Annotated in this window: 54 protein-coding genes and 1 pseudogene (2 of these 55 cut by a window edge); 29 read left to right on the top strand and 26 right to left on the bottom strand. The window is 64.5% G+C overall.

Annotated features, from left to right (window positions below):
* Positions 1-311, bottom strand: partial view of an alpha/beta fold hydrolase gene (locus M1E10_RS16620; protein ID WP_499173925.1) — the 5' portion only. It extends 604 nt beyond the left edge of the window; only the first 311 of its 915 coding nucleotides appear in the window; the start codon lies at positions 309-311; the stop codon falls past the left edge of the window.
* A 47-nt stretch (positions 312-358) separates the two neighbouring features.
* On the opposite strand from M1E10_RS16620, the gene M1E10_RS16615 reads away from it, so the two are divergent.
* Entirely contained in the window at positions 359-823 is a 465-nt protein-coding gene (locus M1E10_RS16615; RefSeq protein ID WP_499173924.1) for a MarR family winged helix-turn-helix transcriptional regulator, read from the top strand.
* A gap of 13 nt (positions 824-836) precedes the next feature.
* Here the strand turns inward: M1E10_RS16615 and M1E10_RS16610 are convergent, their stop codons facing one another.
* Complete coding sequence (locus M1E10_RS16610; RefSeq protein WP_499173923.1) at positions 837-1,202, bottom strand: gamma-butyrobetaine hydroxylase family protein; 366 nt, start codon at positions 1,200-1,202, stop codon at positions 837-839.
* Between the two features lie 122 nt (positions 1,203-1,324).
* On the opposite strand from M1E10_RS16610, the gene moaA reads away from it, so the two are divergent.
* Together moaA and M1E10_RS16600 are read left to right on the top strand one after the other, a co-directional pair.
* On the top strand, positions 1,325-2,374 hold the full coding sequence (moaA, locus tag M1E10_RS16605) for a GTP 3',8-cyclase MoaA (RefSeq protein ID WP_499173922.1): 1,050 nt from the start codon (positions 1,325-1,327) through the stop codon (positions 2,372-2,374).
* Positions 2,375-2,390: 16 nt separating this feature from the next.
* A complete protein-coding gene (locus M1E10_RS16600; protein ID WP_499173921.1) occupies positions 2,391-2,825 on the top strand; it encodes a hypothetical protein in 435 nt (144 codons plus the stop codon).
* Between the two features lie 43 nt (positions 2,826-2,868).
* Here the strand turns inward: M1E10_RS16600 and M1E10_RS16595 are convergent, their stop codons facing one another.
* Positions 2,869-5,406 (bottom strand): methyl-accepting chemotaxis protein, encoded by a 2,538-nt coding sequence (locus tag M1E10_RS16595; protein ID WP_499173920.1) that lies wholly within the window; start codon positions 5,404-5,406, stop codon positions 2,869-2,871.
* A gap of 262 nt (positions 5,407-5,668) precedes the next feature.
* Between M1E10_RS16595 and M1E10_RS16590 the strand changes: the two genes are divergently transcribed.
* Genes M1E10_RS16590 through mobB form a run of 4 tightly spaced genes read left to right on the top strand, consistent with a single transcriptional unit; the run spans position 5,669 to position 8,973 of the window.
* Positions 5,669-6,580 (top strand): DMT family transporter, encoded by a 912-nt coding sequence (locus M1E10_RS16590; protein WP_499173919.1) that lies wholly within the window; start codon positions 5,669-5,671, stop codon positions 6,578-6,580.
* A 34-nt stretch (positions 6,581-6,614) separates the two neighbouring features.
* A complete protein-coding gene (locus tag M1E10_RS16585; RefSeq protein ID WP_499173918.1) occupies positions 6,615-7,841 on the top strand; it encodes a multidrug effflux MFS transporter in 1,227 nt (408 codons plus the stop codon).
* Positions 7,838-8,461, top strand: a complete 624-nt coding sequence (gene mobA, locus M1E10_RS16580; protein WP_499173917.1) for a molybdenum cofactor guanylyltransferase — start codon at positions 7,838-7,840, stop codon at positions 8,459-8,461. Before M1E10_RS16585 ends, mobA begins: the two co-directional genes overlap by 4 nt.
* A complete protein-coding gene (mobB, locus tag M1E10_RS16575; RefSeq protein WP_499173916.1) occupies positions 8,458-8,973 on the top strand; it encodes a molybdopterin-guanine dinucleotide biosynthesis protein B in 516 nt (171 codons plus the stop codon). Before mobA ends, mobB begins: the two co-directional genes overlap by 4 nt.
* Before the next feature lie 50 nt (positions 8,974-9,023).
* On the opposite strand, the gene M1E10_RS16570 is transcribed toward mobB, so the two are convergent.
* Complete coding sequence (locus M1E10_RS16570) at positions 9,024-11,090, bottom strand: OmpA family protein (RefSeq protein ID WP_499173915.1); 2,067 nt, start codon at positions 11,088-11,090, stop codon at positions 9,024-9,026.
* A gap of 351 nt (positions 11,091-11,441) precedes the next feature.
* Between M1E10_RS16570 and M1E10_RS16565 the strand changes: the two genes are divergently transcribed.
* From M1E10_RS16565 to M1E10_RS16550, 4 genes are all read left to right on the top strand, one after another.
* Complete coding sequence (locus tag M1E10_RS16565) at positions 11,442-12,221, top strand: ABC transporter substrate-binding protein (protein WP_499173914.1); 780 nt, start codon at positions 11,442-11,444, stop codon at positions 12,219-12,221.
* A gap of 111 nt (positions 12,222-12,332) precedes the next feature.
* On the top strand, positions 12,333-13,115 hold the full coding sequence (locus M1E10_RS16560) for an ABC transporter permease (RefSeq protein ID WP_499173913.1): 783 nt from the start codon (positions 12,333-12,335) through the stop codon (positions 13,113-13,115).
* Entirely contained in the window at positions 13,112-13,942 is an 831-nt protein-coding gene (locus M1E10_RS16555) for an ABC transporter permease (RefSeq protein ID WP_499173912.1), read from the top strand. The genes M1E10_RS16560 and M1E10_RS16555 overlap by 4 nt, the downstream gene beginning before the upstream one ends.
* Before the next feature lie 122 nt (positions 13,943-14,064).
* Entirely contained in the window at positions 14,065-14,331 is a 267-nt protein-coding gene (locus M1E10_RS16550) for an usg protein (RefSeq protein ID WP_499173911.1), read from the top strand.
* Positions 14,332-14,359: 28 nt separating this feature from the next.
* On the opposite strand, the gene M1E10_RS16545 is transcribed toward M1E10_RS16550, so the two are convergent.
* A complete protein-coding gene (locus M1E10_RS16545) occupies positions 14,360-15,082 on the bottom strand; it encodes a DUF2270 domain-containing protein (protein ID WP_499173910.1) in 723 nt (240 codons plus the stop codon).
* Positions 15,083-15,230: 148 nt separating this feature from the next.
* Between M1E10_RS16545 and M1E10_RS16540 the strand changes: the two genes are divergently transcribed.
* The 5 genes from M1E10_RS16540 (at position 15,231) to M1E10_RS16520 (ending at position 18,670) form a co-directional block, all read left to right on the top strand.
* The gene (locus tag M1E10_RS16540; RefSeq protein WP_499173909.1) at positions 15,231-16,046 is read left to right on the top strand and encodes a methyltransferase domain-containing protein; all 816 of its coding nucleotides are present in this window, start codon (positions 15,231-15,233) and stop codon (positions 16,044-16,046) included.
* Between the two features lie 23 nt (positions 16,047-16,069).
* A complete protein-coding gene (locus M1E10_RS16535) occupies positions 16,070-16,630 on the top strand; it encodes a DinB family protein (RefSeq protein WP_499173908.1) in 561 nt (186 codons plus the stop codon).
* Between the two features lie 2 nt (positions 16,631-16,632).
* A complete protein-coding gene (locus M1E10_RS16530) occupies positions 16,633-17,043 on the top strand; it encodes a CopD family protein (protein WP_499173907.1) in 411 nt (136 codons plus the stop codon).
* 68 nt (positions 17,044-17,111) lie between these two features.
* Positions 17,112-17,981: an NAD(P)-dependent oxidoreductase gene (locus M1E10_RS16525; RefSeq protein ID WP_499173906.1), complete on the top strand. Its 870-nt coding sequence runs from the start codon at positions 17,112-17,114 to the stop codon at positions 17,979-17,981.
* Positions 17,981-18,670, top strand: coding sequence for a DNA alkylation repair protein (locus tag M1E10_RS16520; RefSeq protein WP_499177209.1), 690 nt, complete (start codon positions 17,981-17,983; stop codon positions 18,668-18,670). Before M1E10_RS16525 ends, M1E10_RS16520 begins: the two co-directional genes overlap by 1 nt.
* 53 nt (positions 18,671-18,723) lie before the next feature.
* Here M1E10_RS16520 and M1E10_RS16515 read toward each other — a convergent pair whose 3' ends face one another.
* The 3 genes from M1E10_RS16515 to M1E10_RS16505 all read right to left on the bottom strand — a co-directional run bounded on the left by M1E10_RS16515 (position 18,724) and on the right by M1E10_RS16505 (position 20,492).
* Positions 18,724-19,212, bottom strand: coding sequence for an Lrp/AsnC family transcriptional regulator (locus M1E10_RS16515; RefSeq protein ID WP_499173905.1), 489 nt, complete (start codon positions 19,210-19,212; stop codon positions 18,724-18,726).
* 66 nt (positions 19,213-19,278) lie between these two features.
* A complete protein-coding gene (locus tag M1E10_RS16510; protein ID WP_499173904.1) occupies positions 19,279-19,932 on the bottom strand; it encodes a uracil-DNA glycosylase family protein in 654 nt (217 codons plus the stop codon).
* Positions 19,929-20,492 (bottom strand): thermonuclease family protein, encoded by a 564-nt coding sequence (locus M1E10_RS16505; protein WP_499173903.1) that lies wholly within the window; start codon positions 20,490-20,492, stop codon positions 19,929-19,931. The genes M1E10_RS16510 and M1E10_RS16505 overlap by 4 nt, the downstream gene beginning before the upstream one ends.
* A 121-nt stretch (positions 20,493-20,613) precedes the next feature.
* Between M1E10_RS16505 and M1E10_RS16500 the strand changes: the two genes are divergently transcribed.
* Positions 20,614-22,149 (top strand): sensor histidine kinase, encoded by a 1,536-nt coding sequence (locus tag M1E10_RS16500; RefSeq protein WP_499177208.1) that lies wholly within the window; start codon positions 20,614-20,616, stop codon positions 22,147-22,149.
* On the opposite strand, the gene M1E10_RS16495 is transcribed toward M1E10_RS16500, so the two are convergent.
* The 3 genes from M1E10_RS16495 to cobT all read right to left on the bottom strand — a co-directional run bounded on the left by M1E10_RS16495 (position 22,146) and on the right by cobT (position 24,690).
* Positions 22,146-23,189 (bottom strand): hypothetical protein, encoded by a 1,044-nt coding sequence (locus tag M1E10_RS16495; protein WP_499173902.1) that lies wholly within the window; start codon positions 23,187-23,189, stop codon positions 22,146-22,148. The two genes, M1E10_RS16500 and M1E10_RS16495, sit on opposite strands and share 4 nt — an antisense overlap.
* Before the next feature lie 89 nt (positions 23,190-23,278).
* Positions 23,279-23,671 carry a diacylglycerol kinase gene (locus M1E10_RS16490; protein WP_499173901.1) on the bottom strand — a complete coding sequence of 131 codons (393 nt, stop codon included), beginning with the start codon at positions 23,669-23,671 and terminating at the stop codon, positions 23,279-23,281.
* Between the two features lie 2 nt (positions 23,672-23,673).
* Positions 23,674-24,690 (bottom strand): nicotinate-nucleotide--dimethylbenzimidazole phosphoribosyltransferase, encoded by a 1,017-nt coding sequence (cobT, locus tag M1E10_RS16485; protein WP_499173900.1) that lies wholly within the window; start codon positions 24,688-24,690, stop codon positions 23,674-23,676.
* Between the two features lie 106 nt (positions 24,691-24,796).
* Here cobT and M1E10_RS16480 point away from each other — a divergent pair, with 106 nt between their 5' ends.
* From M1E10_RS16480 to M1E10_RS16470, 3 genes are read left to right on the top strand one after another with little or no spacing between them, the layout of a single operon-like run.
* Positions 24,797-25,567 (top strand): adenosylcobinamide-GDP ribazoletransferase, encoded by a 771-nt coding sequence (locus tag M1E10_RS16480; protein WP_499177207.1) that lies wholly within the window; start codon positions 24,797-24,799, stop codon positions 25,565-25,567.
* Positions 25,568-25,585: 18 nt separating this feature from the next.
* On the top strand, positions 25,586-25,807 hold the full coding sequence (locus M1E10_RS16475) for a DUF1289 domain-containing protein (RefSeq protein ID WP_499177206.1): 222 nt from the start codon (positions 25,586-25,588) through the stop codon (positions 25,805-25,807).
* Positions 25,804-26,508 carry a retropepsin-like aspartic protease family protein gene (locus M1E10_RS16470; RefSeq protein ID WP_499173899.1) on the top strand — a complete coding sequence of 235 codons (705 nt, stop codon included), beginning with the start codon at positions 25,804-25,806 and terminating at the stop codon, positions 26,506-26,508. Before M1E10_RS16475 ends, M1E10_RS16470 begins: the two co-directional genes overlap by 4 nt.
* A 224-nt stretch (positions 26,509-26,732) precedes the next feature.
* On the opposite strand, the gene M1E10_RS16465 is transcribed toward M1E10_RS16470, so the two are convergent.
* From M1E10_RS16465 to M1E10_RS16435, 7 genes are all read right to left on the bottom strand, one after another.
* Positions 26,733-26,987 carry a hypothetical protein gene (locus M1E10_RS16465; protein WP_499173898.1) on the bottom strand — a complete coding sequence of 85 codons (255 nt, stop codon included), beginning with the start codon at positions 26,985-26,987 and terminating at the stop codon, positions 26,733-26,735.
* A gap of 131 nt (positions 26,988-27,118) precedes the next feature.
* Positions 27,119-27,880, bottom strand: coding sequence for an ABC-2 transporter permease (locus tag M1E10_RS16460; protein ID WP_499173897.1), 762 nt, complete (start codon positions 27,878-27,880; stop codon positions 27,119-27,121).
* On the bottom strand, positions 27,877-28,803 hold the full coding sequence (locus M1E10_RS16455) for an ABC transporter ATP-binding protein (RefSeq protein WP_499173896.1): 927 nt from the start codon (positions 28,801-28,803) through the stop codon (positions 27,877-27,879). Before M1E10_RS16455 ends, M1E10_RS16460 begins: the two co-directional genes overlap by 4 nt.
* A gap of 123 nt (positions 28,804-28,926) precedes the next feature.
* On the bottom strand, positions 28,927-29,748 hold the full coding sequence (locus M1E10_RS16450) for a sulfite exporter TauE/SafE family protein (RefSeq protein WP_499173895.1): 822 nt from the start codon (positions 29,746-29,748) through the stop codon (positions 28,927-28,929).
* A 125-nt stretch (positions 29,749-29,873) separates the two neighbouring features.
* Positions 29,874-31,169: an extensin-like domain-containing protein gene (locus M1E10_RS16445; RefSeq protein WP_499173894.1), complete on the bottom strand. Its 1,296-nt coding sequence runs from the start codon at positions 31,167-31,169 to the stop codon at positions 29,874-29,876.
* Positions 31,170-31,290: 121 nt separating this feature from the next.
* Positions 31,291-31,869, bottom strand: coding sequence for an NAD(P)H-dependent oxidoreductase (locus M1E10_RS16440; RefSeq protein WP_499173893.1), 579 nt, complete (start codon positions 31,867-31,869; stop codon positions 31,291-31,293).
* Between the two features lie 117 nt (positions 31,870-31,986).
* A complete protein-coding gene (locus tag M1E10_RS16435; protein WP_499173892.1) occupies positions 31,987-33,816 on the bottom strand; it encodes a methyl-accepting chemotaxis protein in 1,830 nt (609 codons plus the stop codon).
* 271 nt (positions 33,817-34,087) lie between these two features.
* Here M1E10_RS16435 and M1E10_RS16430 point away from each other — a divergent pair, with 271 nt between their 5' ends.
* The 3 genes from M1E10_RS16430 (at position 34,088) to M1E10_RS16420 (ending at position 37,963) form a co-directional block, all read left to right on the top strand.
* On the top strand, positions 34,088-35,467 hold the full coding sequence (locus tag M1E10_RS16430; protein ID WP_499173891.1) for a class I SAM-dependent methyltransferase: 1,380 nt from the start codon (positions 34,088-34,090) through the stop codon (positions 35,465-35,467).
* A 12-nt stretch (positions 35,468-35,479) separates the two neighbouring features.
* Positions 35,480-35,872 carry an acyl-CoA thioesterase gene (locus tag M1E10_RS16425; RefSeq protein ID WP_499173890.1) on the top strand — a complete coding sequence of 131 codons (393 nt, stop codon included), beginning with the start codon at positions 35,480-35,482 and terminating at the stop codon, positions 35,870-35,872.
* Positions 35,873-35,971: 99 nt separating this feature from the next.
* Positions 35,972-37,963, top strand: a complete 1,992-nt coding sequence (locus tag M1E10_RS16420; RefSeq protein ID WP_499173889.1) for a putative bifunctional diguanylate cyclase/phosphodiesterase — start codon at positions 35,972-35,974, stop codon at positions 37,961-37,963.
* A 9-nt stretch (positions 37,964-37,972) separates the two neighbouring features.
* Here the strand turns inward: M1E10_RS16420 and M1E10_RS16415 are convergent, their stop codons facing one another.
* On the bottom strand, positions 37,973-39,394 hold the full coding sequence (locus M1E10_RS16415) for an aminotransferase-like domain-containing protein (protein WP_499173888.1): 1,422 nt from the start codon (positions 39,392-39,394) through the stop codon (positions 37,973-37,975).
* Between the two features lie 112 nt (positions 39,395-39,506).
* On the opposite strand from M1E10_RS16415, the gene M1E10_RS16410 reads away from it, so the two are divergent.
* Positions 39,507-40,370: a DMT family transporter gene (locus tag M1E10_RS16410; RefSeq protein WP_499173887.1), complete on the top strand. Its 864-nt coding sequence runs from the start codon at positions 39,507-39,509 to the stop codon at positions 40,368-40,370.
* 7 nt (positions 40,371-40,377) lie between these two features.
* On the opposite strand, the gene M1E10_RS16405 is transcribed toward M1E10_RS16410, so the two are convergent.
* Together M1E10_RS16405 and M1E10_RS16400 are read right to left on the bottom strand one after the other, a co-directional pair.
* Positions 40,378-41,772: an aldehyde dehydrogenase family protein gene (locus M1E10_RS16405; RefSeq protein WP_499173886.1), complete on the bottom strand. Its 1,395-nt coding sequence runs from the start codon at positions 41,770-41,772 to the stop codon at positions 40,378-40,380.
* A gap of 114 nt (positions 41,773-41,886) precedes the next feature.
* Positions 41,887-42,942: a type I restriction endonuclease gene (locus tag M1E10_RS16400; protein WP_499173885.1), complete on the bottom strand. Its 1,056-nt coding sequence runs from the start codon at positions 42,940-42,942 to the stop codon at positions 41,887-41,889.
* Positions 42,943-43,042: 100 nt separating this feature from the next.
* Here M1E10_RS16400 and M1E10_RS16395 point away from each other — a divergent pair, with 100 nt between their 5' ends.
* A complete protein-coding gene (locus M1E10_RS16395) occupies positions 43,043-43,933 on the top strand; it encodes an HNH endonuclease (protein ID WP_499173884.1) in 891 nt (296 codons plus the stop codon).
* A gap of 16 nt (positions 43,934-43,949) precedes the next feature.
* On the opposite strand, the gene M1E10_RS16390 is transcribed toward M1E10_RS16395, so the two are convergent.
* Both M1E10_RS16390 and M1E10_RS16385 read right to left on the bottom strand, forming a co-directional pair.
* Positions 43,950-45,140 carry a DUF1501 domain-containing protein gene (locus M1E10_RS16390; RefSeq protein ID WP_499173883.1) on the bottom strand — a complete coding sequence of 397 codons (1,191 nt, stop codon included), beginning with the start codon at positions 45,138-45,140 and terminating at the stop codon, positions 43,950-43,952.
* Between the two features lie 2 nt (positions 45,141-45,142).
* Positions 45,143-46,600, bottom strand: a complete 1,458-nt coding sequence (locus M1E10_RS16385) for a DUF1800 domain-containing protein (RefSeq protein ID WP_499173882.1) — start codon at positions 46,598-46,600, stop codon at positions 45,143-45,145.
* A gap of 178 nt (positions 46,601-46,778) precedes the next feature.
* Between M1E10_RS16385 and uvrB the strand changes: the two genes are divergently transcribed.
* Together uvrB and M1E10_RS16375 are read left to right on the top strand one after the other, a co-directional pair.
* Positions 46,779-50,021 carry an excinuclease ABC subunit UvrB gene (gene uvrB, locus M1E10_RS16380; RefSeq protein ID WP_499173881.1) on the top strand — a complete coding sequence of 1,081 codons (3,243 nt, stop codon included), beginning with the start codon at positions 46,779-46,781 and terminating at the stop codon, positions 50,019-50,021.
* Between the two features lie 177 nt (positions 50,022-50,198).
* Positions 50,199-50,463: pseudogene (locus tag M1E10_RS16375) on the top strand (integrase core domain-containing protein); the annotation flags it as partial.
* 60 nt (positions 50,464-50,523) lie between these two features.
* Here the strand turns inward: M1E10_RS16375 and M1E10_RS16370 are convergent.
* Together M1E10_RS16370 and M1E10_RS16365 are read right to left on the bottom strand one after the other, a co-directional pair.
* Entirely contained in the window at positions 50,524-51,312 is a 789-nt protein-coding gene (locus M1E10_RS16370; RefSeq protein WP_499173880.1) for a M48 family metalloprotease, read from the bottom strand.
* Positions 51,309-51,692 carry a hypothetical protein gene (locus M1E10_RS16365; protein ID WP_499173879.1) on the bottom strand — a complete coding sequence of 128 codons (384 nt, stop codon included), beginning with the start codon at positions 51,690-51,692 and terminating at the stop codon, positions 51,309-51,311. The genes M1E10_RS16370 and M1E10_RS16365 overlap by 4 nt, the downstream gene beginning before the upstream one ends.
* Before the next feature lie 1,088 nt (positions 51,693-52,780).
* On the opposite strand from M1E10_RS16365, the gene M1E10_RS16360 reads away from it, so the two are divergent.
* Both M1E10_RS16360 and M1E10_RS16355 read left to right on the top strand, forming a co-directional pair.
* Positions 52,781-53,233 carry a YqhG/Tai3 family protein gene (locus M1E10_RS16360; RefSeq protein ID WP_499173878.1) on the top strand — a complete coding sequence of 151 codons (453 nt, stop codon included), beginning with the start codon at positions 52,781-52,783 and terminating at the stop codon, positions 53,231-53,233.
* Between the two features lie 1,313 nt (positions 53,234-54,546).
* Positions 54,547-54,939, top strand: a complete 393-nt coding sequence (locus M1E10_RS16355; protein ID WP_499173877.1) for a hypothetical protein — start codon at positions 54,547-54,549, stop codon at positions 54,937-54,939.
* Between the two features lie 120 nt (positions 54,940-55,059).
* Here M1E10_RS16355 and M1E10_RS16350 read toward each other — a convergent pair whose 3' ends face one another.
* On the bottom strand, positions 55,060-55,557 hold the 3' portion of the coding sequence (locus M1E10_RS16350; RefSeq protein ID WP_499173876.1) for a ferredoxin--NADP reductase. The gene runs 339 nt beyond the window's last position; the window shows 498 of its 837 coding nt (coding positions 340-837); its start codon lies beyond the right edge, outside the window; its stop codon occupies positions 55,060-55,062.

Raw genomic sequence — 55,557 nt, 5'->3', positions numbered from 1 at the left:
GCGAGAGCCGAGATATAGGCCGCCGCCGATCCCCAGCCGTGGACGATGAGGATGCGGCGGCGCGGCTCCGCGCCCCTCCCGTTGAAGCGGTAGGCCATCACGTTCGACTTGCCGACGGGAAAGGGCGTGGCTTGCGCGAGCGCCAGTCGCTTTCGGCCCTCTGCGTGCACCTTTCGCGCCTTGTCACCCGCCGGGCGTCTGGAGGGCGTTGCGCAAAAGAGCGCGAACGCCAGCCGGCTGGTCGCGCCCGGCGCCAGTTTTCCGCCCATCGCCAGAATGGGACGGATGACCTTCAACGCAAATGATGGCATGGTGGGACATCCCGATAATGTTCAATATTGAACAATAAAGTACAGCAATGAACAAAAATCAATCCCTCCCGTGGGATCATCCCCGTTTCAAGAGCTGGGTCAGCGTCGCCCGCGCCTGCCAGCTGATGCAGGCGACCCTCACGCGGGAGCTGGCGCCGCTCGACATCAAGCCGCCGCATCTCGACATTCTCGCCAACCTCTATCGCTTCGAGGGCCTGTCGCAGCAGGAGCTGGCGCGCAAACTGCTCGTCGGCCGCTCCAACATCAGCATGACGCTGCCGCAGATGGAGCGGCGCGGGCTGATCGAACGGCGTGGCGACAGCCGCGACAAGCGCGTGCTGCGGCTCTACCTCACCGCCGACGGACGGCAGCTGGCGGAACGGGCGATGCAGATCCAGACCGCCGTGATCGAGCGCTCGCTGTCGGTCAATTCGCTCGAGCAGTGCCTGGGAACGGCGGAGGCCATGGAGCGCATCATCCTTGCGCTTCAGGCCGAGTACGACGACAGCTAAACGTCGGATGGACTCAACGCCGGGGATCGCGGCTGAGACCTTTTTCCGCCAGCTCCTTCTCATAGTCGGCAAAGAGGCGATCGCCGTCCTCGCCGAGCTCGCGAAGGTAGCGCCAGGTGAAGATGCCGCTATCGTGACCGTCGTCGAAGCCGATCCGCACCGCGTAGTTTCCGGCCGGAGTCAGGCTGCCGATCGCGACGTTCCGCTTGCCCGGCACCGTCACCTTCTGACCCGGCCCATGACCCTGAACCTCCGCGGACGGCGACAGGACACGCATCATCTCAGCCGGCAGCGGAAAGGCGCGCCCGTCGTTGAAGGTGACGTTGAGCACTCGCCGGTCCTTGGACACCCGCAACTCCGTCGGCCATAAATCGGTCATGTCGCTTCCGCTCCTCATTGATGCGCCCCACGATTAGAAGCTTGCCGGCTGCGTCGCAACCCGCTTCCACCCTTGACGAAGCGACCGATCCCGCCCACTTTCGTCATTCAGGAGAATGCGCTTTGAACACTCTGGCAGGACCACTGGGCAACGCACGCCCTTTCACGACCCAGAAGACACCGATGATCGATCCGTTTCAACGGGCGGTCACCTACCTGCGCGTGTCGGTGACCGATCGCTGCGATTTCCGCTGCACCTACTGCATGGCGGAAAACATGACCTTCCTTCCGAAGAAGGACCTTCTGACGCTCGAGGAGCTCGAACGGCTCTGTTCCGCCTTCATCGCCAAGGGGGTGCGCAAGCTGCGTCTGACGGGCGGCGAACCGTTGGTGCGCAAGAACATCATGCATCTCGTGCGAGCCCTCGGCCGCCAGATCGAGGCCGACAATCTCGACGAGCTGACGCTGACGACCAACGGGTCGCAGCTCGCGCGCTATGCGGATGAACTCTACGACAGCGGCGTGCGCCGCATCAACGTCTCGCTCGACACACTCGACCCGGTCAAATTCAAGGAGATTACCCGCTGGGGCGATTTCTCCAAGGTCATGGAAGGCATCGACGCTGCCCAGAAGGCGGGCCTGAAGGTCAAGCTCAACGCGGTGGCGCTGAAGGACTTCAACGAGCACGAGATCGCCGACATGCTGCGCTTCGCTCATGGCCGCGGCATGGACATGACGGTGATCGAGACCATGCCGATGGGCGAGATCGAGGAAGACCGCACCGACCGCTACCTGCCGCTCTCCAAGCTCAAGGCGGATCTCGAGCAGCAGTTCACCCTCACCGATATCCCCTATAAAACGGGGGGTCCTGCGCGCTATGTCGAGGTTGCGGAGACCGGTGGCCGGCTGGGCTTCATCACGCCCATGACCCATAACTTCTGCGAGAGCTGCAACCGTGTACGCCTCACCTGCACCGGCACCCTCTACATGTGTCTCGGCCAGAACGATGCCGCAGACCTGCGCACGGCCTTGCGGGCCTCCGACGACGACGCCTATCTGGCGGCTGCCATCGACGAGGCGATCTCGCGCAAGCCGAAGGGGCATGATTTCATCATCGACCGCGATCGCCAGCGCCCGGCCGTCGCGCGCCACATGAGCGTTACCGGCGGCTGAACGGAAGAAGATACCCTTGTCATCCGCCCTGCCCGGCCGCGCCTGCGGCACCTGCACGCTGTGTTGCCGGCTGCCGGAAATCGATGCCTTCGCAAAGCCTGCCAACGCCTGGTGCAGCCATTGCATTCCCGAACGGGGCTGCGCCATTTACGCAGCCCGTCCGGCACTTTGCCGGGATTTTCTCTGCCTGTGGATGACGTCGGAGGCATTCGGTCCGGAATGGACGCCGTCGACCACCCATATGATGGTCTACGCGCAAGGTCCGCAGACGACGGTGCTGGTCGACCCCGCCTATCCGGATGCCTGGAGGACGGAGCCCCATGCGTCACAGCTTCGCCGTCTTGCCGCAGAGGCCGAATCCTCCGGCGGCTATGTCATCGTCTTCGTCGGCGACGCGGTCTTCAAGGTCGAACCCGATACCGGGCAGAACGACGAAGGCCGCCGCGAGTAAACCATCGCGACGGCCTGAGAGAGACCGGTCAGGTCCGATGGGCTTAAGCGGCCCGTCCTCGTCTTGGTGCGTGATACTGGACATCGTCGCCCGTCTTGAACCGGTCGATCTTGTCGGTCAGGGTCTCGACCCGCTGGCGCAGTCCGTGGATCTCGGCGTTGTTTTCCTCGACCATCGCGGCATTCTGCTGCGTGATCAGCTCGACCTCGTGCACCGCATGCGTCACCTCCTTGATGCCCGTCGACTGCTCGGCCGTGGCTGCCGAAATCGCCGCGACCAGTTTGCGCACGTCACTGACGTGGGTGATGATCTGGCTCAGCGCCTCACCGGTCTGCTCGACCAGTTGCACGCCGTCATTGACCTGCGTCGAGCTTGCGGAGATCAGGCCCTTGATCTCGCGGGCGGCACCCGCGCAACGCTGCGCCAATTCGCGGACCTCCTGGGCGACGACCGCAAAGCCCCGTCCTGCCTCGCCGGCGCGGGCCGCCTCGACGCCCGCATTCAGCGCCAGCAGATTGGTCTGGAAGGCGATTTCGTCGATCACACCGATGATCGTGGCGATCTTTTCGGATGAGCGGCTGATCTCGCCCATGGCACCGACGGCGCGCGAGACGACTTCACCCGATCGCACCGCAAATTCCTCGGTCTCATTGACGGAGGTCGCCGTCTTTCGGGCACTTTCGGCTGTCGAACCGACGATCTCGCTCAACTGGCGAAGGGCGCGCGAGCTCTGCTCCAGCGCTGCCGCCTGCTGTTCCGTGCGCCGCGCCAGATCGTCGGCGGAAGCGGCAAGGTTGCCGGTGCCGCCATTGATCTCGCCGGTGGTCGCTCGCACGTCGGCAAGCGTCGTCCGCAGCGCCTCCACGGCGCTGTTGTAGGTCTTTGCCATCGGCACGAAATCCTGGGCCAGGTTCTCGTTCATGGTTTGCTGCAGGTCACCCTCGGCCAGTTGGGTCAGGGCGTCGGAGAGAGCCTCGAGTGCCGCATGCTGCTCGGCGGCGATGCGCGCACGCTCTTCGGCCCGCCGCGCCGATTCGGCGCCGGACTGTTGACGGGCTGCCGCCGCCTCTTGCTCCAGCCGGACGTTCTCTACCGCCGCATCGCGGAAGACGGTGACCGAGCGCACCATGTCGCCGATCTCGTCGCCGCGCTCGCGGCCTTCGATGCTGACCTCCAGGTCGCCGTCAGCCAGCCGCCTCATTACGTCGGTGACCCGCCGAAGCGGCCCGCGCAGCGTCTCGACCAGCATCAGTCCGCCGGCGATCGCCAGCAGCGTACCGACGATCATGGCAATCATCGACAGGTTGGCGGAGCGTTCGCTGTCTTCCTTGCCAACCTCCTGCGCTTCGGCCACGAAGGTCTTCAGGCCGGCCATGGCGTCCGAGAGCGTCTGTGATGCGGCGGCACGCGCCTCGCGCCACTCGGTCTCGATCGCGAGCATGGCCGCCGAAGCGGCGTCCAGCGCGGCAAGCGGCGTCTCGAGGCTGGTCGCGAAGGCGCTCATTGCCGCATTGCTATTGCCCAGCTCGGACACCCGGGCAGCCGATGTCCGCATCGCGGCAATATCGGCCAGCACCACCTGCCGGGCCTCGTCCGTCAGTTCGCCGCGCAGGCGCTCCATGTGCAGTTGCAGGGCATCGCCCGCCGTCAGCGATGTCCCCACCTCCGCCAGGAGGTTCTTCAGCGTCGTCACTTCGCCTTCGAGATTGGCAAACCGCTCCGCCGCGTCGCCGGATTTGGTCAGCACGTTCTGCTGCAGCTCGCTCTGGAAACGGGTGAAGCCGCTGGCGCCGATACGCAGGGCCTGCGCCTTTTCAGGGCCCGACGGACCGGTGGTCGCGACGGCAAGCAGGCGCTCTGCACCCTCGCGGATGGGCGCCATGGCCTCCAGAACCTTGTCGCCTGCGACGGACTTGATGGCCTCGAACTCGTCCAGCACCGCCTGCGCCTGCACCTCGGCAGCCTTGGCCGTACCCTCGTCGGAGCCCGCATTGCGAACCGCGTTGCGCATGGTGTCCAGCGTGTCGGCAATCGACTTGTAAGCAAAGGATTCAAACAGCGCACTCTTGGCGAACCGCTCCTGGCCGTCAAACTTCTTGCGCAGGTTGCCGAGCCGCTGGTCGATGCCAGCAGTCGTCTCCTGAACGGCGGCGAGCTGCGCCGCAATTTCCCCGCGGTTGGCGTCCCGCTGCTGCTTGATCGCCCAGAGCGACTGTGTGTGCTGGCGCATCGCCGGCGCCAGCGTCACGACCGCATCGATGCTCTGCCGGTCCGCCTCGTTCACCAGCAGGCCCTCGAGCACCTGGACACCCTTCTGCTGCCGCTCGATCCCGGCGTTGAGAGCCGCGAGCGTCGCCTCGTCCGGCTGCTCGCTGAAGTCCTGGAGGACGGTCTGCAGGCGCTCGAAATCGCCGATGTTCTCAATCGTCGCGCGGGTCACGGTCATGTGGCCGTTCAGCATGTTGGAGGTATAGTAGCCGGCCAGGCCGACACCGGCGATCAGGAGCACCAGGGGAATGACGAAAAGCAGGACCTTGGTGACGATCCTGCGGCTCTGAAGAAGGCGATCGATGAAGGACATGCATGCTCCGCTGGAAACCCGCCGACCTGCCATGACATCTGAAGGTGGCTGCATGAATCTCCCGCATCATGCAGGACAGCTGCACAATCGGGAAATTCACTTTAGCAACAGTTAATCTGGCAGCAGCAGATCGTGCTCCCTTGAATTGATCGGACACCGGCTCAAGAACGCGGTCGACGTACCGTCAGCGGCACAACTGGTCTGGCCGCATGGCGCGCAATGCATTAGTGACTTCTGCTGCTGCAGCGGCAAGGAATCACGCATGGCATCCTCCGACAATTCCAGGGGCGCGATCTACATGTCGCTCGCCATGGCATCCTTCACCTGCAACGACGCCCTCGTGAAGTCCGTGACCTCCTCGCTCAGCGTCGCGCAGATCATCACCGTCCGGGGCGTGATGACGACCGTGCTCGTCTATCTGGTCGCCCGCCGCCTTGGCGCGCTCCGGCCGCTGTCTGTGGTGCTGCAGCCTCTGATCCTGCTCAGAACCTTCTTCGAGATCGGCGCAACACTGACCTTCATCAGTGCGCTGGGCCGCATCGAGTTTGCCAACATCTCGTCGATCATGCAGTCGCTGCCGCTCGCCGTGACGCTCGGGGCGGCGCTGTTTCTTGGAGAACCCGTGGGCTGGCGCCGCTGGACGGCGATCATCGTCGGTTTTCTCGGCGTGCTGATCGTCCTGAGGCCGACGACGGACGGCTTCTCCTCCGCCTCGCTGCTGGTTCTCGCCGCCGTCTTCTTCACCTCGGGCCGCGATCTCGTCACCCGGCGCATCGTCGCCGACGTACCGTCGCTGACGATCACCCTCTTCACTGCAGCGGCCAACACGGTGGTCGGCGCCCTGCTGATCGTGCCGATGGGCGGCTGGCAGCCGATGAACCTGGGCAATTTCCTGCCGCTGGTGATTGCCGCGCTGCTCGTCTTCGCCGGCTATCAGGCCGTCATCATGTCGATGCGGACGGGCGAGATCTCCTTCGTCGCCCCCTTCCGCTATACCGGCCTGATCTGGGGGCTGGTGCTCAGCGTCCTCTTCTTTGGCGAGCGCCCGGACGCTTTCGTCTACCTCGGCTCCGCGGTCATCATCGTCTCCGGCCTCTACAGCTTCTACCGGGAAGGTCAGCGCCGGCGCCGGATCGCGGCGGAATCCGGCCCTGTACCACCTGTGGCGAGATGACCATGGCGAACCGACCCACACAGGAGCGACGCCCGTGAACCAGACCCGCTTTCTGGATCGCGCCACCCCGCCGCATATCGCCACCCTGGTGCTGGCGGCAGGCCTTGCGGCGATGTCGATGAACATCTTCCTGCCGTCTCTGGCGACGATGGCCGACCATTTCGACACGAGCTACGCCGTCATGCAGCTCGCCGTCTCCGGCTATCTGGCCGGAACCGCCGTCATCCAGATCGCCATCGGCCCGCTGTCGGACCTGTTCGGCCGCCGGCCGGTGATGCTCGGCGGCGTCGTGCTGCTTCTTCTCGGCACCGTCATCTGCCTTCTGGCCCCCACCGTCACCGTCTTCATGATCGGGCGGATCCTGCAGACCGGGGTGATCGCCGGCATCGTGCTGTCGCGCGCGGTCGTGCGCGACATGGTGCCGATGGACGAGGCCGCCTCTATGATCGGCTATGTCACGATGGGCATGTCCGTCGTGCCGATGATTGCGCCGACGCTCGGCGGCGTCCTCAACGATCTGTTCGGCTGGCAGGCGAGCTTCTTCGTTCTCTTCCTCGCCGGGGTCTTCGTGCTGCTTCTGGTCTGGCGCGACCTTGGCGAAACCAATACCGCGCAGTCGGCAAGCTTTGGCGCGCAGTTCCGCAGCTGGCCGCAGCTTCTGCGCTCCCGCCGCTTCTGGGGCTACACGCTGACCGCGATGTTCTCCTCCGGCATCTTCTTCAGCTTTCTCGGCGGCGCGCCCTTCATCGGCAGCGTCATCTTCCAGCTGTCGCCATCCGCGCTCGGGCTCTATTTCTTCACCATGGCGGCCGGCTACATGCTCGGAAACTTCCTGTCGGGCCGATACGCACGCAGCGTCGGGATCGGGCCGATGATGCTGTCGGGCAATCTCGTCAGCCTGATCGGGGTCGCGCTCGCCCTTCTGTTCCTGATGCTCGACACCGGCCACCCCTTTGCCTTCTTCGGTCCGCTGTCGCTGATCGGCGTCGGCAACGGCCTGACGCTGCCCAGCGCCAATGCCGGCATGGTGAGCGTCCGGCCGCATCTGGCCGGCTCAGCATCCGGCCTCGGCGGCGCCATCACGCTGGGCGGCGGTGCCGCACTTTCGGTCCTGGCAGGCTCGGTGCTGACGCCGCAGACTGGCACCCTGCCTCTTCTCGTGGTCATGCTGGTGACGGTCATCTTCGCGCTCCTCTCCACCGAATACGTCCGCTGGATCGACCGCCGTGAAGGCGCCCTCGACGACGGAGGCCGGCCATGACTGCCCCTCGCCCGCCAGCCCTGATTCTCGCCGGCGGCAAGTCGAGCCGCATGGGGTCCGACAAGCTTCTGCTGCCTTTCGGCGGAGGCACGCTGCTGGCTCACATCCTTGCGCGCCTTGCGCCGCAGGTCTCAGACATCTCATTGAACGCCAACCCCGGTCTTTCGCCGGCTCACGGCATTCGCGCCGTACCCGATACGGTGACCGGACAGCCCGGTCCTTTGGCAGGCGTGCTGGCCGGATTGCGCGACCTTGCCGAACGCGCACCGGGAGAAACCCATCTCCTGACGGTCCCCTCCGACGTCCCGTTCTTCCCGACGGATCTGGTGGCGCGCCTGCGGGAACCGGCGCCTGACACCAACGGGATCACAATAGCCGCCTCCGATGGCCGGACGCATCCGGTCTTCGGCCTCTGGCCGGTGGCCCTTGCCGACGACCTGGAGGAGTGGATCAGTGACCCGCAGAACCGGCGGATGTCGGCCTTCCTCGCACGCCACCCGACGATCACAGTCCCCTGGGAGCTTGTCGAGACGCCGGTCGGCCTGCTCGATCCGTTCATGAACGTCAACACGCCGGCCGACCTCGAAGAGGCGCGCCGCTTCCTGGAGGTCCAGCCGTGACAGCCCCTAGGGTCTTCGGCATCGCCGGCTGGAAGAATTCCGGCAAGACGGGCCTGGCGGTCCGCCTGGTCGAGGAGTTTACTCGTCGCGGCTACCGCATCTCGACGATCAAGCACGCCCACCACGACTTCGACATCGACAAGGTGGGCGCCGACAGCTACCGCCATCGTCAGGCGGGTGCGCACGAGGTGGCGCTCGTTTCCGGGACGCGGTTTGCGATCATGCACGAACTGCGGGGTGAGCCGGAGCCGGCTTTCGCTGACATTCTTGCCCGGCTGGCACCTTGCGACCTCGTCTTGATCGAGGGCTACAAGCGCGAGCCTGTGCCGAAGATCGAGGCGCGCCGGCTGGACGCGAAGAACCGGGAGCCGCTGGCGCCCTCCGATCCGCACATCGTCGCGATTGCCGCGGATCATCCGGTCGCGGACGCCACCCTGCCGATCTTCGACCTCGACGACACCGTAGCCATCGCCGATTTCATCGCCGCGGCGACAGCGCTTCCCCCGAAATAGAAAAAGCCGCCGGATCGCTCCGGCGGCCTCTGTTCGTGATGTTGCACTGCTTACTGGTTGGAAGCGACCGGCTTCACCAGCGGCGTGATGCGCCGGATGGTGACGCGGCGGTTGTCCTGTTCCGGACCTTCGGTACGGATCTTCAGGAAGCGCTCGCCGTAACCCTGGGTCGCAAGGTTTTCCGGCGGAATACCGAAGGCGTCCGTGAGGACCACGGCAACCGATTCCGCCCGCTCGTCGGAGAGGATCAGGTTGCTTTCGTCCGAACCGACCGCGTCGGTGTGGCCTTCGATCAGGAAGGTTTCCGCCGGGTTCTCCTCCAGGATCTTGTTCATCGCTTCGGCGACCTTGCGCAGCGAGCTTGCCTCGTTCATCGGAATTTCGGCACTGCCGGTCGCGAACTTGACCGTGTCGAGATCGATGCGACGCGCCTTGTCGCGGATACGGGCCGAGTGGCGGACCTCATCCAGCGAGTAGACACGTTCCACCTGTTCGACCGGCGGCTGGTCCAGGAACTCGTAGTAGTCACGGTCCGGATTGCTCGATGTGTCGATGATGTACTGGTCGAGCGGCACGCTAAGGCGCATCGGCGGCAGGTCGAGGGCCGGATCACGCCAGACGTAGTCGGCATCTTCGTAAAGCTCCGGTGCATAGTAGAGCACGTATTCCTCGCCATCCACGATGCGCGAACGCTGAACAACGGAACCGGAACTGTTGCGGATCGTCACCACCTGCACGCCGCCCGGCCGTTCCACGACCTCGCGATAACGCTCACCCGGCAGACGTTCGTAGTAGACGTCGCCGTCGTCGCCGTAGAAGCGCGACGTATCGTCGTGGTAGACCACCGGCCGCTCACCGATCGAGATGATGATGCGGGCTTCGCCACCGCGATCATCGCGGCCGTCGCGGTCGCGGCGTCCGTCACGACGGTCGCCGTCCCGCCTGTCACGGTCGCCGTCCCGATAACCCCAGCCTTCAGTGCGACGGTATTCCGGACGACCATCGATGCGCTCGCCGGCTTCAGCGGTGGAGGCACGAAACTCGGACCGCTGTCGCGCCTGCATCGGAGCCTGCGCCTCGGCATCGGAGGTTGGTGCGGCGACGGGCGCAGAGGCCTGTGCGGGTGCCTGAGCAGGAGCCGGGGCTGTGCTGCCGTCAGCCGGTGCGGCTGTCGTGCCGGCCGGGGCGGTTGCAACCGGTGCGGTTTCCTTCTGGCTGTCGAGTACGGCAGCGCCATTCTCGACCGGCAGGACGGCTGTCTCGCCTTCCTGGGCAGCAGACGGATCGTCGGCGATCTGCTGGGCACGCTGCACATCTTCCGTTGTCGTTGCAACCGGAGGCTGGCCGGCCGGTGCGGCTTGACCTGCCTCTGGTGCGGCAGCACCCTCGGTGGTGGTCTGCGCCGGGGCGCCGGTCGTCCCATCGGCCGGAGCCGTTTCGGTAGCGCCTTCCGTTGCGGTGGCCGGAGCTTCGCCTTCCGGCAGCACGACCGGAGCGTCAGCCGCAGGAGCCTCTGCAGGCTGTTGCGTGCTCTCAGATGTCGGAGCGGTCTCTTCGCTGGCCGGTGCCGTCCCTTCGGCAGGCTGCTCGCTGGTCGCAGCCGGAGCCTGTTCTTCCGCTGGAGCCTCGTCGGCCTCAGGCGCAGTCTCTGCTGCAGGAGCCTCCTCGGCAGGGGCTGCTTCTGGCGCAGCCTCGGCTGGTGCTTCTTCTGGAGCGGCCTCTGGCTCCGGTGCGGCCTCGGGCGCCGCCTCCGGCTCTGGCTCGGGCTCGGGCGTCGGCACGGCTTCCGGCTCGGGTGCCGGTGCCTCTGGCTGCACTTCGGCCGGCGCTTCCTGAATTACTTCCGGAGCGGGTTCCGGGGTAGCCTCGGCTGGCGCCTCTTCTGCAGGCGCTTCTTCTGCGGGTGCTTCTTCGGCGGGTGCTTCTGCCGGCGCCTGTTCCTCTTCCGGAACAGCACCCGGCGGCAGGATCACGGAGCCCTGGACGCGAATGACATCGCCTGTGCTGGCGGCCGGAATGGCGGTCTTCGGTGGTACGGCAAATGCCGGCTGCATCATCAGCGGCAGCGACACGAGCGGCGCTGCGACACTGGCAAACAGTCTGGATTTAATTGACATCAATATCTCCTCGACTTGGGATGTCATCCCTTCTTCCCGCGTCCTTGTTGCCGGACGTCGGCGCATCTAGCGCGGAGCCGAAACGGGGCGCTCCTGCTTTTGTTCCGGCTGAACTTGCCCTGCCGTGCCTGAACCCCGTGTGAATGGCTCTGACGCGACGATTGCGTGTTGCCGCCTCCCCTCGAGAAGGTGCGGTGGGGCCGTTCCGGTGGCGCAGTGCACGTAAAATGCCGTTGCATTTTCATCCGGCCCGGTATCTAAAAAACGGATGGTCGGAGCATGCTCCGGGCCCGCCAGGCATGGAGACGACAAGATCAACAGCCATGCCGGCCACCAACAGAGAGGATCATCATGCGTATCGCCACTCACTTCTTCGCCGCCGCATCGATTGCTGCGGTTGCCCTGTTCTCCGGTTCCGCATCGGCTCAGGAAAAGATCGTCATCGGCACGGAAGGCGCGTATCCGCCCTTCAACAGTCTGGAGTCCGACGGCACGCTCACCGGCTTCGACATTGAAATCGCCCGGGCGCTCTGCGAACAGATGACGGTCACCTGCGAGTTCGTCACCAACGACTGGGACGGCATCATTCCGGCGCTGCAGTCGAAGAAGTTCGACGCCATCATCGCCTCCATGTCGATCACCCCGGAACGCCTCGAGCAGGTCGACTTCTCCAAGAAGTACTACAACACCCCGCCGGCGATCGCCGTGCCGAAGGATAGCGACATCAAGGAAGCCACGCCCGAGGCACTGGCCGGCAAGGCACTCGGCGCCCAGGGCTCCACGACCCACGCCAACTATGCCGAAAAGCACATGGCGGAATCGGACCTGAAGCTTTATCCAACCGCCGACGAGTACAAGCTCGACATCGAGAACGGTCGCGTCGATGCCGTCATCGACGACATCGTCGTGCTCTCGGAGTGGGTGAAGTCGGACGCCGGCGCCTGCTGCAAGGTGCTGGGTGCGCTGCCGGTCGATGAAGAAATCAACGGCCAGGGCGCAGGGATTGCCGTGCGCAAGGGTGAGACGGAACTCGCCGACCGCTTCTCCGCTGCCGTCCTCGCCATCCGCGAGAGCGGCAAGTACAAGGAAATCAACGACAAGTACTTCGACTTCGACGTTTACGGCGAATAAGGCACGGACTGCGAAAGCCATTGTTGGCGGAAGGCTTGCCCTTCCGCCAATTTTCTTTCTACAACAGGTCAACGATAACAAGCGGCACAGCCGCAAGGGGAAAGCAGTTTGATGAGCGGATGGTTCTCCGCCCTCGCCACGGCGCTCGATCCGTTTTGCGGACCTGTCGGCATCTTCTCGCTGTTGGCACGGGGTACCGTGGTCGCCTGCGGCGACGCAGGCTGGGGCGATGAAATCGCCTTTGGCGTCAAGGTCACCGTCACGCTTGCCGTCGCCACGTTGCCGATCGGCCTGGTTCTCGGCTTTCTGATCGCTCTGGCGGCGCAGTCGCAGGACAGGCTGCTGCGCGCCGCCGTCGGCATCTACACGACGATCTTCCGCGGGCTGCCGGAACTGCTGACGCTGTTCATCGTCTATTACGGCCTGCAGATCCTCATCCAGGCGGTATTTGCCTGGGCAGGCTTCGAGCAGCGCGTCGAGATCAACGCCTTCGTGGCGGGCATGATCGCGCTCGCCGTCGTCTTCTCCTCCTATTCCTCGGAAGTGCTGCTCTCCGCTTTCCGGGCCATTCCCAAGGGCCAGTACGAGGCGGGCGACGCGCTCGGGCTCGGCCGCGGGCAGACGATGATGCTTGTCGTCCTGCCGCAGTTGATCCGCATCGCCTTGCCCGGCCTTGGCAATCTCTGGATGATCCTGCTCAAGGACACCGCCTATGTCTCGATCGTCGGCCTCTCCGACATCGTCCGGCAGACCGGGATCGCCGCGCGGGTCAGCAAGGAAGCCTTCTTCTTCTACTTCCTCGCCTGTCTCCTCTATCTGGTACTGGCGATCATCTCCTCCTTCGGCCTCGGCTTCATCGAGCGCTGGGCGCGGCGCGGCGAGGTGCGCCGATGAGTTATTCCCGCGAGCTGATCGCCCCGCGTCCCGCGCCGCCCGCGCCGTCCAAACCACTGAACGCCTCCCGCGTCACCGCGCTCACCATCCTGGCGATTTGGGCGGCGCTCGCGGTCGCCATGGTCTGGCTGGTGATCACCGGCTGGGATGAAGCCAAGTTCCTGCGCTACGGCCCGCGCTACCTCTCGGGTCTCTGGACAACTGTGTCGCTTGTCGGGATCGCCGTGATCCTCGGCGCCATCCTGTCGCTGCCGCTGGCGTTTGCGCGCATGTCGCAGAACCGCGTAATCGGCGCCATCGCCTATTCCTACGTCTACGTCTTTCGCGGCACGCCGCTGCTCGCCCAGCTCTTCCTGATCTACTACGGCCTCGGCGGTTTCCGGGCGGAGCTGGAATCGGTCGGCCTCTGGTGGTTCTTCCGGGAGGCCTGGTATTGCGGGCTGCTGTCGCTCACCCTCAACACCGCCGCTTATCAGGCGGAAATCCTGCGCGGTGCCATCGAGAGCGTGCCGCGTGGCCAGCACGAGGGTGCGGCAGCGCTCGGCATCTCCAGAGCGGTCTCCTTCCGCAAGATCGTCCTGCCGCAGGCGCTGATCGTGGCGCTGCGCCCCTATGGCAATGAGATCGTGCTGCTGATCAAGGGCTCCGCCGTCGTGGCCGTCGTCACCGTCTACGACCTGATGGGCGAGACCCGCTATGCCTTCTCGCGCACCTTCGACTACCAGACCTATCTCTGGGCGGCGATCTTCTACCTCGCCATCGTCGAGACGCTGCGCCAGATCTGGGCGCTCCTGGAGGCCAGGCTCACCCGCCACCTGAAGCGCTGAGGCCTCGCCGGATCGGGGACAGAGCGTCTAGGCGCCCACCTTTCAAGAAATCGTTAACCGCTCGATGTTCTCCTGTGGATGACGCAAACTGCGTCGTCGCGACAAGAAGAGCGGGAACGACCATGAACACCGAAATGGAAATGATGCTGAAGGGCTACGGCCTGACCACCGCCGAGATCCTCTATCGCCTGCCGGACCACCCCATCCTCCTGCAGAGCTACCTCTGGCAGGAGTATGATCTTGCCCCGGATTTCCCCCAGATGAAGGGGTTCCTGAAGTTCTGGCAGGAGACGCTGGACGGGCCATTGCACTCCGTCCGCTACGTTCACCACAAGATGATCTCCGCCAGCGAATGGCGCGCACTGAAGGGCGAATTCATCCTGCACTGACACGCCCGCACCGTCACGGCCACAACCGTCACACATGCACCTCGCCGTGGGCAAGCTCGCCCTCGTCGGAGGCCTGATGCAGCGAGGCAAAGAAGACGAAGCCGTAGAAGACGACCACCCCTGCCAGGACTGTCCATCCCGGCAGCGGACCGAAGGCGGCATTGGCAACTGCCTCTTGCCAGGAGAAAACCACGTCCGCCTGTTCGCCGTCCGGCAGCAGTTTCGGCGTCGAGATCTTCAGTCCCCAGGCAAGCAGCAGGATCAGATACATCCACGAGTAATTGCGACGGATCCGCCGGTACAGCGCCTCCCGATAGCTCATGAGGAAGCTCGGGTCGCGCAGGCTCTTGGCGATCGCCTCGGCCCAGTCCGGCTCCAGGTCGCCATCCGGATAGAGCGCCTGTGCGAAGTAATAGCGCTCCAGCTTGCGCACCCTGGCGCGGTAGACGTCGAAGAATCGATAGCGCCGGGCCTCGATCAGCAGCAGCAGCGAGACCAGCAACATGCCAAACAGCACAACGCCGTGGTGCGAAGACGACGTCGACAGCGACACCGAGAGCAGCGCGGCCACCACCGTGATCGCCCAGTTGGTGGTCCGGTCGATGCGGTCGCGCCAGCTCGTCATCCGGCCGATCTCGCCGCGATAGTAGTGAATGATCATGTTGGATTTTTCGGCCGAGGTGATCGGCAGCGACGGCGCCCGGCGCTCGATGTTCTCCTCCAGGGCTGTCTGGGCTTGGTTTGTGGACATGATCTCTTCTCCCACGCGCCGGATGGCGAGCCGATTGTACAGGTTGAACGAGGCCGCACATCCCCATGTTCCGCGCCGATGTGATGCCTCGCGACATTGCCAAAGCGGCGCTCTAGGCCTAAACGGCTGGTTTACACGGAGATGCACCATGAAGAAGATCGATGAAGAGGCGTTGGCCGAAGCCTACAACCGCGCGCTCGGGCTCGAAAAGGCCGGCGACATCGATGCGGCCGTAGCAGCCTACCGGGAGGTTCTGGAGATCGATCCGGAAGACCACGGTGGTGCGGCCGTGCGCATCGCCTCGCTTGGACGCGGCGAAGCACCGCCCAGGGCGCCGGACGCCTACGTCGAAACGCTGTTCGACCAGCACGCCGAGAGCTTCGAGGACATCCTCGTCGAGCAGCTGGGCTATGCGGTCCCCGTGATGGTGCGCCAGCGCCTGCAGGAACTCGAGCTTGGACCATTCAAGCGGATGCTCGATCTCGGCTGCGGCACCGGCCTGACGGGCGGCACGCTGCGCGACATGGTCGACGACATCACCGGCCTCGACATCTCGGAGAACATGATCGAGATCGCCCACGAGAAGGACCTTTACGAGACGCTCTACGTTGGCGAAGTCGAGGATTTTCTGGAAGACAACGACGACGAGCCCTTCGACCTGATCACCGCCACCGACGTGCTGCCCTATCTCGGAGCGCTGGAGCCGATGTTCTTCGGCGCCGCGGAAAACATGCTCGACGGCGGCCTCTTCGTGTTCTCCTCCGAGACGCTGCCCGAGACCGTGATGGCGGGCCGTCCTTACATGGTCGGGCCGCACCAGCGCTTTGCCCATTCGGAAACCTATGTCCGCGAGCGGCTTGCGGCGACCGGCTTCGAGATCATGGAAATTACCGCGATCAACGTGCGCATGCAGGACGGGGAGCCGACACCCGGGCATCTGGTCATCGCGAAGTTCAAAGGCTAGGGTCTCCGGACAGGAGGTCCCCCATGATGCCAGAGCGCTATTTTCTAGCCCAGGCCTACAACAATGCCTGGGCCAACCACCGCCTGCTGAAGGCCTGCAAGGCACTGGGCCGGGACGAGCTTGCAGCACCGCGCACAAGCTTCTTTCCCTCCATCATCCATACGCTCAATCACATCCTGACGGTGGACTGGCTCTATATCAGCGCGCTCGAGGGCCACTGTCTCGGCGCCCGGGCCTTCGAGCCCGAGATCCCCTTCCCGCTGATCGCCGATCTGGAGCGCGAGCAGCGCGCCGCCGACCGGCGCCTCATCGATCACTGTCGGCTGCTCGACCGCGAGATGCTGGAGGCCAGCATCGAGATCCCGCGCCAGACCCATGTGCAGGTCGAGAGCGCGGACCGCATCCTGCTGCATCTCTTCCAGCATCAGGTCCACCACCGCGGCCAGGTGCATGCCATGCTCGCCGGCACCTCGGTGCCACCGCCGCAGTTGGACGAATTCTTTCCCGCTGACCCTTCCGAACAGGCCCGCCGCCGGGCCGACTTCACCGAACTCGGCTTTACCGAAGCCCTCATCTGGAGCTGACAATGCTTTATTCCGTCGTACAGTCACTACACATCATATCCGACATCGTCTGGATCGGCGGCATGCTGATCAATGCCTTCGTCATTGCCATGGTGCCCCCCACGATCCGCACCGGCGTCATCTCCGTGCTGCGCCCCTATGACCGGCGCGTCACCACGGCTGGCCTGGCAGGCGCCTGGATCTTCGGCCTCATCCTGATCTTCGGCTTTGTCGGCTTCTCCGGCGGCTGGCTGCACCTGAAGCTCCTGATCGTCGTCATGCTCTCGGCACTGCACGGCATGCAGAGCGCGTGGCTGCGCCGCATGGAAGCCGACCCGCATCTCGAGCCGCCGGCCTTCGTGCGCGTCGGGATGCCGATCGTGCTGGTCTCGGTCGTCGTCGTCGTGCTGCTGGCCGTCGTCAAGCCATTCTAGAGGCCCCAAGCCTTGAGGCCCTGCGGCCTTTCCGGTAGGTCTGTCTTATCAATCGAGGAGCAAAAAACATGGCGAAAGTGGCATTCATCGGTCTGGGCGTGATGGGCTTCCCGATGGCCGGGCATCTGCGGGAAAAGGGCGGCCACGACGTGACCGTCTACAACCGCACCGCGGCCAAGGCCGAGGAGTGGGTGAAGAAATACGGCGGCACGTCCGCCGCCACACCCGCTGAAGCGGCTCGCAACGCCGATTTCGCCTTCACCTGCGTCGGCAATGACGACGACCTGCGCTCCGTCACCATCGGCGAGACCGGCGCCATCGCCGGTATGAAGGCGGGTGCGGTTCTGATCGACAACACCACCGCCAGCGCCGAAGTCGCCCGCGAACTCTACGAGGCCGCCAAGGCAAAGGGCGTCGACTTCATCGATGCGCCGGTCTCCGGCGGACAGGCGGGCGCGGAGAACGGCGTCCTCACCGTCATGTGCGGCGGCGATCAGCCGGTGTTCGACCGCGCCAAGCCCGTCATCGACGCCTATGCCCGCATGGTCGGCCTGATGGGCCCCGTCGGCGCCGGGCAGCTCACCAAGATGATCAACCAGATCTGCATCGCCGGTCTCGTCCAGGGGCTTGCCGAGGGCATCCATTTCGGCAAGCAGGCGGGCCTCGACATCGAGAAGGTCGTCGAGGTGATCTCCAAGGGGGCCGCCGGTTCCTGGCAGATGGAAAACCGCCACAAGACCATGAACCAGGAGAAATACGACTTCGGCTTCGCGGTCGACTGGATGCGCAAGGATCTCGGCATCGTGCTCGCCGAAGCCCGCCGCAACGGCGCCAAGCTGCCGGTCACCGCCCTCGTCGACCAGTTCTACGGCGACGTCCAGGCGATGGGCGGCAACCGCTGGGACACATCCTCCCTGCTGGCGCGCCTGCAAAAATGATCCTCACGCCTGCATCCTCTGCAGACGACATCGTTGCGCATCTGAACACGCTGCGCAACGACGGCAATATTGCCGGAATGACACGCTTCGGCATCGACACGTCCACGGCGCTCGGCATCACCACGCCGCAGATGCAGGCGATTGCCCGCCAAATTAAACGCAATCACGAGCGCGCGCTTGCTCTCTGGTCGACGGGACTGCGCGACGCGCGCATGGCGGCCATCCTCACCGCCGACCCTCGGCAACTGACGAAGGAACAGGTTCGCACCTGGGCCGGCGATTTCAACTCGTGGGAGGTTGTCGACACCGCCGCCGACCTCTTCACCCAAACGCCCTTCTGGCAGAATCTGGTGGCGGAGTTTTCCGAGGACGACCGGGAATTTGTTCGCCGCACTGCGTTTGCCATGATCGCCGGAGCAACCGTGCACAGCAAGCAGGAACCGGACGAGACCTTTATCGCCTATCTACCGCTGATCGAAAGGCACGCCGGCGACCCGCGAAACTTCGTCAGGAAGGCCGTAAACTGGGCGCTGCGCAATATCGGCAAGCGCAACCGCGTCTGCCATGTCCCGGCCCTGGCGCTCGCCGAAAACCTCGCCGCCTCGTCCGACAGGACGGCCCGCTGGATCGGCAAGGACGCGGTGCGCGAATTGAGGAGCGACAAGGTTCTGGCAAGGCTGAAAGGCTGAGGTCAGCGACGCCCGGCGGACATCACCATGTCCGTTGCCTTCTGCAGCCGCACTCAATCCTCGCCGGACTTGTGGTTGTCGAGCGTCATGTAGTCGAGCGGCAGTTCGGTCGTGTATTTGATCTGCTCCATGGCGAAGACGGAGGAGACGTCGCGGATCTCGATCTTGGCGATCAGCCGCTTGTAGAAGGCGTCATAGGCGGCGATGTCCGGCACCACGACGCGCAGCAGGTAGTCGACGTCGCCGCTCATCCGGTAGAACTCGACGACCTCTGGGAAATCCACCACCACCTCGGAGAAGCGCTTCAACCATTCGACCGAATGGCTGGCGGTGCGGATCGAGACGAAGACGGTGACCTTGGTGTTGACCTTGACCGGATCGAGCAGCGCCACCCGGCGACGGATGACGCCGTCTTCTTCCATGCGCTGGATGCGGCGCCAGCATGGCGTCGTCGACAGCCCCACCTTCTTGGCGAGATCGGCCACGGCAAGCGTCGAGTCTTCCTGGAGGATACGGAGGATTTTGCGGTCGAGACGATCCATCACACGGTCTTTCGAAATGATTTTCTCCTGCATAGCTCCATTTAGCATACTTGGGCGCTTTATGTTTCAGCGCGCCAGTCTATCCACACTCTCTTTCAGGAAGGGCAGAACGTCCTCCTCGAACCAGGGGTTGCGCTTCAGCCAGCCGCTGTTGCGCCAGCTCGGATGCGGCAGTGGCAGAACGCGGGCCCCCTCGTTGGCGAAGACATACTCCCGCCAGTTGCGCACAGTCTCCGTCATGCGGCTGCGCCGGCGGGTGCCGAGGTGCCAAGCCTGCGCATACTGGCCGATCGCCAGCACCAGTTCAACCTGCGGCATGGCGTCGATCACCGGCCGGCGCCAGAGTGGCGCGCATTCGCGGCGCGGCGGCAGGTCGCTGCCCTTGGCATCATAGCCGGGAAAGCAGAAGCCCATCGGCACGATCGCGAAGCGGTCCCGGTCGTAGAACTCCTCGCGCGTCACCCCGAGCCAGCCGCGCAGCCGGTCTCCCGAGGCATCGTCGAAGGGCAGACCGCTCTGGTGGACCCGAAGCCCCGGCGCCTGCCCGGCAATCAGGATCCTTGCCTTGCGCGACAGGACGGCGACGGGTCGCGGCAGATGCGGCAGGCGATCCTGCGGTCCGCGGGCCGGACCGTCGACGCACAGCCGACAGGCGGAGATCGCCGCGCGCAGAGCGTCGAGCCCGTCATCCGGCGTCCCTGCGTGCTCTAACTCCGTCAATCGCCGAACAGTCCTTTCAGCCAAGCCATCAACCCTTCCGCGGCGGCCGGGTCGTCCATCATACCGTGCCGTATCCGCCAGTCTCTCGGTCTCTCGAACGTGCCGGCCCAGAGCCCTTGCCTGCCCGTGCGCGCCTCCCGCTCCTGCGCGGAATAGTCGCCGGAGGCGACGGCCTGGCCAAGGCGCACCAGTTCGGCGTTGATGTCGAGCGTGCCGTCGCGGCAGGTCACCAGCAGCCTCTCGTAGCGGTCCCTATCCGATCCGCTGCACACCACCGAGGCGGCAGAACTAAGGCTTTCGAGGGCCGCCCGCGCCTCCTCGCCGCAGGACCAGTCGTCGCCGGCCGCGTCCTGGCAGACCTGACTTGCCTCCGGCGCGTCGAGCCCCAATAGCCGCAGCCGCTCCGCGCCCGCCGCCAATGTATCGCCGTCGATGGCCACAAAGGGGCCGTCGAGACGCAGGGACGCGACGTCGTCGAGCTTGGCGGCGAGCAGCGCGCCGAGGAAGACCAAGGCCAGCAGCAGGCCCGAACCCCGCAGTTTCCGAATGATTGATGTCACGATCCCGCCTTAATCAAGAACAGAAGCTTCAGGGAAATGGCAAACAAATCCTTGCCTGGCAGCATCTTCTTAAGATTTCCCGACTAGTCTCACAACCATTGGGGATATCGATCCAGTGGTTATGAGTAACGGCGTCAGCACCTCGGCCGACAAGAACATCGTCGACCTGTCACGAAGCAACCGCAACAGAGCGGTCTCGAAGACGGTTCGCGCAACCCGTGAGCGTCTCCAGAGCACCGGCAACAGCACGAAGTTCTTCGATCGCGATGCGCTGGCGCTGCATGTCAACGCCATGCTCCAGAGCGCGCTGGTGACGCCCATCTTCGTTGCCGTCGTCACGGCGATCGGCCTCTACATCCATCCCGCCTCCAACCTGATTGCCTGGGCGCTCCTCGCGCTCAGCATCCATGCCATCAACGTTCTGGCCGCGCGCCGCGCCAGCCGGATCGAGATCACCACACTCAACACAGGCACCTGGCGCAGGCGCCTGCTCTGCGGCCAGATCCTGGTCGGCTGCAGCTGGGCGCTGTTCTCGCTGCAGGGCTGCGACAGCTGCGCCGGGGAAAGCTTCTACTTCTACAAGGGCGCGGTGCTGCTTGTGGCGATCTCGATCAGCGCCATGAACGGCGTCATGCTGCGCCAGGGCGTGCTGTTCGGCTTCCTGCCGCTGATCACGACGCTGCTGGTCTCCGCCGTCCTGTCGCGCCACATGCTCGATATCGGCATGACGGCCATGTGCGCCATCGCGGTGGTCTTCTTCCACTACATCGCCGACCGCCAGTACAGGTCGAACCTCACCCTGATGTCCTACCAGTCGGAGAAGGACGAGCTGATTGCCGAACTGGAGGTGGCCAAATCCATGTCCGACGAGGCCCGCCGGCGCGCCGAGGAGGCAAACCTTGCGAAATCCCGCTTCCTCGCCTCGATGTCGCACGAGCTGCGCACGCCGCTCAACGCCATCCTCGGCTTTTCCGAGGTGATGCATTCGGAGGTGCTCGGCCCGCTGTCCAACCCCACCTACCGGGAATATGCCGGCGATATCCACCGCTCCGGCCAACACCTGCTGGACCTGATCAACGAGATCCTCGACCTGTCGCGCATCGAGGCCGGCCGCTACGAACTGAACGAAGACGCCCTGTCGCTGCTGGAGATCGCCGAGGACTGTATCGGCATGGTACAGCTGCGCGCCAGCGGCAAGAGCATCAGCTTCCATCAGCAGTTCGAGCCGACCCTGCCGCAGATCTGGGCCGACGAGAAGGCGATCCGCCAGGTGATCCTCAACCTCCTGTCGAATGCCGTGAAGTTCACGCCGCAGGGCGGTGAGGTCACCGTCAAAGTCGGCTGGACGGCCGGCGGCGGGCAATATGTGGCGATCAAGGACAATGGCCCCGGCATTCCCGAAGAGGAAATCCCGATCGTGCTGTCAGCCTTCGGCCAGGGCTCGATCGCCATCAAGAGTGCCGAACAGGGCACCGGTCTCGGCCTGCCGATCGTCCAGGCGATTCTCGCCAAGCACGACGGCCAGTTCATCCTGCGCTCGAAGCTGCGCGAAGGCACCGAGGCGATCGCCATCCTGCCCGCCACCCGCGTCCTCCAGAGCCTGCCGGCCTTCGAGGACACCGCACCGGTGCAGCGACGACGCCGGACGTTTGCCTAGGGCACGCGTCCCCCGACGAGCCGCTGGAACTCCGCATCGTTGGCGAAATCCTGAAGATCGTTATCGGTCGTATCCTTGTTGGTCAGCGCGGCCAGGCGGCGCTTGAACGAGGGGTCCAGTGTGACGGCTTTGCGGCCGGCGTCCAGGACGGCCCGACGCGCCTGCATCTTCTCCTCTTCGGAGGCGCTCCGCTCGACGAGGTTGTGGTAGCGTTGACCGTTTGCTGCGGCCAGCAGATACCAGAAGCGGGCCATCTCGGTCGCTGGCGTGTCCTCCAGATCCTCGCCGAGCTTCAGCACCCTCTGATAGCCGCCCTCTTCGTACAAAAGCGCACCCATCACATGCAGTGTCTGATCCAGGGTTATCTGGTCCACATTGGCGATGAACTTCATGACCGAACCGCCATCCTTGGCAGCAAGTTCCTTGGCGATAGACCTGACCTCCTCCGTCGCCAGAGGCAGCGCCTGCTGCCCGATCTGACTGATCAGGCGTTCGACGTGGAGGAAAAGCGGAGACAGGTAGAGCCGGGTATAGAGGTAGAGAAAGACAAACCCGGAGACCACCCCCACCATCAGGATGAACGGACCGGCGGCCGCGAGGTTGGGTGTGCTGCGGGCCGCCAGGAACGCCGTGAACGCCTCTATATGCGCCGCGACTGACGTGATCTGACTGAGGCCGACGCCGACGATCATGGTCGTCAGCCACTCCGATATCCGCTCCAGATTGGTATTGGACGAGAGCAGGCGCCTTGCATTGCTGTCGGTCGGAGCGCCCGTCTCTGCGGCTTTTTCGTTACCGCTCGAAAGTACGCGCGGGACGGAAAACAGGAAGCCGAGAGCCGCGCCGCCCGATGCCGAGGCGAAGAGAATAAGTCCGCCAAGCCCTATCGCACCCGCGACACCCTGGAACTGCGACATCACGAGGCAGAGCGCGGTGAAGAGTGAACCAAGCAGCCCGACCAGCGCCAGAAGCGCGGCATGCTGATCGCGCTGGCGAGATTCGCGGTCTGTAACCCATCGTCCCATCAGCAACCGAAACATGCATCACCTCCAGTTGTATGGATGATTAATACAACTCTAAAGAGGCAAGATGTCAAGATGCACGCGATAGTATCCGAGGAGTCAGCCTCTCAGGCAAACAGTGCCTTCCACACGCACCACATCACGAACAGCCCGTTGGCGCCCAACAGGCAGAACACCGCGAAAGAGCCGAGGTCCTTGGCGTGGCGGCCGACGGTCGAAATCTCCGGCGAGATCCGGTCGACCAGCTCCTCGATGGCCGTGTTCAGCGCCTCCACGGCAAACAGCACCAGCATCAGAATGACGAAGACGAGATAATCCTCAGGCTGGGCTCCGATCACGGCAAACAGCACGAGACCCAGCAGGAAGGCCACAACCTCCGTGCGGAAGGCCTCCTCCTGCCAGCAGCGGCGCAGGCCCTGGATCGAGTAGCGCGTCGCGGCCAGCAGCCGTCGCGGGCCGCTCGCCTTCTTGATCCCACTCTCCTGCGGCGCCCGTTCCACGGTCAGGTCCCCGCGCTGACGCCGGCCTGCTCGAAGGTCGCCATGCCCGAATGGCAGGCGGCCGCCGCCTTGACGATGCCGGCCGCAAGGGCCGCACCCGTCCCCTCGCCCAACCGCATGCCGAGCGCCAGAAGCGGTGTCTTGCCGAGCATCTCGATCGCCCTCATGTGGCCAGGCTCGCCGGAGACGTGGCCGAGCAGGCAGTGATCGAGGGCTGCCGGATTGGCCGCCTTCAGGATCGAGGCGGCGGCCGTCACCACATAGCCGTCGAGCAGCACCGGGATCTTCTCCACCCGGGCGGCGAGAATGGCGCCGGCGATCGCTGCGATCTCGCGGCCGCCGAGCCGCCGCAGCACCTCGAGCGGATTGCTCAGGTGGTCCTTGTGGAAGGCCACCGCCGTCTTCACCGCCTGGATCTTGCGCTCCAGCAGCTCGCCATGCGATCCGGTGCCGGGGCCGACCCAATCCTCCGCCTCGCCGCCGTAGAGCGCCAGGTTGATGGCGGCGGCGATCGTCGTGTTGCCGATGCCCATTTCACCGATGCAGAGAAGATCGGTGCCGCCGGCAATCGCCTCCATGCCGAACGCCATGGTCGCGGCGCAGTCGCGCTCCGACAGAGCCGGCTCGCAGGTGATGTCGCCGGTCGGATAGTCGAGCGCCAGATCGAAGATCTTGAGGCCAAGGTCATGGGTGACGCAGATCTGGTTGATCGCCGCGCCGCCGGCTGCAAAATTCTCCACCATCTGCTGGGTCACGGAGGACGGATAAGGGGTGATGCCATGCTTGGTCACACCGTGGTTGCCGGCAAAGATCGCCACCAGTGGCCGTGTCACCGCCGGGGGACGCCCGGTCCAGGCCGCCAGCCACATGGCGATTTCCTCGAGCCGCCCCAGCGATCCCGGCGGCTTGGTCAGCTGCGCGTCGCGCTCGCGCGCCGCCACCAGCGCGCGCGGGTCCGGCCCGGGCAGATTCTGCAGCAGGGCTCGGAAATCGTCGAAGGGCAGGCCGCTCATGCTCATGGGATCTTCTCTCTCGTCTGCTGCCGGCGCTTGTGTTTACCGGCAAATCAAGATTTGCTGCTGCTCTCTTAGTCGGGCATTCCGGGAGGGACAACTGCCAAACGTGATGGACTTCGTGGCCGACCTGGCCCGCTCGCTCGGTTTCCTGAGCCGCCTGCCGATCCCGTCGCGCTTCTTCGAGGGGTACGACGGCACCGTCAGTCGCGCCGTTCGCGCCTTTCCGCTCGCGGGTCTGGTGCTGGCGCTGCCCGCGGCCCTGCTGCTCTGGCTGCTCCTGGAATGGGAGGCGGAGCCGCTGCTGGCCGCCCTGATCGCGCTGTCGGTGATGACGCTGCTGTCGGGCGCGCTTCACGAGGACGGGCTGGCGGACACGGCGGACGGCTTTGGCGGCGGGCGCGACAGGGAGAACGTCCTGTCGATCATGAAGGACAGCCGCATCGGCAGCTACGGCGTGATCGCCCTCATCCTGTCCTATGGCCTGCGCGCCGGCGCGCTCGCTTCCCTCGCCCATCACTCGCTTGCCCTGCCGGCCCTGGCGCTGGTGGCGGCGGCGACACTCAGTCGCGCCCTTATGGTCGCCCACTGGCATGCCCTGCCGCCGGCGCGTGTCGGTGGAATTGCAGCCGGCGCGGGAAGCCCGGAAGCCGGAGCACGCAACGTCGCGCTCGCCAGCGCAGCACTCGTCTGCCTGATCCTGCTGCTGCCCGCCATCGGTCTCCTCCCCCTCCTGGTCGCCCTGGCGCTCGCGGCGCTTGCCGTCACCGGCTTCACCCGCCATGCCCGCGGCAGGATCGGCGGCCATACGGGCGATACCATCGGAGCGGCCCAGCAGGCTGGCGAGATCGTGTTTATCGTCGCCCTTGCGCTCGCTGTCTGAACCGCCGATATGACCCCCATGCTTTCGCCTTGTGTACTTCTCTGCGCCATCGACGACCAGACCGGTTTCTGCTTCGGCTGCGGACGCACCCGCGGCGAGATCGCCGGCTGGATCGGCTTCAGCGATGCTGAGCGCCGCTCCGTGATGGACACCCTGCCCGCGCGCCTTGAAACGATCGAGCGCAAGCCACGTCGTGAAACGAAGCGCCAGCGGCTGGCGCGGGAACGGGCTGTGCAATGAACGCCCTCACCTTCATCCTGCTGGTCCTCGGCGCCGGATTGGTGCTGCTGGTCTTCAACCACGACAGCGGCCAGACCTTCGGCATGGCCAACGAGGATTTCGGCCAGATCATCTACCTGCTGCCGATCGCCGGACTGCTCTCTGTCGGCATCCTTGCAGGACAGCGAGGAAACCTGTCCCAGATCCTGCGCTACATCGCCATCTGGCTGGTGATCATCATGGCGCTGGTGACGGGCTATCTCTATCGCTTCGACCTGCAGCAGGTCGGCGCGCGTCTGTCGGCGGGGCTGATGCCCGGCAGCGCCGTCGAGGTCAGCACCAGCGGCGGCACGCGCGACGTCATCATCCATCGGGGAATGGGCGGGCATTTCCAGGCGCCGGTGGAGGTCAACGGACAGTCGATCGACATGCTCGTCGACACAGGCGCCAGCGCCGTCGTCCTCTCCCATGCGGACGCGGAGCGCATCGGGCTCAACCCACAGCAGTTGTCCTACACGGTGGTCGTGCAGACGGCGAACGGCCGCGCCAGCGCAGCCCCGGTTCGCCTGTCGGAGATCTCAATCGGTCCGATCGTCCGCCGCGACGTCCGTGCCATGGTCGCCGAGGAGGACAGGCTCGACCAGAGCCTGCTCGGCATGAGCTTCCTCTCGACGCTCGGCTCCCTGCAGATCCAGACCGACGAACTGCGGCTCACCGACTAGCCGTCGCGATGCTCCCCGGCTGTCTCCATTGCGGCGGGAATGGAGGAGATCGACATAGCGTGCCCTCAGCTCAGCCATGTCGATCGTGCCCGTGACCCAGTCTTCCACATGGGACAGGAACTGCGGTTCCTTCTCGAATTCGGCGCCACGGGATTCCAGCCGCGCAAGCACCCGCTCCACAATCCGCCGTCGGGTCTCGACCGTCATGCCTCTGCTCCCCTCAGTCACGATAGCTGGAACAGATCCGGGTTGGAGAAGACCTTGGACGAGGTCAGCAGAGCGGCCGCGGCAGCCAGCTTGATCGGCTCGACCAATCCCATGCGGTAGAGACGGATGATGGTCCGCCCCAAAGGAACATCGTCCGCTGAGGCCTCCTGGGGTGGGCGCTCCATGACCACCAGCAGAAATGCGTCGCGCATGACGCTGATGTCCTGGGGCGAGAAGATCGAGGTCCGGAACGCTTGGAGTCTCGGCTGCACGTGCTTTTCCTTCATCCACCGTCGCCGCAAATCACGGCATCCGTAATGTTAATGAAACTATAATTTAGCAGCTTGTTGCGGGAAAGAGGCCAAGGGTACGTTTGCTAACATTCCTGCGGAGAAATGTGAGACTAGTTGCGCAGCCGGTAGCCGGTGCGGAAGATCCAGGCGATCAACGACAGGCAGACCACCAGGAAAAGACCGATCATGGCAAGGCTGATCACCGGGTTCACGTCGGCAATCTCGTAGAAGCTCCAGCGGAAGCCGCTGACCAGGTAGAGCACCGGGTTGAAGTGGCTGACCGTCTGCCAGAAGGGCGGCAGCATGTCGATCGAGTAGAAGCTCCCGCCGAGGAAGGTCAAAGGCGGCACCACCAGCATCGGCATGATGTTGAGCTGCTCGAAATTCTTCGCCCAGATGCCGATGATGAAACCGGCAAGGCTGAAGGTGATGGCCGTCAGCACCAGGAAGACCAGCATCATCACGGGGTGGGCGATCGAGATATCGACGAAGAAGGACGCCGTGCCCAGGATGATCAGGCCGATGATCAGCCCCTTGCTCGCCGCCGCGCCGACATAGCCGAGCAGTATTTCGGTCATCGCCACCGGCGCCGACAGGATCTCGTAGATCGTCCCGGTGAACTTCGGGAAATAGATCCCGATCGAGCCGTTGGCGATGCACTGCGTCAACAGCGTCAGCATGATCAGGCCCGGGGTGATGAAGGCGCCGTAGGAGATGCCGTCGATTTCCTCGATGCGCGAGCCGATCGCGGTGCCGAAGACGATGAAGTAGAGCGAGGTGGTGATCACCGGCGAAACGACGCTCTGCAGGAGCGTGCGGCGCATGCGCGCCATTTCGAACAGGTAGATTGCTTTTACGGCTTCGAAGTTCATGCCTTTTTCTCCACCAGCTCGACGAAGATGTCCTCGAGCGAACTCTGCCGCGTCGACAGATCGCGGAACTCTATTCCCTGTGCCGTGAGAGCGCCGAGCAGCGTGGCGATGCGCCCCTGCTCCCCCTCGCCCTGGTATTCGTAGATCAGCGCGCCGCCGTTCTCGGCCAACGAGACGCTGTAGCCGGCAAGCGCTTCCGGCAGGGCGGTCATGGGTTCGGTCAACTCGAGACGCAGTTCTTTGCGGCCGAGCTTCTTCATCAGGGCCGTCTTGGCCTCGACCAGCAGCAATTCGCCGCCGTTGATGACGCCGACCCGATCAGCGATCTCCTCCGCCTCCTCGATGTAGTGGGTGGTGAGGATGATGGTCACGCCATCCTGGCGCAGCTTCTCGACCACCTGCCACATCTCCCGCCTGAGCGTCACGTCGACGCCGGCGGTCGGCTCGTCGAGGAAGAGGATGCGCGGGTCGTGCGCCAGCGCCTTGGCGATCAGCACCCGCCGCTTCATGCCGCCAGAGAGTTCGCGCAGCGTGTTGTTGCGCTTTTCCCAGAGCGACAGGTCTCTCAGCACCGCCTCGATGCGCGCCGGATCGGCCTTCTTGCCATGCACGCCGCGGGAAAAGGTCACCGTGTTCCAGACCGTCTCGAACTGATCGGTCGTCAGCTCCTGCGGCACGAGACCGATCATGGCGCGGGTCTTGCGAAAGTCCTTGACCACGTCGTTGCCACCGACCAGCACCTGACCGCCGCTTGGATTGACGAGGCCGCAGACGATCGAGATCAGCGTGGTCTTGCCGGCGCCATTCGGCCCCAGCAGCGCGAGGATCTCGCCCTCCTCGATGTCGAGGTCGACGCCTTTCAGCGCCTGGAAGCCGTTGCCGTAGACTTTGGTGAGATTGCGAATGGAAACGATGGGCGCCAAGGGGAGACCTTCAAGGACTTGGGGGATGAGGTCGTCAATATAGGTGCCGTGGGCAGCGAGACCATCCCCGTAATCAAAACACTGTGTTTCGTCCCGGGGTGTTTCGTGAGCGAGACTGCCCGGTCAGCTGTAGACGCTGAGGAAGAACTGCGCCGAGACGACGATCAGGAAGATGCCGAAGCCGATCTCCAGCTGCCGCTTGCTCATGGCATGCGCAAGCCGGGCGCCATAGGGCGCCATCAGCAGCGTGATCGGGATCAGCAGCGCGACCGCCAGCCAGTTGATATAGCCGGTGGAAAACGGCGGCAGGCCCGCCTCGCCCCAGCCGGCCCAGAGGTAGCCGAGCAGCCCGGGCAGCGAGATCAGCACTCCGACACCCGCCGACGTCGCCACCGCCTGGTGGATCGGCCGTCCGTAGAGGGTCATGAAGGTGTTGTTGAGCACGCCGCCGCCGATCCCCATCAGGCCCGACAGGAGGCCGATGCCGACACCCACGAGGAACTTGAAGGGATTGCGCGGCAGGTCGGTTCCGAGCTGCCAGCTGGCGCGGTTGAAGATCATCCGGAAGGCAAGCACCAGGGCGATGACGGCAAAGATCAGCCGAAGCTCCGTACTCGAGGCCTTGGCCGCCACGGCAGCGGCGAGCAGCGTGCCGAGCGGCACGGCGATCGCCCAGCCCTTCAAGAGCTGCATGTCCACCACGCCGCGCTGGCGATGCGCCATGAAGGAGCGCAGCGAGGTCGGCACGATGATCGCCAGGGAGGTCCCGAGCGCCAGGTGCATGCGCACCTCCTCCGGCACGCCGAGCAGGCCGAAGACATGGAAGAAGATCGGCACCAGGATCGCCCCGCCGCCGATGCCGAACATGCCGGCCAGCAGACCGGCAACCACACCCGCAGCGGCAAGGGCGAGGACGAAAGGAAGGATTTCGGAGATCGGGGGCATGGCGGCTCGCTCGAAGCGGCCGAACGGCCGCGCATGGGACTGCGGAGCACGACTTGTGGCACCAAGTCACTTGTCAGACAAGTCGGCTCGGACGCATCCCGGTACGACGGCCCGTGGCAGGCCTGCTAGTCGCAGAACCGCGAGCCGGACTTGCGCGAGCGCAGGTCGAAGTGGAAGTGGTTCCAGTGCTCCTTGTTGCTGCCGGGGCCGAGCACCGTGTGGAAGTATTTGCAGCTGTCGTCGCGCACCGTGTTGAGCAGACCGCGTTCGCGAAAGGCGAAGATGCTCTTCTTGCGCACGTCGATGCGCTTGCCGTTCTTCAGCACGAATTTGCCCAGATCGATAGCATTGCCGCGGGCATGTTCCGACATCGGGTTGCGCTTCTGGCGGCTGTTGTTCATGCGCCGGCAGGAATAGCCGCCCATGGATTCGATGGTCTTGACGCCCGAGAGATAGCGGTAGCGCGAGGATGGCGCGAGCTCGAACTTCACCCATTTGGCCAGCGCCAGCGTCGTCTGGCAGTTGAGCTTGGTCGCCGGCTTCAGGTCGATGTTGCCGGAAAAGCCGCTGAGCAGCACGGGATAGTCGATGCCGCAGCTCGGGCCGTCGGCAATCCTCTGGATGTCGCGGAACTCGACCCCGAGACGGCGAAGATCGGCGCGGCAGCTGACCTCCGATTGCGGCATCACGGCGCGCGGCCGGATCGGTTCGCGCTCGGTCATCGGGTTGCTCGGCGCCAGCATGGCGACCTGCTGCGGCTCCTCCGGCGGCAGGCGCGTCGGCGCCACCACCGGCGTCTGGTCGCCCCAGACCATCGTCTGGCTGCCGCCGCCCGCGGGCTGCATGCCCTCGCCCTGGCGTTTCGGCGGGATCATGATCATCTGATCGTTCTGGGCGGGCGCGGCGGCTGCGGAAGCGCCCAGCGCCATGGGGGTGTCGGTCCCGATGCCATCGACCACCGGCTGGCGTGTCGCGCCCTCGGCGATCATCGCATCCTGCTCCTGCGCCAGCCCGATCACCTCGCCGCCGGCGCCGGGATCGCTGAAACCGAACTGAGCGTCCATATTGACCCCCTCGTCGGGGACACGCAGGACATTGCCGCCGGATGCGGGCTGCGAGAGCGCCTCGTCGCTGTCGATCATCGGCAGCGCGCCCGACTGCACCGGCGCGGTCTGCATCCGTGGCGTCATGGGAGGATAAGGCTGGCTGTAGTCGGCGCCGCTTGCCTGCGCAACGGGAGCGACCGGCGCCTGGTAGGTCTGCTGCGAAACCAACGGCTGCGACATCGGGCCGATGGCGCTGACCCGCGTCTCACCGTCGATGCCGGCTTGCGGCACCAGCCCTTCGGCGGAGCAGCTCACCAGCATCGTCGTGACCATCAGCGAGGCCAGGGCCCGCCGCGAAAGGGAAGCATACGCCATACCAGTTGCCGCTCTCGGTGCCGAAATGGCACATGCGGCAAGGGTATGCGAACGAGGTAAATGAAGACTTGCTGAAAGATGACGACTTCAAGGTATCTTGAAGGCACCGGCGGGGTCTCTGCTAGGCCGCACGCGTCCCCAGCGTCTCCACCCGAGCCAGCCATTTCTCACCGGTGAACTTCGGAGCGGCCACCATGCCGATCAGCGTCGCCCTCACCGGCCTGATGCCGACGAAGCGGAGGATGCCGACCTTCAGCGCCTTCAGGCTGTGGCTGCCGTAGTAGAGCCGGTAGAACCAGGCGGGCATGCCCATGGTGATGATCACCCGGGCGGACTTGCCGGACAGCAACCCGTTGCGCAGCGGCGGCTTGTGGATGTCATAGGCAAAGCCAGGCCGCATCACCTGCTCCAGAAACGCTTTCAGCAATGCCGGCATTTCGCCGAGCCACAGCGGATAGACGAAGACGAGGTGATCGGCCGCCTTGATGGAGGCCTGCGCCTGCGCCAGGGCCGGCGCGACGGCGCTCTCCTCCTGTTCCTGCTGCGAAGTCAGGAAGGGGATCTCCATGCCGCCGAGATCGATCCGCTCGACCTGGTGCCCTGCCCGCTCGGCACCCCGTGCATAGGCGTCCGCGAGAGCGTGGCAGAAATGCCGCTCGCCCGTATCGGGATGTCCCTGGATGATCACGATCCTCATCATCGACTGCTCCTCTTGCCTTGGAGCACGCTAGCAGCATCGACGACCGGCCCCATTGACCGGAATCAAGAGGCCCGCCGACATCGCTGCCGGCGGGCCTGTCTCTGTAGGCTGGGTGGCTCAGGCCGCGCGGGCGCCAGCCGATCCGTAGGAGCCCGACGTCGCCTGGCCATCGATCCGGAAGGCGGAGAGCAGATGCTGCAGTTGCAGGCTCTGCTCGGCCAGCGTCTGGCTGGCCGCAGTGGTCTCCTCCACCATGGCCGCATTCTGCTGGGTCATCTGGTCCATCTGGTTGACGGAGGCATTGATCTCCTGCAACGCAGTCGACTGTTCCCTGGACGCCGTGGCGATCGTCTCGACATGGGCGTTGACCCGCTCGACGAGCTGAGCGATCTCCACCAGCGCCTCGCCCGTGGAGCGAACGAGGGCTACGCCGCTCTCCACTTCCCGGCCGGAATTGCTGATCAGTGTCTTGATCTCCTTGGCGGCGTTGGCCGAACGCTGCGCCAGCTCGCGGACTTCCTGCGCCACGACGGCAAAGCCGCGACCGGCCTCGCCGGCCCGCGCCGCCTCGACGCCGGCATTCAGCGCCAGCAGGTTGGTCTGGAAGGCGATCTCGTCGATCACCGAGATGATCTGGCTGATCTTGCTCGACGAATCCTCGATCCGGCCCATGGCGTCGACGGCATTGCGGACGATCTCGCCGGAACGTCCGGCGCTGTCCTTGGTCTCCGCCACCATGCTGCGCGCCTCGTTGGCGCGCTCGGAAGCGGTCTTCACCGTCGCGGTGATCTCGTCGAGCGCCGCCGCCGTTTCCTCCAGCGAGGCGGCCTGCTGTTCGGTGCGCCGCGACAGGTTTCCGGTCGCGCCGCTGATGTCGGAGGCGCTGTCACGCACCACATGGCTCGTCTCGGTGATCGCGACGATCGTCTGGCGCAGCGAGTTGACCGCATTGTTGAAGTCGTCGCGGATGGTTGCATAGTCGCCGCCGAGATCTCCGACGTTGATCGTGAGATCGCCCTGCGCCAGCGATGCAAGCGCGCGGCCCAGTTCCGCCATGGCGCGCCCCTGGCGCTCCGTGGCAGCCGAAAGCGCGCGTTCGTTGGTCGACCGCTCCTCAGACAGCGCCCGCTGCTGCTCGCTCTCGCGCGCCTGCAGCGTCAGCCGCTCTTCGACGGCATCGCGCAGCACCAGAAGCCCGCGGGCCATCTCGCCCATCTCGTTCTTCTGGCGGGTATGCGGGACGGTGACCTTCGCCTCGCCGTCGGCGATCTTCTGCAACACATCCCGGACGTTGCCGAGCGGAACCGTAACGCTCCGGATCACGAAGAAGGCGCCGCCCACCAGAACAAGGGCACCGGCGCCGAACATGGCGGCATAGGTCTTGATGTTGTCGAGGAACATGGCATGCAGGTCGTCGGTATAGACACCGGTCCCGACGATCCAGCCCCAGGGCTCGAAGCCGATGACATGCGAATACTTCTCGACCGGCTGCTCGGCGCCGGGCTTCGGCCAGTGGTAATCGACGAAGCCCTCTCCCGAGGCCTTGACGGTGTTGACGAACTCCACGAACAGGAATTTGCCGTCCGGGTCCTTGTTCTGCGACAGGTCCGTCCCGTTCAATTCGGGCTTGATCGGATGCATCACCATGAAGGGACGCATGTCGTTGATCCAGAAATAGCCGCTGCCGCCCGCATAGCGCATGGCGCTGATCGCCTTCATCGCTTCGGCCTGCGCCTGCTCGCGCGACATCGTGCCGGCCACCTCCATCCCGTGGTACTGCTTGAGCACGCTGATCGCGATATCATCCATGAAATCGAGCCCCGCCTTGCGCTCCTGCTCGGACGAGGCATAGCTTTGGAACAGGCTGAACGTCATGGCACTGCCCAGGATCAGCAGAGCAAATCCGATCAGGCAGTACATTCTCGCCGATATAGTCAAACGTTGCATTTTATCCCCCATTATTGTGACAGCGTCTCACTAATTCTAACCCATGAAAGTTACTGGGTGGTGAAACCCGGTACCGACCCCCTTAGCGCGAGTTAGACTAGACTAAAGTTGCAGCAATACTCCCCGTTGCACTGGCTTTCCGGCCCGGCGGGCTCCTCCCGATGCCACGCTGGCGGTCACATTGCGGCGCATTCGAAGCTGTGTATGTTGGCTTTTCCAGCATCTGCACCGAGTCGTCGGCGCAACGGGCTGCTTGAACCGGGGTCGACGCATGAAGAGTTTTTTCGGGTATCAGTTCGAAGACGGAAACGAAGCCTCGTCGCTGCCAGCGATGCTTGAAGTTTTCGAGCATCTGAAACCCAAGGCGTCGCCAAAGCCGTTGATCCGGATCGGCAGCAACCGGGACGGGTCCTATCTGCTTCCCGATGATCTCGAAGGCATGACCGCCTGCTTTTCGCCTGGCGTCGACAACTTCAAGTACTTCGAAGACAAAGTCGTCGAGACCTATGGCATAGACTGCCACATGTGCGATTATTCGAGCGATGTGGAAAAACTGAAGACGCCGCTGATCGAGGGTCGCCAGACCTTCGCCAAGAAGTGGCTGTCCCCGGATCCGGGCGACGACAACATCGAGCTCGCGGAGTGGATCGGCAGGGAGACCCCCGAAGGCGATCTGCTTCTGCAGATCGACATCGAAGGCGCCGAATACCGCAACCTTCTCTCGGCTTCGACCGAGACCTTGTCGCGCTTTCGCATCATCGTGCTTGAGGTTCATTCGCTCTGGGCCATCCAGGATGCGGCCATTCTCAGGGAAGTTCTGGAGCCGTTCTTTCGCAAGCTGTCGGAGATCTTCATCCCCGTTCACGCGCATCCGAACAACTGTTGCGGCGAATTCATGATCCCGGGAACCGAGATCCGCATCCCGAACGTCCTTGAGCTGACCTACCTGCGCAAGGACCGTGCTGTGGATGTATCCCACCCGCCGCAGCTGCCGCATCCGCAGGACGTCAGCCGCAATGTGTCCGGAAAACCGCCGATGTTCCTTGGCGAGGAATGGCTCGACGGGCCGCGCTCCCTGGAGTCGAAAGTGAAGATCATCGAGGATACCCTCGAAATGGTGGGCGAGTTTCCCAACGAGCCGGCGATCCTCAATCAGCAGGCGTTTGTCACCCGCAGCGTCGCCACCCTGCAGCGCCGGCTTGCGGCCGTGCTTCAGCCGGATGGCGCCGGTACAGCAGACGACAGGGAGGTGGCAGCCGGGAAGACCTACGCCCTCAGCAGCGCCTATCCCGGCATGAGCAGCAAGGGACAGGTGGCACCCGGCAACCCGTTCTTCTTCCACACCGCCTTCGGCTTCAACCAGTTCATCAAGGTGGATCTCGGTGAAGCTCTGACCATCACCCGGATCGGGATCGGCAACCGCCTCGACGGCTTCCAGGATCGCGCCGGTCTGCTTTACTGCATCCTGTCCGCCGGAGGCGACCACACGCAGGGCGACACCTTCCAGCTCGCCACGGGAGACGCGTTCGCCACAGGCCAGCTTCTGCAGACCGAGGTGGAGCTGCCGCCGACCCGGGCGCGCTACGTGACGATCATTTCGCCGCTCTCGACGGCGCTCCACCTGTCCGACCTGAAGGTCTTCGCTCGCTAGAAAGGTTTGGCCATGACCAAACATCCGCGTCCAACCGGCGAACTCACCCTTCGCACGCTTGCCATGCCGTCCGACGCCAATCCGGCGGGCGACATCTTCGGCGGCTGGGTGATGTCGCAGATGGACCTTGCCAGCGGCATCCGGGCCGCCGAGCGGGCACGTGGCCGTGTCGTCACGGCCGCGGTCAAGGAAATGGCCTTCCGGCTGCCGGTGAAGATCGGCGACACGCTGAACGTCTACACCGAGATCACCCGTGTCGGCCGCAGTTCCATCGCGCTCCAGGTGGAAGCCTGGGCGCAGCGCGCCCGCTACCGCACCCTCGAAATGGTGACCGCGGCGACCTTCATCATGGTGGCGCTCGATGAAGACGGCCACTCGATGCCGGTACCGCCCGAGGAAGACTGATCGTTTAAAATCGAAAGCGCTGCGTTAAACCAATCTTATAAGCAGAGGCCTATATACTACCGCGAGACGCGCAGCAGGAAGTGTCTCCAGGTGGAATCAATGGCGGACATATGTCTCGAAGAGACAGACACGATCGCCGCCGAGGTCCGGACGGCGCAGGCGGTTTCGGTTGTCTCGTCCCTCACCATTTCCCTCGTGGCCAACTGTTTCATCGCGCTGACGACGGTTGCCATTCTCTGGATCCACAATCCTTTTGCGGACGCCCTCTATTGGCTTGCCGCCGTGTTTGCATTGAACGCAGTCCGCCTGGGCGTCCTTGCCGCGCTCCAGCACACTGACGCTGCCCTGCGCAACTCCCGGCTGACGCTGAAGATCCTGGTGGGATTTGCCTTTGTCAGCGGTTGCCTCTGGGCCGTGATCCCCTTTCTCGATGCCTCCCGCGACAGTTACGCCGCCCGGGCCTACGTGATCTTCATCATCGCCGGCATCTGCGCCGGGGCCGTGATCCAGAGCCCCGCCTTTTCCAGGGTTGCCATTGCCTTCGGCGCACCGCAGATGGCGTCCGGGATTGTCTCTCTGCTGGCGGCTGGATCGACGATCGAGATCATCGTCGCATTCGACCTCGCCCTGCTGATGGTCATGATGTTTCGCAGCAGCCGCACCAGCGAGGCCAATTTCATCACCAGCCACAGCGATCGCCTGAAGGCCATGTCCCTCGCCGGCTCGCTGTCGGGAGCCAATGCCGAAATTCAGGCCTCCAACCAGCAGCTGGAAATCCTGGCGAACCGTGATCCGCTCACCGCTCTTGGCAATCGCTCCGCCTTCAACCTCGGCCTCACGCAGACCCTTCACGCCTGTGCCTCGGAGGGCCAGCCGGCAGCCCTGCTGATCATCGACCTCGACCGCTTCAAGTCCATCAACGACACGATGGGGCATGCGGCGGGCGATCTCGTCCTGTCCGCTTTCGCCTCCCGGCTCCTTGATGTCACCGGCCCGTCCGATCTCGCCGTTCGCCTTGGCGGCGACGAATTCGCGGTTCTGGTCCATGGTGCCGATGCCCGCTTACGCGCCGAACGGATCGCTTGCGATGTCCTCTCCTTCAGCAACGCGCCGGTGATGCTCGGCGACCGGCCCGTCGTCATGGGCACCAGTATCGGCCTTGCACTTCTGCCGGAGCATGCGACATCCCCGCAGGACCTGTTTGCTTTCGCCGACATCGCTCTCTACGCCGCCAAGGAGGAAGGCCGCCGCCGCATCTGCGTCTTCAATCCGGAAATCAAACGCAAGCTCGACCGCCAGAAGCAGATCGAGATCGCGCTCGAGGCGGCGATCGACGCTGGCGAGATTCGCGTCTTCTTCCAGCCGCAGGTGGATCTGAGCGACGGCTCCGTGGTCGGCTGTGAAGCGCTGATCCGCTGGACGCACCCCGAAATCGGCCCCGTCCAGCCGCCGGAGATCGTAATTGCGGCCAAGACGATCCACGCTTCGGAAAAGCTGACCCGCCATGTGGCGACCTCCGCCGCCGCCCTCGTCCGGCGCTTGCCGGCGCTCGGCCTCCCGGACCTGCGCGTCGCCATCAATGTCTCGCCGAACGAGTTTTCCACCTATTCCGTGTCGCGCATGCTGGAAGAGGTCGTCCGGGTTGCCGGCATCAGGCCTGCACAGCTGGAAATCGAGATCACCGAGGAAGCGACGCTCGATCAGGCCACCGCCGGCGTGGAGCTGGCGCGCCTCGAGCAGGCCGGGTTCGGCCTTGCCGTGGACGATTTCGGCGTCGGTCATTCCTCGCTCGCCTATCTCATCGGCCTGAACGTGGACCGCCTGAAGATCGACCGAAGCTTTGTCCACGGCATCGCCACGAGCCGCCAGAACCAGGCGCTGGTCGCCGCCCTGATCGGCATGGGCCGGGCGCTCTCCATGGACATCGTCGTCGAGGGCGTCGAGACGGCGGCCGACGCCGAGGTGCTGCGCATGCTCGGCTGCCGCTACGCGCAAGGCTATCTCTACGGCCAGCCGATGCCCGTCGAGGCGCTGGAGAACTGGATTTCGCTCTACCGTCCGGGCCCCGCCCTTCCCGTCCTCTCGGCCTGAGCCGACCGCTCACCCGTCCGTCGCGGCTCCTTCCATCGCCCGCGCCAGCACCGAAAACACGCGTGGATCGCCGCTTTGCGCGACGTTGAAGCGCATCAGCGATCCGCATGTCTGCGAGACGCTGAAGACATTGCCGGGCGCCAGCACGACATCCTCCACCATCGCCCGTTGCGCCACCGCCGCCGCATCGATCCCGTCCGGCAGCGCGCACCAGAGGAAGAGGCCGCCGCGCGGCTCGATCCACGGGTGGATGCCGAGGACCCCGAGCCGCGATCGCACCTCGGCCGTCGCCCGCGCCAGCCGTTCGCGCAGGCCGTTCAGGTGCCGGCGGTAGCTGCCGTCGCGGAGCAGCGCATGGGTCAGCTCCGCCGCGACGGGGCTGCCGCCGAAGCTGGTGGCGATCTTCAGGTCCACCAGCGGCGCGATCCATTCGGGCTTCGCGGCGATATAGCCGCAGCGCGCCGCCGCCGTCAGCGTCTTGGAGAAGCTGCCGATGCGGATCACCCGCTGCAGCCCGTCCAGCGCGGCGAGCCGTGGGGCGGCCTCCTCCTCGAAGTCGCCGAAGATGTCATCCTCGATCACCGTCACATCGGCGGCCTCGCAGAGCGCCAGCAGCCGGTGGGCGATTGCCGGCGACAGCACCGCGCCGGTCGGATTGTGGATCGCCGCATTGGTGATGTAGAGCCGCGGGCGGTGCGTGGCGACGACGGCGGCGAAGGCCTCGACATCGGGGCCGGCGGGCGTCATCGGCACGGCGACGATCTCGACCCGGTGGGCGCGCAGCAGCGCCAGGAAGTTGAAGTAGCAGGGGTCGTCCACCAGCACCGTGTCGCCGGGCTCGACGAGCAGCCGCAGCAGCATGTCGATCGCCTGGGTGCCGCTCTCCGTCAGCAGGATCTGCGCCGGCTGCGCCACCACGCCCTGCTCGCTCATGCGCCGCGACAGGAGCTGGCGCAGCGGCGCATGGCCGAGCGGCGTGCCGTAGTCGGTCAGCACCGCCGTCTCGGCGCGGGCAATCTGGCGCAGCGCCCGCCGCAGATCCTGCTCCGGCATCCAGTCCGCCGGCAGCCAGCCGCAGCCGGGCTTCAGCGCCTGGCGCCCCGCCTCCAGCGACTGCCGCGACACCCAGAAGGGATCGACGGCGCGCTCCAGCCGCGGGCCGATCTCGGCGAGCGCCAGCGGCTGCGGTGCGCGCGTCACATAGAAGCCGGAGCCCGGCCGCGACTGGACGGCGCCCTCGGCCACCAGCCGCCCATAGGCCTCCGCCACCGTCGAGGTCGAGACGCCCATGGTTCTGGCGCACCCCCGGATGGAGGGGAGTTTCGCGCCCGGCGGCAGAGCGCGGGCGGCGATGCGCCGGCGCATGGCCGCCATCACCCGCTCCAGCTGGCCCGGCGGGCCGCCCGCTTCGGACGTCGTCGAGATATCCATCCGTACTGCTCCCCGCACCATGACAGTTTGGCGAAACCGTACTGCATTGTCGCTTTGAGATCCATCCTCCCTCGCCTAGGGTCCGAGCCGACGGCAAAAGGACGGGAACGGCATGGACCAGGTGACGCGCGGATGGATCAACGGGTTTCTCGGGGTGCTGATCTTCAGCGGCTCGCTGCCGGCGACGCGGGCGGCGGTCATCGATTTTCACCCCCTGTTTTTGACGGGGTCGCGCGCCGTGATCGCCGCCCTGCTGGCCGGCCTGCTGCTCCTCGCCTTCCGCGAACGGCGGCCGCAGCGCGCCGATCTCCTGCCGCTTGCCGTGGTGGCGCTCGGCGTCGTCGTCGGCTTCCCGCTGCTCACCGCACTGGCGCTCACCCATGTGACGGCCGCCCATTCGATCGTCTTCGTCGGCCTCTTGCCGCTCTCGACTGCCCTCTTCGGCGTGCTGCGCGGGGCCGAGCGCCCGAAGCCGGCCTTCTGGCTGTTCTCCGGCCTCGGCAGCGCGCTGGTCGCGGGCTTTGCGCTGAAGGACGGGATCACGGCGTCACCCACAGGTGACATGCTGATGCTTGCCGCCATCCTCGTCTGCGGGCTGGGCTATGCGGAGGGGGCGCGGCTGTCGCGGCGCCTCGGCGGCTGGCAGGTGATCTCCTGGGCGCTGGTGCTGGCGCTGCCGGCCATGGCGCTCGTCATGCTGGCCACCTGGCCGCAGACGCTCCTCGCCGCCGGCCAGTCCGCCTGGCTCGGCCTTGCCTATGTCTCCGTCTTCAGCATGCTGATCGGCTTCGTCTTCTGGTACAAGGGCCTGGCCCAGGGCGGCATTGCCGGCGTCGGCCAGCTGCAGCTGCTGCAGCCCTTCCTCGGCCTGACGCTTGCCGCCACGCTGCTTGGCGAGACGGTCAGCCCCGCCATGCTCGCCGTGACGCTCGCGGTGATCGCCTGCGTCGCCGGCGCCAAGCGGTTTTCCAGGTGAGCCCCGCTTACCCCAGCCACCGCCGCGCCATGCGGATCAGCCGCATGACCCGTGGCGTATAGGGCGCAAACACCCAAGGCACCGGCGACCAGCGCTCGGTCAAAATCGGCTTCTCGTGGCTGAAGGCGCGAAAACCGTAGTGCCCGTGCGCGGCCCCGATCCCCGAATGGTTGACGCCGCCGAAGGGCAGGCCCTGGTGGCTGTAGTGCAGCGTCGTGAGGTTGACGCCGACGCCGCCCGAGGATGTGCGCGCGATCACATCCTGGGCAAACCCCGGCTCCCGGTCGAAGACATAGAGCGCCAGCGGCTTCGGCCTCTCGTTGATGCGGGCGATCACCGTGTCCACCCCGTCGTAGGGGATCAGCGGCAGGATCGGGCCGAAAATCTCCTCCTCGTCGATGCGCATCTGCGGCGTGATCGCCTCGATCAGCGTCGGCGCCAGAAAATTGCCCTCCGCCTCCCCGCCGAAACTCACCCGCGCGCCCTTCTCCACCGCGTCGACCAGCAGCGAACCCAGCCGCCCGGCGTGATGGGCGTTGACGATGCGGGCGTAATCGCGGCTCTCGCGCGGGTTGTCGCCATAGGCGCGCAGGATCGTCTTGCGCAAGGCGGCGGTGAAGGCGGCCTGGACGCTTTTGTGGACGAAGACGTGGTCGGGGGCGATGCAGGTCTGCCCGGCGTTGACGAATTTGCCGAAGGCGATCCAGCGCGCCGCCTTCTCCACGTCCGCCCCCGGCCCGACGATGGTCGGCGACTTGCCGCCGAGCTCCAACGTCACCGACGCGAGGTGCTTTGCCGCCGCCGCCATGACGAGTTTGCCGACCTCCGGGCTGCCGGTGAAGAAGATATGGTCGAAGGGCTGCTCGAGCAGCCGCTGCGCAACCTCGCGCCCGCCCTCAACGACCGCCACGAGATCGGGCGGAAAGGTCTGCTCGATGATCTCGGCGATCACCCGCGAGGTCGCCGGCGTCATCTCCGAGGGCTTCACCACCGCGCTGTTGCCGGCCGCCAGCGCCGAGACGAGCGGCGAAAGCGCCAGGTTGAAGGGATAGTTCCAGGGCGCGATGATCAGGCAGACGCCGCGCGGCTCGGGACGGATGCGCGCCGACGTGCCAAGCGTCGAGAGCGTCGGCGCCACCCGCCGCTCGCGCATCCAGCCCTTCAGATGCCGCATGGTGTGGCGGATCTCCTGCAGCACCGGCAGGATCTCGGTCAGGATCACCTCAGGCTCCGGCTTGCCAAAATCGCGCATCAGGGCGGCGAAGATATCGCGCTCGCGCCGCTCGATGGTTTGCCGCAGATGCGCCAGGGCACTGCGCCGCTCCTCCAGCCCGAACGCCCCCCGCCGCCCGACGGCACTCTGCTTCTGCCGGAGGACCAGGGTTTCGACGGGATGGGACATGGATGGGGGCTCTCGTTGCGGCGGGAACCTTATGCGCTGCGCGGCCGGGGGCGCAAGGTGGGGAACGGCGTCATGCATGCGAGACAACCAAGTAGTCGTTTGGGTTTGGCGGCTCTATGCTTCGACGTAGCGCTTTGCAGTAGCGCGCAGGCGGTCAGAGAAGTCATAGATTTGATCCAGGCTGTCGATGATCAATCGCTCTTCCGTCTCGCCGTCGAACAACCCGATGTATTTCACAGAGCGATTGAACCAGAGCCTCGCAAGCGGTTTCCGATTGTTGTTGTCGATCAATATCCCGCAGTAGGTCTTTTGATCTCTTATTACGACGCGCTTTGGAACTATCGTGTCTCTTACAATCGCCCTTACGATCATGAAGCCTTCACGTTCTTCCTCTGTGGTAACGACATCGGGTTCGTCCTCGGACGGAGTATCGATCTTCTCAATCACTTCTTCTGTGTCGGCAAGAGCACTCGAAAGACGGCTTTTGATGTTGTCCATAATCACTTCACGAAAAGCGGCTCTCACGATGCCCGTGAACATCTCACGCACCTGAGAGGTCATTCGGCCTTCGTAAACACCGCTTGAAACCAGCCGTACGAACTCATCCGTAGGTTCTTCAATGAGCTTAGCTATGACCTGTTTGGCGCCAGAGGTGTACTTCAGCCTCTCCGCGGTAGCCAGAATGGCCGAGACATCAAAGGTGCCCTTCTCGAACTTCCTGAGTTCAGCCACTATCCCGCTGTTGAAATCTGTGACGTCGAAAACAAAAAACGGCCGGCTATCCAGTTTATTCGGCGCGTCCAGATCGGTGTAGAAGTTGAAGGTACGGCCGTTGGTCAGGATCGCAAACTTTGCGTTTGTCACGCTGAAGTAGCGATACAACTGATCAAGGTGCTTTCTCTCAAGTGCAACCGATATCGGCTTGCACTCGATGAGAATGAGGATCTCGCCACCGATTTTGATGGCGTAGTCTACTTTCTCGCCCTTCTTCCCAACTGCATCAGCGGTGAACTCAGGCACCACTTCCGTAGGATCGAACACATCGTAGCCAAGTGACCGCAGAAACGGCAACACCACAGCAGTCTTGACCGCTTCTTCGGTTGCCATAGTGCTGCTGTGTGATTTCACACGCTCCGCTATAGCGCGAAGACTTTCTTCGATCGTGCTCATGTGTTCCCCCTTACCCGTTACTCGCGTAGGTTGGTGACTTACGGCGCTCAGGTCAACTAAAATACAATGATCGAGCGGTGAGTATACACATGGGGACCAAATGGCTAAGGGCATCTTCTACCACAAGGTGAACAGCAACTACAACGATGTGACGGGGGTCCGATACCACTTCCCGAAAAGCTATCTCTCTCGTGTCCGTCAGACTATCGGTGACTGGATCGTCTACTATGGTCCTCTTTCTCAGATGCGCAGCAGGTACTACTCGGGCGTCGCACGCGTTAGGTCGATCGAGCCTGACCTTGAGAAAGCGGACCACTTCTACGCCTATTTTGACGAGTACTTGGATTTCGACGACCCGGTGGACTACCTCGACGGGGGCGGATTTGAGACTAAGCTGGTTGGGCCCGGTCAGGCAATCAACCCGGGCCGCAGCGTACAAGCGGTTCGCATCATCGAGGAGAAAGAGTTTGCCGCAATCGTCACCGCCGGTCTTGGCAAGCCAGACGAATGGCCAGACCGACTGGAAAATCAATCACTCCTTCATGTGGAGGAGGCGCCGCAGTCACCTTACGATGCTGAGAGTTTCGAACGCCCCATAATTCTGCAAACGATCAGCCGGCCCTTCAGGGATGCGAAATTTCGGCAGCACATCCGCAAAGTATATGACCGCACGTGCGCATTCAGTGGCTTACGCCTGATCAATGGCGGCGGCAGGCCCGAGGTGGAAGCCGCACATATCATTCCTGTGGAGCGTGGAGGCAACGATTCAGTGCAGAACGGCCTAGCTTTATCCGGAACGGTTCATTGGATGTTTGACCGCGGCCTCCTGTCGCTGGGCGACGACTATACGATTCTTCGCTCACGTCATCTCAATGAGGACGTAACGCATCTGCTAACACCGGATCTTATGGCACGAGTGCCTGCAGAGGCCCGTTTTCGACCGCATTCAAGGTATCTGAGCTGGCACAGGGACAACGTCTTCAAGGTCTGACAGCAACTCGCCCCCCCTACCCCCGCAAATACCCCGAGCCCTTGTCAAAACTGAGCCCCGGAAATACATCCGCCGTCAGACGGTCCGGCGCAATGTCGAACTGGCGGTAGAGCATGGCGGCGGCGAGTTCGCGGACGTCGCCGGTCGGCATCAGGTCGCGGCCGTCCAGCAGCTGGTCTTCGGCAAGCCCCGGCCAGCGGCCGAGAATGCGGCCGCCGGGGATGCCGCCGCCGGCCAGAAGTGCGGCACCGCCGGTGCCGTGGTCGGTGCCGCCGGAGCCGTTCTCGCGCGCCGTGCGGCCGAATTCGGTGATCACCAGCACCACGGTCTTGCCCCAGACCTGCGGCCCCAGCCCCTCCTTCAGGGTGTTGATCGCCAGCGACAGATCGGTGACGGCGCGGGCAAACTGCGGCCGCTGGTCCACGTGGGTGTCCCAGCCGTTGATGGAAAAACTGGCGATCCGGTATTCCTGCGTGAGCAGGCCGGCGGCCAGCCGCGCCATGTCGGCGATGCCCTCGCCGCGCTTTTCCCTACCCTGCACGGCGTCGGCCAGCAGGTCCGTGTCGCGCGCCTCGGCCATCACCCTGGCAAAGTGCTCGTCGCCGGCATAGAGGCGCTCCAGGAAGCGGATCTCGTCCTCGGCCATGGCAAGGTCCGATTGCGGCGCCCAGGCCTCGGCCCGGTTGGGGCCCATCAGGATCAGGTCCATGGAGGTGTTGATGTCGATCGCCCGGCGCTCGTTCTGGCGCGGCATATGCGCCAGCGCGCGGTTCAGCCAGCCGCTGCGCGCATTCCCCTGCAGCGCGCCTTTTTGCAGCGTGCCGGTCTCCAGCGCGTCCTGGCCGTCGAAATGGCTGCGCTCGTCGCGGTAGGGCGTCGAGACCGCCTGCACGAAGGAGAGCTCGCCCGCCGACCAGAGCGGCATCAGCGAGCTTGCTGCCGGATGCAGGCCGAAGCGGCCGTCGAGGTCGATGAGGCCCTGGTCCGGTGTCAGCGCCAGGCGCGGCCGAAGCTTTGCAAACAGCGGGTCGGCATAGGGCTGCACGAGGTCGAGCCCGTCCATGGCGCCGCGCAGGATGATCGTCACGAAGCGGTTGTCGCCGGGCACGGCGGCAAAGCTTGCCGGCGTCAGTATCGGGGAGGCTGCGGCGCAGCAGGCGGAGACGAGGAAGCCGCGGCGCGACATCGAAAGCTTCGGGAAATCCATGCTCATCTCCTGTTGAACTCCGGCGCGGCCAGCACCATGGCCAGCCCATGGACGCGGTTCGGCGCCTGGCCGACGATGCGGATGGTGTCTTCGCGGGCGGCGTCTCCGAGCGCGTCGGCCAACAAGTCGGCCGGCTCGCGGTCCGTCGCCAGCCATTGCGCCGCCGTGCGGGCCCAGGCGATGCGCTCGGCAAGCTGGCTCGGCGTCAGCCAGGAGGCGGCGGCGTCGGCAAAGCCCGCCGGGCTCGTCGGCCGCCAGACCGGCTGGCCCATGCGCTGCAGCGCCCAGATCGTCATGGTGCGGGCAAAACCGGGCCTGCGGTGGCGCGGCGTGTTCTTCTTCGGCCGCGAAGGCGCCTCGTCCTCGTCGTCCGGCTGCGGCATGGCGGCTTCGATCATCGCCTCGAACTGCGGCTCCGGCATGCCGAGCGCGCGCAGGCCCGAGACCACGAAGTCGAAGGGCCGCTTGATCTTGGCGCCGCCGACCTGCCAGGCGCGCGGCTGCTCCAGCATGGCGCGGTAGACCGCCGTCAGGTCGCCGTCGCTGGCCGTCCAGGCCGCCACCATGGGTTCCACCACCTCGGGCGGCGGCACGTCGGCGAGGAAGTGGCCGGCGAGCTTTTGGCAGATGTGGCGGGCGGTGGCCGGATGGTCGGCGAGATCGTCAATCATCGCCCGATGGTCGGCCTCGCTGCGGCCCTCGCCACCATAGCTGCGGCCAAGCAGGGTGAAGGCGCCCGGTTCGGCCCGCTGCGGCCGGTAGCCGATGTCGAGGCGCGGCGCCTCGATGCCGACGCCGGTGAGGATCAGGGCCGCGGCGCGCACGTCCGCCTGGCCATAGCCGCTGCCGGCGCCCAGCGTGTGCAGCTCGATCAGCTCGCGGCCGAGGTTCTCGTTGAGGCCCCGGCCGCTGCGCCGCCCGGCGACCGAGCCGGGGCCGACGGAGCGGTTCTGGTCGAGGTAGAAGAGCATGGCCGGATGCAGCACGGCGGCCTTCAGGAGGTCGCGGAAAGGCCCGGCGAGGTGCGGGCGGATCGCTTCGGCCTCGTGCAGCGCCGCCAGCATGAACATCTGCAGGTTCTTGTCGGCATTGACGGCGAAATGATCGGTCCAGAAGCTCGCCAGCCGCTCGTGGAAGCCATAGGGCGAAGTCACCGCCTGGGCGATGCGGGCCACCGCGTCGCCGCGGTAGAGGCGGTTCGCCTGCTGCTGCGTCTGCTGGCGCAATCGCTCGTTGGGCTTTCCGGCCTGGGTCGCCTTGGCCTCGGCGCGGCGCAGCGCCAGGATCTTCTCCGCCGTCTCGCGGCGCCCGGCGATCCCCTCGCGCGGAAAGCGCAGGTCGGCCGTGGCGGCGGGCGGCAGCTGCGCCTGCAGCGCCTGCGCATCCTGCGGCGGGACCTCGCCGGGGCGCAGACCGAAGCCGTAGCGGATCGCCGCCAGGGTGGGAGGGGACATGCTCATCGTCGTCTCCAGATTCGTCAAGGCCAGAATCCCGGAGGAATGTGGTCGAAAGCGCCTGAAAGCGTGGCGATTTCGCGACATGGACAAGATGTAATGCATGCCCCGCCGCCGCCCTTCTGTTGCCCTTTTGTACTCGCCACCCCTTCACTTTCGCCGCGTCTGCCTCCATATTCCGGCCATGGCCAGATCCTCCCGCACCTCCGCCCCCTCCTCCTCCCGTTCCGGCGCTCCCTCGGGCTCCCCCAAGGGCTTCGACGAAGCGCCGCAGGCGCCCTTCGAGGGTGCTGCCCTGGAGGGTTCCGTCTCCGACTGGGTGCGGCAGTTGGAGAGCGAGGCGGAAGCGTCGGGCGTCGAGACGCAGCGCGAGATCGCCTCCAAGGCGGGCAAACATCGCAAGAAGATCGAGATCGCCGCCCGCGAGGAGGCCATCCGCGAGGCCGCCGCGGAGGCCGCCAAGTCCGCGCCGAAACCGGCCCGCAAGGGTGCGCCGACGACGGCCAAACACACGACGTCGCAGCAGACCTCGCGCGGCGTGTCGATCGGCGCCTCCTCGGATCCCGCCACCCGCGCCGCCGCCGGCCTCAATCCGGTCGCCGGCATGGACATCTCGCTGGAGGATGCCGGCAGCCTGGCCCCCGGCGCTGTCACCGCCACGGTCGACGCGCTCTCGAAGCTGATCGAATCGGGCAATCCTTTGTTCAAGGACGGCAAGCTGTGGACGCCGCACCGGCCGCACCGCCCGGAGAAATCCGAGGGCGGCATCGCCATCCGCATGGTCTCCGACTACGAGCCCGCCGGCGACCAGCCGACCGCCATCCGCGACCTCGTCGAGGGCATCGATTCCGGCGAGCGCTCCCAGGTGCTGCTCGGCGTCACCGGCTCCGGCAAGACCTTCACCATGGCCAAGGTGATCGAGGCGACGCAGCGCCCCGCCGTGATCCTCGCGCCCAACAAGACGCTCGCCGCGCAGCTCTACTCCGAGTTCAAGAGCTTCTTCCCCGACAATGCGGTGGAATATTTCGTCTCCTACTACGACTACTACCAGCCGGAAGCCTATGTGCCGCGCTCGGACACCTTCATCGAGAAGGAATCATCGATCAACGAGCAGATCGACCGCATGCGCCATGCCGCCACCCGCGCCATCCTCGAGCGCGACGACTGCATCATCATCGCCTCGGTCTCCTGCATCTACGGTATCGGCTCGGTGGAAACCTATACGGCGATGACCTTCCAGATGGCCGTCGGCGACCGCCTCGACCAGCGCCAGCTGCTCGCCGACCTCGTCGCCCAGCAGTACAAGCGCCGCGAGATGGACTTCCAGCGCGGCTCGTTCCGGGTTCGCGGCGACAGCATCGAGATCTTCCCCGCCCACCTGGAGGATGCCGCCTGGCGCATCTCCATGTTCGGCGACGAGATCGATTCCATCACCGAGTTCGACCCGCTGACCGGCCAGAAGACCGGCGACCTGAAGAGCGTCAAGATCTACGCCAACTCCCACTACGTCACGCCGCGCCCGACGCTGAACGCCGCCATCAAGTCGATCAAGGAGGAGCTGCGCCACCGCCTCGCCGAGCTCGAGGCCGCCGGCCGCCTGCTCGAGGCGCAGCGGCTGGAGCAGCGCACCCGCTACGACATCGAGATGATGGAGGCGACCGGCGCCTGCAACGGCATCGAGAACTATTCGCGCTATCTCACCGGCCGGCGCCCCGGCGAGCCGCCGCCGACGCTGTTTGAATACATCCCCGACAATGCGCTGATCTTCATCGACGAGAGCCATGTCACCATCCCGCAGATCGGCGGCATGTACCGCGGCGACTTCAGACGTAAGGCCACATTGGCCGAATACGGCTTCCGCCTGCCGTCGTGCATGGACAACCGGCCGCTGCGCTTCGAGGAGTGGGACGCCATGCGGCCGCTCACCGTCGCCGTCTCCGCCACCCCCGCGAACTGGGAAATGGAGGCCGCCGGCGGCGTGTTTGCCGAACAGGTGATCCGCCCCACCGGCCTCATCGACCCGCCCGTCGAGGTGCGCCCCGCCAAGAACCAGGTGGACGACGTGCTCGGCGAGATCCGCGAGACCGCCGTTAAGGGCTACCGCACCCTCTGCACCGTTCTCACCAAGCGCATGGCGGAGGACCTTACCGAATACCTGCACGAGCAGGGCGTGCGCGTCCGCTACATGCACTCCGACATCGACACGCTGGAGCGCATCGAGATCCTGCGCGATCTTCGCCTCGGCGCCTTCGACGTGCTGGTCGGCATCAACCTCCTGCGCGAGGGCCTCGACATCCCCGAATGCGGCTTCGTCGCCATCCTCGACGCCGACAAGGAGGGTTTTCTGCGCTCCGAGACCTCGCTGATCCAGACCATCGGCCGCGCCGCGCGCAATGTCGACGGCAAGGTCATCCTCTATGCCGACAAGGTCACCGGCTCGATGCAGCGGGCCATGGACGAGACGGCGCGCCGCCGCGAGAAGCAGGTGGAATACAACACCGCCCACGGCATCACGCCGGAATCGGTCAAGCGCAACATCGCCGACATCCTCGATTCGGTCTACGAGCGCGACCACGTCCGCGCCGACATCTCGGGCGCCGGCGGCAAGGGCTTTGCCGATGGCGGCCACCTCGTCGGCAACAACCTCCAGGCGCATCTCAACGCGCTGGAGAAGGACATGCGCAATGCCGCCGCCGATCTCGACTTCGAGAAGGCCGCCCGCCTGCGCGACGAGATCAAGCGCCTCAAGGCCGTCGAACTCGCCGCCATGGACGACCCCATCGCCCGCCAGGAATCCAAGGCCATGGAAGGCGTCAAGCGCAACGCCCAGGCGACCCGCGACTCCCTGCCCTCGGCCGGCGGCAAGAAGGCAAAGGGAGCGAGCGCCAACCCCGAGTCGATCTCCCCCCCTGTGGGGGAGATGTCCGGCAGGACAGAGGGGGGTGAGGAGCGGTCTGCGCAGCGGAGCAATCGATCCGGTGAATCGATTGCAGCGACGAACGCCCGGAGCGAAAGCGAAGGGCCGGGAGACGGCGCGTCAGAACAAACCTCCTACTTCGCCAAACCCACCCTCGACGACATGGGCCCCGGCACCGACATGGTGCGCCCCCTGTTCCGCAAGAACACGCTCGACGAAATGACCGTCGGCCGCACCGAAAAGCCGGTCACCGGCAAACTGCCGGACAAACCCGCCGACCCGGCCAAGCGCGTCTCGCCGCTGCTGGAAGGCCAGCCGGAGCGCGGTTCCCCTAACCGCGAGTCGATCTCCCCCCTTGAGGGGGAGATGCCCGGCAGGGCAGAGGGGGGTAAAGCCCCGGCCTCGACACCGCTGGCCCGCGGCAAGACCGGCATCGGCTCCTACGAGGATCCCGGCGAGCAGCGCCGCAAGGGGCGGACGAAGGGCAAGACGGGCCGGCCGGGGCGGTGAGCGCGCGTCCCTTCTCTCCGCCGCGGGGAGACGATGGCGGCAGCCGGATGAGGGGCGGACGGGAACCACTAGGACGGTCGGAGGACCAGCCGGCGCTGCAAACCGCAGCCGGACTCCCTCCCCCTTGTGGGGAGGGTTGGGGAGGGGAAAGCCGCAAGCGCCCGCGGTTGCAGTAGGAGCGGCAACGTCACCCTGGACTTCTCGCGGCTAGGCAAGCCGACAGAGGACGGCTTCATCGAGGCGTTCAACAGCAACTCAGGTCGGAATGCCTGAACGCCCATTGGTCCTGACCCCTGTGGGTTCCGCCGAAAAGTTCGAGACTTGGCGTAAGTACTACAACGAAGAACGTCCTCACTCGGCGATAGGATATAACGTTCTGATTGACCTGCACAACCAGCCAGCCATCGTGATCAGATACTCTGATTGCAGAAAACTGGAGTAAAATCGAGTCTCAGGTCATGCGTTCGTAGGCCCTCACCCGATCTAACGCCAAAACAAGAGCCTAGAGGCTTAGCACATGGGATAGGCCAGCCTGTATAGCTGTTTGGAGACTAGAAGTGCCGCCGACTCCATGTGTAAACCCTAATTGCGAGGCTGCGGCCCGTTCCTTAGGGGTGCCGTGATGATTGGGGCTATTGAAGTTGGTGTCGCCGATCCGATGAAAAACTTCCCCAGCGGTTCGGAATGCCAAAGAAGAATTCAGTCTCTTACGAACTCCTAGATAGAACCCAGCAATAACGTCCGCATGAAGCTCAAGCCTCTTTACCGTTGCCTGACCATTTAACAATTGGTCGTACAAGCTGCTCCTGAACTGTATTATATGGCCGAATTCATGGGCAATGATAGCTAAGATTGTCATTCCTGTCGGATCATGTCGGCTCATCTCGTCGGCGAACAATTGGCGCCCGAACACGATCGTTCCCCAAGTTCCGGGGATATGCGCTGCAACGTCACTCGAGGCTTTCGCGTTGGGACCATCACTATCGTCATAAAAGCCGAAAGCAGGATTAGCGCCTAACTCAGAAGCTGCCCGTACCAGGGCTTTTCCGAGGAATCGGTCTAGGTTGACGTTACCACTACCGGCACCGGCCTGATTTGCCGCACGGGCCGAATGCAGGCTGGTAGAGAGGCGCCTGACCTCGTCCGCCCTCAATGAGCATCCGCCATTTGGGAAAACCGAACTAGTATCACCTCTTAATGTGGGCCACGCCGAGAGCATGCTCGGGCGTGCTGCACTACAAACTGCACACCCAGCAATCAAAAAAGATCGTTTGGTGAAACCGTAGGTCATGGTGCTCTCTCGATTGAGAGATTGATTTTGTCGCCGCTAAGGTTGATGTAAAATTCTGCCTTCGGCGTGGTAATAAACGAGGTTCTGGAAGTCGGCCTCAGCCTAGATACCTCGGCGTCGGGAAAGCACTCGGTCGCGTCTCGAACGAAAGAAAGAAACTCGGCTTTCGCACTGTCGCCGGATTCCATCGACCACTCACACCAAAAAGCATGCTCGTACACGTAACATTCGTCTACACCCGGAGGGTCTTCATTTGGAACTTCCGAAAATTCCTCAGCCGCCAATCCTTCATAGTACTTGAGTAGATGACACGAGGAATTCTGCGCGGCAGATGTTAAAGGAATAAAAAATAGCAGGATCGAGAGAATGGAGTTTTTCATTAGTTTGCTCCGGCAAATGTAATTCCCCAATAGAAGCCGACAGGACTGTTACACCAACAATTCTGGCCCGCTGGCACAGCCATAGGCAGCCGGCACCACAGCACAGGTGTCTGGCAAATCGCGGTTATCGTACCCTGAGGCACCTGCGGTTGTGGATTGTCTGGGATGGGAGATGTTGTGGGAATCGTAGGTTGCGTGGTTGGCTGCGACGGTCCACTTGGGCATTCACCAAAGTAACATCCATTCCCACCTGTCTCTGCGGCATTTCCGCTTACATTGCCGACGCGATTTGAGGTTTCCGTAGACGATGCCGCATGCCCATCTTGCGCAGCTCCCTCACCAGGGAAGGCATGCGAGGAGTATGCCGATACTAGCGTTACTATTAGTATCGTCGACAATATCTCAATGAACTTCGATAGCATTCCCATCGCCCCGACTTCATGCAGGACTATTCAATTAAAAATTACGTTTCGAGTCAATCCAATTTAAAGATTATAGATTCACACCCCGCCAGTATGAATAAAAATCCTCAACATCACGCAAAAACAGGATTGTTCTTTCCATATACGTTGCTAGCGAAATAAAATATCAGCATATAAAATATATTTCGCTGTGAAAGCGTCATAAAATTCTATACGGAACCCTATCGATGACTACGCAACTATGACCCAAAGTTAGACATCAATCTGATGCGCCGTATACCTCGTAGTTCCATGGGACAAAGCAACCCGTAAAATTTTGGCGCGACCGTTTCATCTTTGATGTTCATGAATATGACTCTCTTTCCTCCTAAATACCCGACATTCCTGCGCCCTTTATCTAAAAACCGCCCCATCAGATGGGAGCGGTCAGGCTTTTATGCTGAAGCTGGTTGCAGGGGTTTGCTTCAATTCTAAAGTCAGCAAGTGTCGGTCTCGGTCGAAACCTGCCCGAGGATGACCAAACCCAGCGAGTGCTATGGTGCCTCGCGCGCCCCCGGAACAGGCCGCATCCCTCGAAGCCCCGAGCCTCCCCCATACACCGCAGGATGAGAGGCACCCCGCAGCACCCGCCCCCGACCACCCCGTCCCACGAAAGCACCCCACCCCATGCGCCTCCCCGCCACCCTCCTCGCGCTCAACCTCCTCGCTTTCCCCGCCCAGGCCCAGCCCTTCGACACCCCCGAGGCGCTGATCGAGGCGCTCTATGCCTATGACACGGCCGAGACCAAGGCGGACGCGCCCTCGCCCTACAGCCCCTTCCTCTCGCGCGGTCTGAACCGCCTGCTGCAGGCCGACCGCGACGCGACGCCCGAGGGCGAGCTCGGGGCCCTGGATTTCGATCCAGTGATCAACGGCCAGGATGGTGCTGCGGAGGATATCGAACTCTCCCCGCCGATCGTCTTCGACGACATCGCCGAACTGGAGGTCTCCTTCACCAACGGCGAGCCGGTGACGCTCTATTACACGCTGGTGCGCGAGCGCGGCAGCTGGCGGGTGGACGACATCGCCCAACAGCAGGGCGAATACCCCTGGAGCCTGCGCGCGCTGCTCGGGCAATAGCCGGGACGCAGGGCCAGCCGCAAGGCGCCGCGGGGCGCGGTCTCGGTTTGATCCGGGAGCTCAGCGCCCCCCGAACGTCGTGCTCCGCCTATCCCTTCGTCATCCTCGGGTTAAACCCGAGGATGACCCGAGGATCCAACCCCAAGCCCTCCCCGCCTCATCAACACTCCCTCAAGCATAACCCGGTGACCCACAGGCCTGTGCGTGGATCCTCGGATCAAGTCCGAGGATGACGAAAGAGAGGGAGGTGCCATGGGTGGCTCACGGGACGCCGGAGCAAGACGGATCCTCGAGGGCCGGGCTTTGCCCGTCCACCCCAGGATGAGGGGGAACCCGTGGCACCGCCCTCTCCGTCGTCATCCGCCGTCCCGCCCTTTCGTCACCCTCCGCCCCATCCTTTCGTCACCCTCTGCCCCATGCTTTCGTCATCCTCGGACTTGATCCGAGGATCCAAACCCAAGCCTTCCTCGCAAAATCATTTTCCCGCGCCGCCGCCAGTCGTCCTAACCCGTTGATGTCGCTGGCCTGTTAGTCATCCTCGGGTCAAGCCCGAGGATGACGAAAGAAAAAGTGGCGCACCCACATCCACCCCCTCCCAACCCATGCCTAAAATCCATCCGTTCCGCTCTCGGATACACCGGCAGGCGTGCCGGCGAGGTGGGGCCGGCGCCGGTGGTGAGGGGACGACGTAAAATCTCACCTCCGGGGTTCGCGGAAAATGGTCTCCCTCCGGCGACACGGGGAGAGGCGTGGGGTTTCGGACCGGACCCTCGTCTCTTGAAGCCCGAAAGCGCGCGCCGGGCGTGCCTGTGCGGCACACAGGGGGGGTCTCGGGATTGGTGTCGCCGGACGAATACGTCCGTCGCGACAGCGAGCGTTCGGCGAAGGTGCCTTAGGTGTTGGCGGTAACTTGGTCCGCCCGGGCTTTTGGCAACCAGACGAGCACCGTTCCCGAAGACCTTTGCAGAGAGACCGAAGTCGCGGGCAGAAACCGCCGAACGGGGTGCTGAGAGGTGCCACATAAACTAAACTTACGAGGCAGCTTTCAGCGCCCCGTCCGAATTTCGAGAATTTTGGCCGTCACCAAGGGAGGAGTCTGTCTTGTGTTTCCGTCAGCAGCGTCGCGTGCCCGCCCCCGCCCTTCGAGGCTCCGCCCTGCAGGCTGCGCACCTCAGTCCTCGGGTTCAACCCAAGGAGAGGGCTTCGATGGCAGCACTCGCTCCGCCCTCATCCTGAGGTGGGAGCGCAGCGACCCTCGAAGGATCAGCGCGACCACGACCCCAACGACACCCCCAACCACAGGAGACCCCCGCATGCCCGACAGGATCGACACCAAACTCGCCAGCCGCACGGCGGAAATGCTCGCCCTGCCCCACCAGGTCTGCCGGCGGCGCTGCTGCCGGCGCAACAACGCCTGCAGCTGGCACCGCAATGCCAATGGCGAGCCCTGCTGCCTGATCAACCTGACCGCCGAACAGCGGGCGATCTTCGACGAAGCCTACCGCGCGGCGCGGTTCGCGCAGAATTTTTTCGGCACGAACCCCGAGTATTTCAAGGGACAGGCCGGAGAGCAAAAGGCGCTGGACGACCTGGGGATCGCGATTGCCCGGAAGTCACCCGGACGGTGGAACCGGGCGGAGTGGGATGCGGCGTGGCGGGAGCGGGAACGACAGGCGAGGACGTCGAGGAAAAAGGGTCGAGGATGAGGCGGGAAGAGGGTCGAGGATGACGGACCGCCCCCGGCCCTACGCTTGGGCTTCGGGCGTTCGTCACTGCCATCGATCCACCGGATCGATGGCTCGGGCGCTCAGGCGCCCGACCGTTCCTCACCCCACAAACGCCCTCTCGATGACGAACTCGGCGGGCTTGTTGTTGGCGCCCTCGGTGAGGCCGGCGGCTTCCAGCAGCGCCTTGGTGTCCTTCAGCATGGCGGTGGAGCCGCAGATCATGGCGCGGTCGGTCGCCGGATCGAGCGGCGGCACGCCGAGGTCGGTGTAGAGCTTGCCGCTCTCCATCAGGTCGGTGATGCGGCCCTGGAAGGGATAGTCCTCGCGGGTGGCGGTCGGATAGTGCTTCAGCTTGGTCCCGACGATCTCGGCCAGGAACTCATGGTCGCGGATCTCCGCCATCAGGTCGAAGCCGTATTTCAGCTCGGCCACCTCGCGGCAGGTGTGGGTGAGGATGACCTCCTCGAACTTCTCGTAGGTCTCCGGATCGCGGATGAGGCTCGCAAACGGCGCGATGCCGGTGCCGGTGGAAAACATGTAGAGGCGCTTGCCCGGCGTCAGCGCGTCGAGCACCAGCGTGCCGGTCGGCTTCTTGCG

The sequence above is a fragment of the Rhizobium sp. PK7-22 genome (assembly GCF_056530405.1).
This window is presented reverse-complemented; position numbering and strand designations above follow the sequence as displayed.

What these genes read in the sequence shown, in the direction of transcription:
- M1E10_RS16590 (WP_499173919.1), top strand. Translation starts at nt 5,669, where the DNA reads ATGGCATCCTCCGACAATTCCAGGGGCGCGATCTACATGTCGCTCGCC.
- M1E10_RS16370 (WP_499173880.1), bottom strand. Translation starts at nt 51,312, where the DNA reads ATGACCTACGGTTTCACCAAACGATCTTTTTTGATTGCTGGGTGTGCA.
- M1E10_RS16470 (WP_499173899.1), top strand. Translation starts at nt 25,804, where the DNA reads ATGAACGCCCTCACCTTCATCCTGCTGGTCCTCGGCGCCGGATTGGTG.
- M1E10_RS16430 (WP_499173891.1), top strand. Translation starts at nt 34,088, where the DNA reads ATGAAGAGTTTTTTCGGGTATCAGTTCGAAGACGGAAACGAAGCCTCG.
- M1E10_RS16535 (WP_499173908.1), top strand. Translation starts at nt 16,070, where the DNA reads ATGATGCCAGAGCGCTATTTTCTAGCCCAGGCCTACAACAATGCCTGG.
- M1E10_RS16555 (WP_499173912.1), top strand. Translation starts at nt 13,112, where the DNA reads ATGAGTTATTCCCGCGAGCTGATCGCCCCGCGTCCCGCGCCGCCCGCG.
- M1E10_RS16360 (WP_499173878.1), top strand. Translation starts at nt 52,781, where the DNA reads ATGCGCCTCCCCGCCACCCTCCTCGCGCTCAACCTCCTCGCTTTCCCC.
- M1E10_RS16550 (WP_499173911.1), top strand. Translation starts at nt 14,065, where the DNA reads ATGAACACCGAAATGGAAATGATGCTGAAGGGCTACGGCCTGACCACC.
- M1E10_RS16410 (WP_499173887.1), top strand. Translation starts at nt 39,507, where the DNA reads ATGGACCAGGTGACGCGCGGATGGATCAACGGGTTTCTCGGGGTGCTG.
- M1E10_RS16565 (WP_499173914.1), top strand. Translation starts at nt 11,442, where the DNA reads ATGCGTATCGCCACTCACTTCTTCGCCGCCGCATCGATTGCTGCGGTT.
- M1E10_RS16425 (WP_499173890.1), top strand. Translation starts at nt 35,480, where the DNA reads ATGACCAAACATCCGCGTCCAACCGGCGAACTCACCCTTCGCACGCTT.
- uvrB (WP_499173881.1), top strand. Translation starts at nt 46,779, where the DNA reads ATGGCCAGATCCTCCCGCACCTCCGCCCCCTCCTCCTCCCGTTCCGGC.
- M1E10_RS16355 (WP_499173877.1), top strand. Translation starts at nt 54,547, where the DNA reads ATGCCCGACAGGATCGACACCAAACTCGCCAGCCGCACGGCGGAAATG.
- M1E10_RS16435 (WP_499173892.1), bottom strand. Translation starts at nt 33,816, where the DNA reads ATGCAACGTTTGACTATATCGGCGAGAATGTACTGCCTGATCGGATTT.
- M1E10_RS16500 (WP_499177208.1), top strand. Translation starts at nt 20,614, where the DNA reads ATGAGTAACGGCGTCAGCACCTCGGCCGACAAGAACATCGTCGACCTG.
- M1E10_RS16390 (WP_499173883.1), bottom strand. Translation starts at nt 45,140, where the DNA reads ATGGATTTCCCGAAGCTTTCGATGTCGCGCCGCGGCTTCCTCGTCTCC.
- M1E10_RS16495 (WP_499173902.1), bottom strand. Translation starts at nt 23,189, where the DNA reads ATGTTTCGGTTGCTGATGGGACGATGGGTTACAGACCGCGAATCTCGC.
- M1E10_RS16415 (WP_499173888.1), bottom strand. Translation starts at nt 39,394, where the DNA reads ATGGATATCTCGACGACGTCCGAAGCGGGCGGCCCGCCGGGCCAGCTG.
- M1E10_RS16460 (WP_499173897.1), bottom strand. Translation starts at nt 27,880, where the DNA reads ATGAACTTCGAAGCCGTAAAAGCAATCTACCTGTTCGAAATGGCGCGC.
- M1E10_RS16365 (WP_499173879.1), bottom strand. Translation starts at nt 51,692, where the DNA reads ATGAAAAACTCCATTCTCTCGATCCTGCTATTTTTTATTCCTTTAACA.
- M1E10_RS16395 (WP_499173884.1), top strand. Translation starts at nt 43,043, where the DNA reads ATGGCTAAGGGCATCTTCTACCACAAGGTGAACAGCAACTACAACGAT.
- M1E10_RS16615 (WP_499173924.1), top strand. Translation starts at nt 359, where the DNA reads ATGAACAAAAATCAATCCCTCCCGTGGGATCATCCCCGTTTCAAGAGC.
- M1E10_RS16385 (WP_499173882.1), bottom strand. Translation starts at nt 46,600, where the DNA reads ATGAGCATGTCCCCTCCCACCCTGGCGGCGATCCGCTACGGCTTCGGT.
- M1E10_RS16525 (WP_499173906.1), top strand. Translation starts at nt 17,112, where the DNA reads ATGGCGAAAGTGGCATTCATCGGTCTGGGCGTGATGGGCTTCCCGATG.
- M1E10_RS16420 (WP_499173889.1), top strand. Translation starts at nt 35,972, where the DNA reads ATGGCGGACATATGTCTCGAAGAGACAGACACGATCGCCGCCGAGGTC.
- M1E10_RS16560 (WP_499173913.1), top strand. Translation starts at nt 12,333, where the DNA reads ATGAGCGGATGGTTCTCCGCCCTCGCCACGGCGCTCGATCCGTTTTGC.
- cobT (WP_499173900.1), bottom strand. Translation starts at nt 24,690, where the DNA reads ATGAGCATGAGCGGCCTGCCCTTCGACGATTTCCGAGCCCTGCTGCAG.
- M1E10_RS16540 (WP_499173909.1), top strand. Translation starts at nt 15,231, where the DNA reads ATGAAGAAGATCGATGAAGAGGCGTTGGCCGAAGCCTACAACCGCGCG.
- M1E10_RS16450 (WP_499173895.1), bottom strand. Translation starts at nt 29,748, where the DNA reads ATGCCCCCGATCTCCGAAATCCTTCCTTTCGTCCTCGCCCTTGCCGCT.
- M1E10_RS16405 (WP_499173886.1), bottom strand. Translation starts at nt 41,772, where the DNA reads ATGTCCCATCCCGTCGAAACCCTGGTCCTCCGGCAGAAGCAGAGTGCC.
- M1E10_RS16440 (WP_499173893.1), bottom strand. Translation starts at nt 31,869, where the DNA reads ATGATGAGGATCGTGATCATCCAGGGACATCCCGATACGGGCGAGCGG.
- M1E10_RS16530 (WP_499173907.1), top strand. Translation starts at nt 16,633, where the DNA reads ATGCTTTATTCCGTCGTACAGTCACTACACATCATATCCGACATCGTC.
- mobA (WP_499173917.1), top strand. Translation starts at nt 7,838, where the DNA reads ATGACTGCCCCTCGCCCGCCAGCCCTGATTCTCGCCGGCGGCAAGTCG.
- M1E10_RS16610 (WP_499173923.1), bottom strand. Translation starts at nt 1,202, where the DNA reads ATGACCGATTTATGGCCGACGGAGTTGCGGGTGTCCAAGGACCGGCGA.
- M1E10_RS16480 (WP_499177207.1), top strand. Translation starts at nt 24,797, where the DNA reads ATGGACTTCGTGGCCGACCTGGCCCGCTCGCTCGGTTTCCTGAGCCGC.
- M1E10_RS16445 (WP_499173894.1), bottom strand. Translation starts at nt 31,169, where the DNA reads ATGGCGTATGCTTCCCTTTCGCGGCGGGCCCTGGCCTCGCTGATGGTC.
- M1E10_RS16545 (WP_499173910.1), bottom strand. Translation starts at nt 15,082, where the DNA reads ATGTCCACAAACCAAGCCCAGACAGCCCTGGAGGAGAACATCGAGCGC.
- M1E10_RS16515 (WP_499173905.1), bottom strand. Translation starts at nt 19,212, where the DNA reads ATGGATCGTCTCGACCGCAAAATCCTCCGTATCCTCCAGGAAGACTCG.
- M1E10_RS16595 (WP_499173920.1), bottom strand. Translation starts at nt 5,406, where the DNA reads ATGTCCTTCATCGATCGCCTTCTTCAGAGCCGCAGGATCGTCACCAAG.
- M1E10_RS16570 (WP_499173915.1), bottom strand. Translation starts at nt 11,090, where the DNA reads ATGTCAATTAAATCCAGACTGTTTGCCAGTGTCGCAGCGCCGCTCGTG.
- M1E10_RS16475 (WP_499177206.1), top strand. Translation starts at nt 25,586, where the DNA reads ATGCTTTCGCCTTGTGTACTTCTCTGCGCCATCGACGACCAGACCGGT.
- M1E10_RS16400 (WP_499173885.1), bottom strand. Translation starts at nt 42,942, where the DNA reads ATGAGCACGATCGAAGAAAGTCTTCGCGCTATAGCGGAGCGTGTGAAA.